This is a genomic window from Mesorhizobium album (assembly GCF_033977205.1).
GTDB lineage: Bacteria > Pseudomonadota > Alphaproteobacteria > Rhizobiales > Rhizobiaceae > Mesorhizobium > Mesorhizobium album.
This window is the reverse complement of sequence record NZ_JAVIIW010000013.1, coordinates 110,852-155,591: the sequence shown is the minus strand read 5'-3', so window position 1 is coordinate 155,591 and position 44,740 is coordinate 110,852. Positions and strand designations below refer to the sequence as shown.

Below are 44,740 nucleotides of genomic sequence, written 5' to 3'. Positions count from 1 at the left end.
CTTTCTTCGCTTGGGGCTCGGCTCGGGCACTCCCCGAAGCAACCCCCGTTTGCTTAACAGCTGCAAAGACTAAGGGCGGGCCGCCGCTCAGACCACGGTCATAACGTCTAGAGCAATTCCAGGAAAAGTGTGAAACGGTTTTCCGTCCGGAATTGCGTCTACACAAAGAGATAGAGCGGTTCACCGTTTCCGTGAAATGGTGAACCGTTCTTGCGTTGCAGCGGCTGTGGCGCGCCATAGCGCACGCAACACCGCCGCAACAGGCAGGACGACGGAAAGGCGCCCTAACCGATTGATTCCAATGCAATCCTCATTGGACGCTGTGGCTGGCACGCCGCTTGCTGTTCATGCCAGGACTCAAGCAAGTGGAGGAGAACAAATGCTCGAGAGAACACCCACCACCAAGGCGCAGGCGCTGCTCGACAAGTTCGGCAAGGCGCTGGAAGCGGGCGACATCGATACCGCCGTCAATTGCTTCCAGGAAGACTGCTACTGGCGCGACCTCGTCACGTTCACCTGGAACCTGAAAACGATGGAGGGCCGCGACCAGATCCGCGACATGCTGCAGGCGACGCTCGCCAACACCAAGCCGACCGGCTGGACGGTGGCCAAAGGCGAGGGAGCGACTGAGGACGGCGGCATCACCACCGCCTGGATCACGTTCGAGACCGGCGTGGCGCGCGGCTTTGGCCTTGTGCGTTTCAAGGGCGACCTGATCTGGACGCTGCTCACCACCATTGCCGAGCTGAACGGCCATGAGGAGAAGGCTGGCTTCACTCGCCCGCTCGGCGCCAAGCACGGCCACGGCAAGGGCCGCAAGACATGGCGAGAGGAGCGCGACGACGAGATCGCCGAACTCGGCCACAGCCGGCAGCCCTATGTCGTCGTCATCGGCGGCGGCCAGGGCGGAATTGCTCTTGGCGCACGGCTGAAACAGCTCGGCGTGCCGACCGTCATCGTCGAGGAGAACGAGCGTCCAGGCGATTCCTGGCGCAAGCGCTACAAGTCGCTCTGCCTGCACGACCCGGTCTGGTATGACCACCTGCCCTATATCGACTTTCCGAAGAACTGGCCGGTCTTTGCGCCGAAGGACAAGATCGGCGACTGGCTGGAGATGTACACCAGGGTGATGGAGCTGAACTACTGGTCCTCCACCACCGCGAAGTCCGCGAAATACGACGATAAGGCCAAGGAATGGACAGTCGTCGTCGAACGCGACGGCAAAGAGATCCTGCTGAAGCCGAAGCAGCTGGTGCTGGCGACAGGCATGTCCGGTAAGGCGAACTGGCCGAAATACAAGGGCCAGGACATCTTCAAGGGCGAGCAGCAGCATTCCTCGACCCACCCCGGTCCGGACAAATATGTCGGCAAGAAAGTCGTGGTAATCGGCTCCAACAACTCCGCGCACGACATCTGCGCGGCGCTGTGGGAAGCAGGCGCGGACGTGACAATGGTGCAGCGCTCGTCCACCCACATCGTCAAGTCCGATACGCTGATGGATATCGGTCTCGGCGCCCTCTATTCGGAGCAGGCGGTGGAGAGCGGCATGACGACGCGTAAAGCCGACATGATCTTCGCCTCCCTGCCCTATCGCATCCTGCATGAATTCCAGATTCCGCTCTACGAGCAGATGAAGGAGCGCGACGCCAAGTTCTACGAGGATCTGAAAAAGGCCGGCTTCATGCTCGACTGGGGTGATGACGGCTCCGGCCTGTTCATGAAGTATTTGCGCCGCGGCTCGGGCTATTACATCGACGTCGGCGCATGCGACCTCGTCATCGATGGCTCGATCAAGCTGAAGAGCGGGCCAGGCGCGGCGGTGCAGGAACTCACCGAAACCGGCGTCAAATTCGTCGACGGCGCCGAATTGCCGGCCGATCTGGTGATCTATGCCACAGGCTACGGCTCGATGAACGGATGGGCTGCAGACCTCATCTCACAGGAAGTGGCCGACAAGGTCGGCAAGGTCTGGGGACTCGGCTCCAACACCACCAAGGATCCCGGCCCGTGGGAGGGCGAGCAGCGCAACATGTGGAAGCCGACGCAGCAGGAGGCGCTGTGGTTCCACGGCGGCAACCTCCACCAGTCGCGCCACTATTCGCAATATCTGTCGCTACAGCTGAAGGCCAGGCAGGTCGGTTTGCCGACGCCTGTTTACGGGCTGCAGCAGGTCTACCACAAGGCTTGAAGCCAGACGCTTTGCAACAGGATGGAAGCCCGGCTACGGGCTTCCATCTATCATGCCCCTTAGGCCCTCGCCCTGCCCGTCAGGCACAGGTCTCATATTGGCGCAACTTACGGGCTATCGATCTCGCCCAATCCGCTTCCAGTAGACGAGCGTGCCGGTAAGCCCGCCATGCGGCTTCAGCGCATAGTCCGGGATCTCGCCGGTCAGCGTGAAGCCGAGCTTCTCGTAGAGGCCGGCAGCCCCCTCCTCGCTGGCTGTGTCCAGCACGAGCAAGGTGCGTCCCTTCTCGACGGCCAGTTCCTCGGCGGCCCGCATCAGGCGGGTCGCAATGCCTTTGCCGCGATGGTCGGGGCGGGTCATCATTTTCGCGATTTCGGCACGGTGCGGCTGGTTGGGCGGGCAATCGAGAAGCAGCGTGACAGAGCCGACAAGCGTCTCGCCGTTCCATGCGCCGAGCACCGCTCTCTCCCCCCGCGCCGCGGCGACGAACGATTTACGCCAGAACTCCCGAGCCGCATCGGGCGACAACGGATGCATGAAGCTCACCGATCCGCCAGCGGCAACCGTCTCGATAAGCAGATCGGCAAGCATCCCGCTGGTTTTCGCGTCGTCGCTCAACGTCCTGATTTCAAGCAAATCCATATCGGTCTTCTCCGCGCAATCGAGAGCTCGTGTCGCGCTCATTCGAAATGACTGGTCCGTCGGCGGCGCCGCGCCCGGCGGATTTCCGCGATGCGCTCGGCGTCGTATTCGCTGAGGTGCCGCCCGCGCTCCAGGATCTCGAGCGTGTATTCCTCGTAGGTAAGGCCAAGCCGCTCGGCCCTTTCCAGCCGCATCAGCATGACGGTCTGGCTCGGCGCCTTCCAGGCCTTGTCATGGGCGGCGCGCCAGGTGAGGAAGATGTAAGCGTCGCCCTTGCCCCAGGGCGGGCCCTCGTAATCGTCGAGCGGCGGCCCGCCATTGTGCGAGCGTCTCAGCCGGCTCGCCATGCGATCAACCCCTGACCAGCGCCACCAGATAGTCGGCGGCTTCCGGCCCAGGCGCATGAAATGTGCAATCCGACGGGGCGCCGAGTGCCAGGCAGTCGCCGGGTTCGAGCCTGTGCACGACATCGCCTTCGGTGAAGTCGAGGCGGCCGCCGATCAGCCAGATCTGCTGCTTGATGAAGGCATAGGATGCGGCCGGGAAGCTCACCTTCGCGCCCGCCGGCAGGCTGACCCTTATCAGCTCGAGCGGCATTTGCGAGGCCGGTGACAGATGCCGCCTGACATAGCCGGTCGCCGGATCCTGCCAGACCGGCTGCTCGTCCTTGCGGGAGAGACCTCCGCCCTGCATTTCGGCTCGGGCAATCAGCGTCGAGAGCGTCATGCCGAAAGCCGACGCTATGCGCACCAGGAGCGCCGCAGTCGGGCTTGTCATGCCGCGCTCCATGGCGCTCAGCATCGCCTTGGAAACATTCGACCGCTCGGCGAGCTCTGCCAGCGACCATCCTCGCAAATCCCGTTCGGATCGTATCCGTCTGCCGATGGTGGATGTAATGTCTTTCGATATATCAGCCATTTGTCCAATATATCGAAATTTGGCCACGACGAAAGGGGCTGTTCGCTCGAATTTTCGCGACCGGCTTAACGGGGCCTACACCCTCCCACCTCACGCGACCTTAACCCCGATTGGCTAGGTTCGACGTTCGAGGAATGGGACAGGTCACCGATGTTTGTTGAACGCGAAGCCTCCGTTGGGGAACCGACATCGCAGGAGCGCCGCAACGCCCAACAAGGCGATAAGCGCATTCTGGGCAATGTCGTCCAGTGCGACGGCGCGCGCGCCACCATCAGCGCCTATGCCGAGGATGCCGAAGGCACGGTCACCGGTCTGTGGACCGTCGGCAAGATGATTTCCATCAACCTTGGCTCGACGCGCACCGTTGGCCTTGTTTACGCGATCGGCAAGTCGGACCGCGCCTGGAGCAACGAAGGCCAGAACCCCATCGAGGTCAGCATCGAGCTGATCGGCGAGGTGCGCGACGGGACCGAGCCTGGCGCCAAGCCGGTCTTCGACCGCGGCATCACCACCTATCCGCATATCGGCGCCATTGCCCACCGTATCCGCAGCCGCGACCTGCAGGCCGTCTACGATCTCGCCGGCCGCCACTCGATCACCATCGGCACGCTGTCGCAGGACGAGGCGATCGACGCCAACATCGCCATCGACGATACGCTGGCGCGCCATTTCGCCATCGTCGGCACGACGGGCGTCGGCAAATCCACGGCTGTCTCGCTGCTTCTGCGCAAGTCGATCCAGGCGCGGCCGGACCTGCGCGTGCTGATCCTCGACCCGCACAACGAGTTTGCCGCCTCGCTTCCGGAATATTGCGTGAAGGTCGATTCCAAGACGCTCGACCTGCCGTTCTGGATGTTCAGGCTGGAAGAATTCGCCGAGGTTCTGTTTCGCGGGCGTGAGACCGTTGCGGAGGAAGTGGACGTCCTGCGCGACCTTATCCCGGCGGCCAAGAACCTCTACCGCAATCCGAGTTCCGGCTCCTACGTCAGGCGCGGCAGCGATGCCCTGACGGCGGACACGCCGGTGCCCTACCGCATCGCCGACCTCCTCAAGCAGATCGACGAGCGCATGGGCTTGCTTGAAAGCAAGAACGACCGCCCGACGCTGAAGTCGCTGAGAACACGCATCGAATCGGCCGCTTCCGATCCGCGCTACCGCTTCATGTTCAATTCGCGGCTGATCGAGGACACCATCCACGAGACGATCGGCAACATCTTCCGCGTGCCGAACCACGGCCGCCCGGTGACCTGCTTCGAGATGGCGGGCATGCCGTCCGAGGTTGTCAATTCCGTCTGCTCGGTGCTGGCGCGCCTTGCTTTCGACCTTGCGCTGTGGAGCGAGGGCCGGCTGCGGCTGCTCCTGCTCTGCGAGGAGGCGCACCGCTACATGCCCGCCGATCCGCGCCTCGGCTTCGCGCCGACCCGGCATGCCTTGTCGCGTATCGCCAAGGAAGGCCGCAAATATGGCTGTTACCTCGGCGTCGTCACCCAGCGTCCCGGCGAGCTCGATCCGACCATCCTGTCGCAATGCTCGACCTTCTTCGCCATGCGGCTCGCCAACGAGCAGGACCAGGCGATCATCCGCTCGGCGATCGCCGATTCCTCGGCCTCGACATTGGCCTTCCTGTCTTCGATGGGCCAGCGCGAGGCCATCGCCTTCGGTGAAGGTGTGGCGACCACCATGCGGCTCAAATTCGAGAAGCTGTCCCGGGAATTCATCCCGGGAACGGCGAAGCGCGAGCAGACCTTGCCCGCGGAAGCAGGCGACGATGTCGACCTCGCTGGCATCGTCGAGCGGCTGCGCAACGTCCCGAAACCGCAGCAGTCGATAGCCTTCGCCGAGACGGTCGACACCAGCCGCCAGGCCGGCGATCCCGACTACCGCAAGCCAGCGGCCCCACGCGTCCAGCCGGACGACGATTTCGACATGCGCTACGGCCTGAGGCCGTCGACCTTCGGCATGCGTCAGCAGAACGATTGAGGCTGCGCTTTCACGGCAAGACTGTCTCTGTGCTTGTCGCCCAAAGTGGGTAAATCCCGTCAGGGAATCCGTCAGGCCGAGTCGGCTGGTGCCGTTTGCGAGAACCGGATCGGAGCGTACTTTCCCGTACGCGAGCACCGGAAGCGCAGAAAACGGCGGCATACGGCCGGCATCACGAATTCAGTGATGGGATTTTAGGCGCAGACGCGGTTGCGGCCCTGCTTCTTCGCCTCATAGAGCTGGCGGTCGGCGCGGCGATAGAAATCCTCCGCGCTCTCCTTGCGGTCCCAGACGGCAAGGCCGACGCTGGTGGTGACCTTGAGCCGCACATTGCCCGACAGGATCGACATATTGGCGACGGCCTTGCGGATGCGCTCGGCGAAGCGGGCGAGCAGCTCCGCGTCCATGTTGGGCGTGACAACCGCAAACTCCTCGCCGCCCAGCCGCGCCACCACGTCGTGATAGCGCGTCATGCCTCTCAGGCACGATGCGACGGCTCTCAGCACCTCGTCGCCGACATCATGGCCATGCGTGTCGTTGACCTGCTTGAAATGATCGAGGTCGAGGATCATCAGCCCCACCGGCTTGTCGATGCGGCGGAACTCATCGAGATATTCGCGCAACGCATCATCGAAATAGCGGCGGTTCTGCATGCCGGTCAGGCCATCGGTGAGGGCCGCCTGCTCGAGCGTCTGCGAACGGGCGCTCAGCGAAACCGTCATGGCGCGCAGCTTGCCCTCTTCCCTCACCTGGCCGCGGATTAGCGGGTAGATGAAGAAGGTTCCGAAGAACAGTGCGGCGGCCAGCAGCGCGCCGGTCGCGAACAGCAGTTTGTTGAGATAGATGATCCTTTCGAGCCGCGACGCGGTGTCGAGATCGGTCGCGATATCCTGCAATTGGCCATAGGCGTGGAAGGTCACCAAGCCGGCGGCCAGGATCACGAAAATAAAGACAAAAAAAGCGGATTCCGCCTTATGGAAACGCATCGATTCCCCGCGGGACTGCAACCCCTTGCCGTTATGGCATGCGCGGCCTTACGGACGGTTAACCCGGGACAACCTGAACGAGAAGGCGCATCGACCGCTCTAAGTTCCTGATTGAAACCGGATATGATCAGATTGTAATTGCGGGCCCGTCGCCTGGGCGGAGCCTCCGCCAGTCGGCACCGAGCTGATGCCTGAACCAGGTCGTCTGACGCTTGGCATATTGGCGCGTCGCGATCTTGGCGCGCTCGATCGCCTCGGCAAAGCTCACTTGTCCGGCCAGCGCGGCCTGCAGCTCACGCACCCCGATCGCCTTCATCGCCGGCAGGTCCGGATCGAGGCCGAGCGCCATCAACTGTCTGACCTCGTCGAGCGCGCCCTTGTCGAGCATCTGGTCAAACCGTGCGTCGATGCGCGCAACCAGCTCGCCGCGATCCGGCTCGATCACCAGGAAGAGTGCGCTGTCGCGATCGATAAGCGGCTGGCCGCGCGCCGCTTGCCATTCGAGGATCGACCGGCCGGACGCGTCGAGCACCTCGAGCGCCCGCACGACGCGCTGGCTGTCGGTCGGCCTGAGCTGCCTGGCAGCGGCCGAATCCTCACGCATCAGAATGCGGTGCAGCCGTTCAGCACCCTGTTCCTTGAGCGCATAGCGCCAGCGCTCACGCACCGACGGCGGAATGTCGGGCATATCCGAGATGCCTTCGGCAAGCGCGCGGAAATAGAGCCCCGTACCGCCGACGAAGACGGCCGGCCGCCCCGACAAAGCACCTTCCGCGATAAGCCCGGTGACGTCGCGCAGCCAGGCGCCGGTGGAGTAGGCTGTCGAAGGATGGACATGGCCGTAGAGGTAATGCGGAACACGGGCCGTTTCGGCGGCGCTTGGGCGCGCCGTCAGCACGTTGAGCACCGAATAGCCTTGCATGGAATCGGTGTTGACGATGACGCCACCCTTGCGCTCGGCGATATCGAGCGCCAGCGCCGACTTGCCGCTGGCGGTCGGCCCCGCTATCAGGATCGCGTCCTTGACGCGGCCTTTGCCCGTCTGCCTGCCGGAATTTTCGATGCCGCTGATCGCCACGCTTGTATCCCGTCCTGAAAACCGCGCAGTGTCGGTCCCGCTTGCGAATATGGCCTTGAAGGCGGCCGGCGCAAGCGCCGTTCATTGGCTGGCTGAAGGCGTCGCCTGCGATCTGGTTTTGCCGGAGACGCCCGACATCGGCGAATTGACGGCCAATCTTCGCGCGGCATTGGCCTCCGAGCCGATCGACATCATCGTCCAGCCCGCTGAAGGCAGAAGGAAGAAGATCCTGCTTGCCGATATGGATTCGACGATGATCAACCAGGAATGCATCGACGAGCTTGCCGACGAGATCGGCGTCAAAGAGCACGTCGCTGCGATCACCGCTCGGTCGATGAATGGTGAGATCGCATTCGAGCCCGCCTTGCGCGAGCGCGTCGCGTTGCTTCGGGGGCTCGACACGGCGGTGGTCGACCGCATCATCGCCAACCGGCTGACGCTGGCCGCCGGCGGCCGCGCGCTGGTGCAGACCATGCGCGCCAACGGCGCCTGGACGGCGCTGATCTCCGGCGGCTTCGACGTCTTCACCAGCCGCATCGCCGCAATGCTGGGTTTCCAGGAAAATCGCGCCAACCGGCTGATCGAGGACGGCGGCAAATTTACCGGCACGGTGGCCGAGCCGATCCTCGGCCGTGCCGCCAAGGCCGAGGCGCTGCTCGACATCACGGCCAGACTTGGCCTGACGACCGAGGATGCGGTTGCCGTGGGCGACGGCGCCAACGACCTCGACATGATCCGGCTCGCCGGCACCGGCGTCGCCCTCCACGCCAAGCCGGCGGTGGCGGAGCAGGCAAGGATCCGCATCGATCACAGCGATCTCACCGCGCTGCTCTATCTCCAGGGCTACCGGAGCGAGGACTTCGTGCCGTGAAGCCGATGCGTACCGAGCGCCTCATCCTGCGCAACTGGGAAGAGCGTGACCGCGCGCTCTTCCATCGCATCAACTCCGACGAGCGCGTGATGGAGTTCTTTCCCTTCCGCCGCGATCGCGCAGCGGCGGACGCCAAGATGGACGAGCTTCGCGCCAGGATCGATGAAGATGGCCACGGCTTCGCCGCAGCCGAGATCGCCGCCACGGGCGAGTGCATCGGCTTTGTCGGCATTACCGGAACAGAGGATTTGGACGTCTTGCCTGGCGGCACGATCGAGATCGGCTGGCGGCTGGCGCCGGAATTCTGGGGCAAGGGCTATGTCACCGAGGCGGCGAAAGCCTGGCTCGCCTATGGTTTCGAAACGCTTGGGCTGGACGAAATCGTCTCCTTTGCCGTCGCTGAAAACCACCGCTCCATCGCCGTCATGAAACGGCTCGGCATGCGCGCCGATCCGGGCGCCGGCTTCGACCATCCGGCTGTTCCGGACAGCCATCCACATCTCAAGCGCCATGTCCTCCACAGGCTGTCGCGCGAGGACTGGCAGGCGCGACATAGGGCGGCTCGCTAGCCGCCCTTTTCATTGCAACCCAATTGGTTGCCTAGTTTTTGGACTCAGTCCATCCGGATCGTCACAAACCGCAGTTCGCCGGTCTTCGACGCCAGCATCAGCAGCGCGTTCTTGCGGCCTTGCTGCTTCAGCGCGCCGATCCGGTCCATGACATCCTTCGGCGTCCCGACCGATTCCTGCGCGATCTCGGTGATCACCTCGCCGGGCTGGATGCCGCGCTCGGCGGCGGCGGAATCCTTGGCGACGTCGGTGATGACCACGCCCGACACATCGGCCGCGATGCCGAACTTCTGTCGCGTCTGGTCGTTGAGCTCGCCGACCGTCATGCCGAGCACCGAAGCTGCGGATACCGGAGGCGCCTTGTCACCATTGCCCTGATCGGTATTGCCGTTTTCACCTTTAGCCAGCTTCTCTCCGTCCTCGAGCCGGCCGAGCGTCACCTTGACAGTCTGCTCGACGCCCTTGCGCACGATCACGACATCGACCGCCTTGCCGACGGGACTTTCGGCGACGACGCGCGGCAGGTCGCGCATCTCGTGGATGTCCTTGCCGTCGAATTTGATGATGACGTCGCCGGCCTGAACCGTACCGTTGTCGACCGGCCCGCCCTTGATGACACCGGCCACCAGCGCGCCCTTGGCGGTCGCCATGCCGAGGCTTTCGGCAATGTCGTCCGTCACCGGCTGAATGCGCACGCCGAGCCAGCCGCGCCGCGTCTCGCCGAATTGGCGAAGCTGGTCGACCACGCCCGCCGCAAGCTGCGAGGGGATCGAGAAGCCGATGCCGATCGAGCCGCCCGACGGCGAGATGATGGCGGTGTTGATTCCGATGACCTCGCCATTGGCGTTGAACAGCGGCCCGCCCGAATTGCCGCGGTTGATGGCGGCGTCGGTCTGGATGAAATCGTCATAGGGGCCGGAATTGATGTCGCGGTTGCGCGCCGAGACGATGCCGACCGTCACCGTGCCGCCGAGGCCGAACGGGTTGCCGATCGCCATCACCCAGTCGCCGACGCGCATCCTGGTGGAATCGCCGAACTTCACGGCCGTCAGTTTGTGGCCCTTCGGATCGACCTTCAGCACCGCGACGTCGGTCTTGGTGTCGGTGCCGATAAGCGTCGCCTTCAGCGTCGCGCCATCTGAGAAATTGACCTCGATGTCGTCGGCATCGGCGATGACATGGTTGTTGGTCACCACGATGCCCTGCTCGGCGTCGATGACGAAGCCTGAGCCCAACGACTGCACCTTCTGCCCGCCGCCGCCCTTGTCGCCGTTACGGTTCTTGAAGAAATCGTCGAAGAAGTCCTGGAAGGGCGAGCCTTCAGGGAGTTGCGGCATCGGCACAGCGCCCGGGCCTTCCGTGCCTTTCACCGTCTGCGAGGTCGAGATGTTGACCACCGCGCCAAGCAGGCGCTCGGCGAGATCGGCGACGGAAGGAGGCCCGTCGGAAGCGATCGTGGGCGTTACGAAAGACGGGACGGCAAGGATGCCGACGACGAATGCGGTAGCGCCGGCGAAAAGCGTGCGCCGCGCCGCGCGCAACAGTGTGTCGGATATCATCGTGGCCTCCTGGTGTTTCACAAAAGGAAAAGCGCTTCCGCAAAGGCGCCTGTCCAATTCATGTTGGCAAGAAATAAGGCGCGTTTGCGGCTATAGCTATCTGCGGAAGATAAATCGTCAATTGCTGCGGCACCAAGGAAATTTCATCAGCCTCGAACCAGCCAGATGATGCCGACACCAATGGCGATCGCGGCCAGCCCGCCGAACCGCAGCATATTCTCCGGCATCGACAGCACCTCTGCCGCGAGTTTCCGGGCCAGAGCCGGAAACCCGCCATAGACCAGGCCCTCGATGACGAGGACCAGACCGATTGCCGCGAAAAGGTCCCGCACCGTCCGCTACTGGGTGGTACTGGATTGCGGTGCCGGCGCAGCCGGCGCCGGTTGCCCTGTTCCAGGTTGGGATGCCGGCGGTTGCCCAGGCACAGGCTTGCTCTCCGGATCGCGGAAGTAGCGGAAGAATTCCGACTGCGGCGACAGCACCATGGTTGTGCCGGTGTTGTCCAGCGCAGTGCCATAGGCATTCATCGAGCGGTAGAAATCGAAGAAGGCCGGATCGCGCTTGTAGGCATCCGCAAAGGTCGCGCTGCGTTGCGCCTCGCCTTCGCCGCGCAGGATTTCCGATTCCTTCTGCGCCTCGGCGACGATCTCGACGACCTCGCGGTCGGCCCTGGCCCTGATGCGCTGCGCCGCCTCGTTGCCGCGCGCCCTCAGCCGCTCGGCTTCCGCCAGGCGTTCGGCCTTCATGCGGTCGTAGGTCTGCTGCGAGACTTCCGCCGTCAAATCCGTCCGGCGGATGCGCACATCATCGATGTCGAGACCGAGCGACGTTGCATCCGGGCGCAATTGGTCGCGCACCTCGCGCATCATGACGGCGCGCTGCTCGGAGAGCGCTGCCTCGAAGTCGCGCAGGCCGTAGACGCGGCGCAGCGCCGCATCGAGACGCGTCCTCAGGCGGGCCTCGGCGAGTTCCACCTGCCCCGACACCGCGGCGCGGAAGGTGCGCGGATCCGAGATGCGGTAGGCGATGAAGGCGTCGACCTCATAGAACTTGCCGCCGGAGACCTGGACGCGGATATTGTCGAGGTCGAAGCGCATCACCCTCTTCTCGATCATCTGAACGCTGTCGGCGTCAAAGAAGGCGAAGGGCGCCTTGAAGTAGATGCCCGGCTCGTTCTTGACGTCGATGATCTCGCCGAATCTCAGCACGATCGCCTGCTGGCCCGCATTGACCACGAAGACCGACGAATAGAGCAGGAACAGAAGGACGGCCGCAATGACGGCAACGATGGGAAGACGGTTGGCCATCACTGGTTACCTCCGAACGCCGGCGCCGGCGGCGCCTTCGGCTGCAGTGCCGGCAATGGCAGATAGGGAAGCACGCCCTGTCCGTTGCCCTGCTCGACGACGACCTTGTTCGAGTCCTTCAGGATCCGCTCCATGGTTTCCAGATAAAGCCGCTTGCGCGTCACGTCGGGCGCCTTGGCGTATTCGTTGTAGACGGAGATGAAACGCTGCGCCTCGCCTTCGGCCTCCTGCATGACGCGGTTCTTGTAGGCGGCCGCGTCCTCGCGGATCTGCGCCGCCTGGCCACGCGCCTGGCCGAGCTTCTGGTTGGAATACTGGTTGGCCTGCTCGACGAACTTGTCCTCGTCCTGCTCGGCGCGCTGAACCTCGTCGAAGGCATCGGCCACCTCGCGCGGCGGTGCAGCGTCTTCGATCGAAATCGCATTGACCTGCAGGCCGGTCTTGTAGCCGTCGAGCGTCGTTTGGACGATTTCACGCACCGAAGCAGCGATGCCCTGGCGATCGTCGCGGAAGATGTCCTGCGCCGGGCGCCGGCCGACGACTTCGCGCATCGCGCTTTCGGCCACCTGCGCCAGCATGCCGTCGGGATCGGAGACATCGAACAGGTAGGCCCTGGGGTCGGAGACCTGGTAGGCGACCGAAAACTGCACGTTGACGATGTTCTGGTCGCCGGAGAGCATCAACCCGGCGCTGTTGCTGCTCGATCCGCCACTGCCGATGCTGACCAGTTGTTCGGAGATCTTGGCCGTCTCGACCGTTTCGATCGGCCACCAATGGAAATGCAGGCCGGGTTGCGAAAGCTCTTCCTTCGGCTTGCCGAAGCGCAGTTCGACGGCAACCTCGTCAGGCTGCACGGTGTAGATCGCCTTGAAGGCCCAAAGCACGACGAGCGCGAGCGCAATAAGCCCGAGGACGGCCGGACTGGCGCCGCCGCCTCCAGGAAGAGCGCGCCGCAGCCTATCCTGGCCGCGACGGATTATGTCTTCGAGGTCGGGAGGCGAACCCTGCGGTCCGCTTGGCCCTCTTGGCCCCTGCCCCCAGGGTCCCTGGTTGCCGCCGCCGCCCCAAGGGCCGCCGCCACCGCTCTTGTCGTTCCAGGGCATGAATGTCCTTTCGCTTCGGTTCCCTCGGGCCTTACGGCGCAATCCTCATGTCGTTCTTCTATAGGGACGCTGTGAGGCGCTTTCAACGCGATCTGCAATCGGCAACGGCCGATTTGAGCCGTTAGCGACCCTTTGTCGTCTCTAATACCTATCGTGACGACGTTCGTAGACGGTGTAGCGCGTCGCGTGGCTGTCCTTCTCGCCTGCCGGAAAATCTTCGGAACGGACGATCCGCCAGAGAGCCGGATCGATCGGCGGGAAATGCGCATCGCCGTCGACCGCGGCCAGCACATGCGTGACATGCAGACGGTCGGCAAGCGGCAAGGCCTGGGCATAGATCTCGCCGCCGCCGACCACGCAGACCTCCTCGGCGCCGGCCATGCAGCGGCCGCGCACCTTGGCCAGAGCGATCGCTTCGTCGAGCGAGTGCGCGACCTCGATGCCCTCGGCACGCCAGGCCTTGTCCCGCGTCACCACGATGTTGAGCCTGCCGGGCAGCGGCCGGCCGATGCCTTCATAGGTCTTGCGACCCATGATGATCGGCTTGCCCATCGTATCGGCCTTGAAGCGCTTGAGATCGCTGGAAAGCCGCCATGGCAGCCCGCCTTCGCGCCCGATCACCCCGTTCTCGGCGATGGCTACATAGATCGCGATATCCATCAGCCGCCATTCCCGCCATTGTCCGACGGCTCGAGCAGCAGGATGTCGATGTCGTGCTCGGGATAAAAATCCTTCGCGGTCATTTCGAAGGTGGTCGGACCGACCTTGCGGACATTGTCGCCGCAGAAGGAAACCAGGTTTTTGGCCTTGCCCTTGTCGATCGTCAGCTTGAAATTGCCGATACTGCCGGACGCCCAGTTGCCCCCGGTGGTCAGGATATAGGCGATGCGGCTTTCGAAATATTTCGGATAACCGTCGGGATTTTCCTTGGCCGCCTTGCGCACCGCGTTCTCGAAGGCGCCGTCCATGCAATAGCGGGTCTTGTAGGTGTCGTACTGCCCCTGGAATTTGCCGTCATAATAGAAGCTGACCGAAGAGGTGCCGCCGACGCTCGGCTTGTAGCGGTGCGATACGTGGACTTGCTTGTTGGCCGGGAAGGTCGAGCGCCACCAATAGGTCGAACGCAACTGCCAGAATGGCGCGTAGACGGTTTGCATGCCCGAGCCGTCATCGGCGGTGTCCTCGATGATGATGCCGCGATTTTCCCAATCCTCGGCAACGTTCTTGGGCAGCTTTGCCAGCGCCGCCTTGGCGGTATCGCCGAACGGATAAAGCGGCACATTCTGCGCCTTCAGGTCTGCGGTGATGTCGATGCCCAGGGCAAACGCCTTTTGCTCGAGTTGCGGCTTCGCGTTAGCGCCGTCGATCGTCACCTCGAAGCCGAGGAAATTGTCGCTCTGCGCTTCCGGGATCGCCGGCATCTCGTTCGGATCGCCCTCGATATCCGGCATCGGGAAGGCGACGATGGCGTCGACGTCCTTGTCGGTGTTGTTGCGGAAGACGTAGTCGACCGTCACCTTTTCCGGCGAGATGAAGAGATCCTCGCTTTCCATGGCAACCGCATCGCTGCGCGACAGGATCAGCCCGCCGGTGCCAAGCTCGGCGACGGAATCGTTGGCGAAGGCCGGCGCGGCCAAGAATGCCAGAGCTGCGGTCAGGACAGTGCGGAACATGGATCCCCCTCTCGACGGCAATACCGGAACCATCCGGATGTGCGCTTCCATCTAGAGCAATTCCAGGAAAAGTGTGTAGCGGTTTTCCGTCCCAAATTGCGCAAAACAAATAGCTAGAGCAGTTCGGCGTTTCTTCCAAACGACGCGCCGCTCTGGCCATTTCAATGCGGCGTTTCAAAGCCCTGCGCCGGCACGCACCTATGCCAAGCCTATCTGGACACCGGCCGTCCGATCGGGCAGGAGAACGCGCATGCGCAAGCTTCTCATCATCGGCATCGGCGCCGGCAATCCCGAACACATGACGGTCCAGGCAATCAACGGCCTGAACCGAGCCGACGTGCTGTTCATTCCCGACAAAGGCGCCAGGAAGAGCGACCTTGCGGAACTCCGCCGGCAGATCTGCGACCGCTTCGTCACCAACCCGAAGTCGCGTCGCGTCGAATTCGACGTGCCGGTCCGTGCCGAACCGACATCGTCCTATCGCGTGACCGTCGACGACTGGCATGAGGCGATCGCCGAGATCTATGAGGGGCTGATCCGCGACGAGCTTGCCGAAGACGGCTGCGGCGCCTTCCTGATCTGGGGCGACCCCTCGGTGTATGACAGCGCGCTGCGCATACTCGAACGCGTGCGTCTGAGGGGCAATGTCGCTTTCGAGCTCGAGGTCATCCCCGGCATCACCGCGATCCAGGCGCTCGCCGCATCGCATGCAACAGCGCTCAACCGCATCGGCGATTCGATCCTGGTCACCACCGGCCGCCGCCTCACTGAGGAAGGCCTGCCAGCGAATGCCGGCTCAACGGTGGTGATGCTCGACGGCAAATGCGCCTTCAACACGCTGGCCGACAAGGATGTCTTCATCCAGTGGGGCGCCTATCTCGGCACGCCGGACGAAATCATCGTCTCCGGCCGCCTCGGCGATGTCGGCGCCGAGATCGAGAAGGTCCGTGAGGAGGCCCGGCTGAAAAAGGGCTGGATCATGGACACCTATCTGCTGAGGAAGCCAGGGGGTTAGGCAGAAGGGCGATCGGCAGTCGTTGATTTCGTGCGTGTCGAGCAACTCTAGGACATCACATCCTACTGCCTAGTCCCTACTACCTAATCCCTACTCCGCATCGATCTCCGCCTGCAATGCCTGCATGTGCACTGCGGCCGCCGAAGCGGCTGCGCGCTCGATAGCCCTGAAGCGGCTGACGACGGCGAGGCCCACCGGAGTCAATTGCGCGCCGCCGCCCTTCTTGCCGCCGGTCTGCGCCGACACCAGCGGCTTGCCGAAGACCCGGTTCATATCCTCGACGAGGTCCCAGGCATGCTTATAGGACATTTCCATGCCGCGCGCGGCGGCCGAAATCGAGCCGAAGGCTGCGATCTGCTCCAGAAGCTCGATCTTGCCCGGCCCAATCCGCCCGTCGGGGTCGAGGTTTATCCGCAAGCTCAGCGATGGCATCTCTTGTCCTCCGCGATCATGTCGAGATTACCCCCTCTGCCGCCATATCGCTATTCCAAACCAACATAGCGATGCTGCACTTTCGTCAACCATCAGCCTCGGCCGGCAGCCCAGGGCCTGTCGTGGCGCTGTCGAAGCTCACCGTCTTGATCACCGCGAAGACCTTGCGGCCGAGCGCGAGGCGCAAGCTTTGTTTCGACTGTTCGGTGATGCGCGCAAGCACGGTTGCGCCGTTGCAATCGATGGCGATCTCCACCGTCGGCCCGACGCCCGGCCTGACCGCGGCGATCGTTCCCGCCAAAATGTTGAGCGCGCTGAGGCCCGCCGGCTGCTCGGTCGCGATCATGACGTCGCGAGCGCGGATGCGGAGCCGCACCGGAGTTCCGACCGGCCGTGCCAGTTGCGGCACGCGAATCTCGCCGGCCGGCGAGCCGAGCACGGTCATGCCGAAAGCCTCGTCGTGGCGCAGCACCCTGGTGTCGAGCACCGCGCCGCCCTCGCCCCGCTCCTCCGCCGGCAAAAGGTCGAGCCGCTGCATGATCGCCTCGGTCTGACCGAAGGCCGCGACAGTGCCTCGCGAAAGAACCACCACGTCGCTTGCCAGGCGTGCAACCTCGGCAATGGAATGGCTGACATAGACGATCGGGATCTTCGTCTCGTCGCGCAGCCGCTCGATATAAGGCAGGATCTCGGCTTTGCGCGCCTCGTCGAGCGAGGCGAGCGGTTCGTCCATGAGGAGCAGCTTCGGGCTGGCAAGCAGAGCACGGCCGATCGCCACGCGCTGCTTTTCGCCGCCCGACAGTTTTACCGGCCGCCGGTCGAGCAGATGGCTGATGCCGAGAAGATCGACCACCGCATCCACGTTGGCATAGCGCTCTGCAGACGGCGTGAACCAGCGGCCGTAGCGCAGATTGCCGGCGACGCTCATATGCGGGAAAAGCCGCGCGTCCTGGAACACCATGCCGATCCGCCGCTTGTGCATCGGCACGAAGATGTCCGCTGCGGTGTCGACCAGCACGCGCCCGTCAACCGCGATGCGACCTTTTTGCGGCCGGATCAGCCCGGCGATCAGGTTGATCAGCGTCGACTTGCCGGAGCCGGACGGTCCGAACAGCGCGATTAGGCGGCCGGCGCTCTCGAAATTCGCTTCGATCTCGAAATCGCCGAGGCGATGGCTGATGTCGACCGAAAGCGTCATTCGATGTCCATCCGCCGGCCGACCCGCCGCGCAAGAACTTCGGAGGCCACCAGCGCGACCATCGAGATGACGACCGAGATCAGCGTCAGCCGCAGCGCCCCGGCATCGCCACCCGGCACCTGCGTGAAGGTGTAGATCGCCGAGGGTAGCGTCTGAGTCTCGTTGGGGATGTTGGAGACGAAGGTGATCGTGGCGCCGAACTCGCCCATCGCCTTGGCGAATGACAGGATCGCGCCGGCAATCAGCCCGGGCAGGATCAGCGGCAGCGTGATGGTGGCGAAAATCCAGAGTGGGTTGGCGCCGAGCGTGCCGGCCGCCGCCTCCATCTTGCGGTCGACCGCCTCGATCGACAGCCGGATCGCCCGCACCATCAGCGGAAAGCCCATCACGCCGCAGGCAAGTGCCGCGCCCGTCCAGCGAAAGGAAAAGACAATGCCGAAATGCTCGGCGAGAAACGCGCCGGCCGGCCCGCGCCGGCCGAAGGTGAGCAAGAGCAGGTAGCCAGTCACCACCGGCGGCAGGATCAGCGGCAGATGCACCAGCCCGTTGAGCAGCGTCTTGCCCCAGAAGCGCCCTCGCGCGAGCAGGAGCGCAATCAATATGCCCGGCGGCAGGCTGGCGAGCATCGCCACCGTCGCCACCTTGATGGACAGCCGGACCGCATTCCATTCGTCGGGCGTCAGGTCCAGCAGCCAATTCATATTGCGCTTGCGAAGTCCTTCTCAGTTGCTCGGGGCGAGCACCGTGAAGCCTTGCTCCTTGAACAGGTCCGCCGCCTTGGCCGACTCGACGCACTTCAGGAAGGCAGCCGTATCCTTGTCCTTCGAATCCGCCGTCTGGGCAATCGGGTAGACGATCGGCGGATGCGAATCCTCGGGGAAGGTGCCGACGACCTTCACGCCCTTTTCGGCATACGCGTCGGTGGCGTAGACGATGCCGAGCGTGGCCTCGCCCGTCGACACCAGCTTCAGCGCCGCGCGCACATTTTCGGCCTGCGCGACCTTGCCTTCGACCGAGGGCCAGACGCCCAGCGATTCCAGCGCCGCCTTGCCGTATTTGCCGGCCGGCACCGCCTTGACATCACCAATTGCGAGCCTGCCGTCGCCGATGAGCTTGGCGAGATCGAAACCCTTTTCGATCTTGGCTTCGACCTTGGAATCCTTCGGCGCCACCAGCACGATCTGGTTGCCGAGCAGCTTCACTTCGGTATCCGGCTTGATCAGCTTCTTGTCGGAAAGATACTTCATCCAGTCGAGGTCCGCCGAGACGAAGACATCGGCCGGCGCGCCGCCTTCGATCTGCTTGGCCAGCGCCGAGCTTGCCGCGTAGGAAATGGTGGCGGCCTCGCCGACCTCCGGCTCGCAGGCCTTGTTGACCGCATCGAGCGCGTCCTTGAGGCTTGCCGCGGCGAACACGACCACCTTGTCGTCGGCATGAGCCGCCGGCACGGCCGCCATCAACGCCGCCGTCAATCCGCCGATGGCGATCGCCTTCAATCCAAAACCGTTGCCCGTCATGAAACCTCTCCCTGTTTGAAATCGTGCGGCCAAAGCCCTGAGTCGATATATCCATATGAACATAACAAGGAAAGGCTTTTTACCTTCAGTGCCATTGTGCGGCACGCTCTTCCCAGCCTACGATAAAGCCTGTTCGATACAGCGAAGGCCAGGGAGAGGCACATGAAGATCAGCGCCCGCAACATCCTCGAGGGCAAGGTCACCGAGATCATCAAGGGAGCGACCATCTCGCATGTCAGGATAGACATCGGCGGCGGCATCATCGTCACCGCTTCGATCACCAATGAAGCGGTCGCCGACCTCCAACTCGAAAAAGGCAAGCAGGCCTATGCGGTGATCAAGGCGTCCGACGTCATCGTCGGGATCGACTGACCACTTGAGTGCGCTGGCGGCCCGGACTTGACCCTATACCGCGATCGGCGCCTTGATGTTGGCATCCGCAAAATAGTTCTCGAGGCGGAAATCCTCGAAGCGGAAGGCGAAAAGATCCTTCACATCCGGATTGATCCACATCGTCGGCAGCGGCTTCGGCGTGCGCTGCATCTGCTCGCGCGCCTGCTCGAAATGGTTCGAATAGAGATGCGCGTCGCCGAGCGTGTGGACGAAGTCGCCGGGCTTCAGCCCGGTGACCTGTGTCACCATCATGGTCAGCAAAGCGTAGGAAGCGATGTTGAACGGCACGCCGAGGAAAATGTCGGCCGAGCGCTGGTAGAGATGACAGGAGAGCCGGCCTTCCGAGACGTAGAACTGGAACAGGCAGTGGCAGGGCGGCAATGCCATCGCCTCCACCTCGGCCGGGTTCCAGGCCGAGACGATCAGCCGGCGGGAATTGGGATTCTTGCGTATCTCCTTGAGAAGACCGGCGATCTGGTCGATTTCACCGCCATGTCCGTCCGGCCACGAGCGCCACTGCTTGCCATAGACGGGGCCGAGATCGCCATTCTCATCGGCCCATTCGTCCCAGATGGTGACGCCGTTGTCGTTGAGATACTTGATGTTGGTGTCGCCGGCCAGGAACCACAGAAGCTCGTGGATGATCGACTTCAGATGCAGCTTCTTTGTGGTGGTGACCGGGAAGCCGCGCGAAAGGTCGAAGCGCATCTGGTAGCCGAACACCGAGCGCGTGCCTGTGCCGGTACGGTCGCCGCGATCGACGCCGTTTTCCAGCACGTGCTTCAACAGGTCGAGATATTGGCGCATCTGCTCCGCCTCGATTCGAATGACAAGCGATCATAGCCGACCAGCCGTCGATCGAACACCGTCAAGCTCACGGGATGTGGATCGTGCGCCAGACCTCCTCGGCGCCGGCACGATGCCGCGCCGGCTGCCGATGGCGGTGTCTTAGAGAGAAGCCAGCTTGCCCAGGTCCTTCGCCACCAGATAGTAGAAGGTCACGCGGCTCTTGGTGTTGTCGGCGGCCATCGCCTTGCAGACCTTCTCGATCGAGGCGTCGGCCTTCTTGGCGTCGGCGACGCCAAGCTTCTTGGCCACCCAGTTCTCCCGAACGCGCTCGAGCTCCTTCGGGTCCGTGCAGGAGACCAGCGCGGAATCGCGATTCCTGAGCGCGATACCCAGATGCTTGACGATCTTCTCGACCGCATCGGCGCCGGCGCCGGCATCGTATTTCTTCACATCCGCAAGATAGTCGGCCATCGAACTTCCCCTCGTCGGCGCCACGGATCCGATCGATGAGGCTTGTGGCGCGCCGCGCAACTTGTGCGCCATGACAGAGACTCCTCATCGCCGGCGGAGCTTCGATTGAGTAAGCGCGCAAGTCAACCCTCGGCTGCGCGGTTTGGCGCAGGGGACAAGTGCCGGTTTGGCCTTTCATTTTCCAAGATCGCTCCCTATATTCGCTTCGTCGGCTTGACCGACTATGGCGATAAACAGGCGATGAAATAAGCCGTTCGGACCCGGGGGCGGTACCCGGCGCCTCCACCAAAAACCGCTCTTCCAAAGGGAGCGGCTTTTGCTGGGGGCGAAATAGGATCGACGAAGGTGTAAAGATCGTACTTTCGCCCGGCATTGTACCACCGTCATCGGGCTAAACTTATAGTTGCCAACGACAACTATGCGGAAGCTCGTCTCGCCGCTTAATGCGGTGCGAACGCTTCAAATCAAGCCCTAGAGGTTCGCACTTCTAGGCGGGGTTCGGAGGTACCTGGCAACAGAAACCTCCACCTTCCCCTTCTTTGCTTCTTTTCCCAAATCAACCGAACTTCGTGCTCCCGGTTCCGGCAAGACCACGCTGATCGAGGCGTTGAAGGCCGCGGGCCTTGCAACCGCGCCCGAGGCCGGACGCCGCATCATTCGCGACTAGGTGGACGGCCTTGCCCTGCGAGGAGCGTGTGCGCTTCATTCTCGATGCAGCCGACGTGACGCGTACATGAAAAAGGCCGGGCGAACCCGGCCTTTTCCGATCTTTTGTGAGTTACTCGGCAGGCGCTTCGACCGCTTCCCGCGCCCTGCCGAGTGTGACCTTCGCCAGCGTGAAGGAAATCACCGCGCAGAGCGTGATGCCGGCGACCATCGGCAGCGGCGTGCCGTCGAAGAAGAGACCAGCGACACCCATCGCCAGCGCGCCGATGGCGAAGTGCAGCGTGCCCATCAGCGCCGAGGCGGTGCCGGCGATCTCGCCATGTTCTTCCATGGCCAGCACCGAGGTGGTCGGGATGACCAGGCCGAGGAAGCCGTAGCCGACGAAGAGCAGCGCCGCCATTACGTCGAGCCTGTCGACGCCCGAAGCCATGATCGCGAACAGTGCCACCATCACCGTGGCGTAGCCGGTGACGGCCACCCACACGACCCGCTTCAAACCGAAGCGGTCGGCCAGCATACCCGTCAGCTGCGACATGCCGATGAAGGCGACCGCATTGATCGAGAAGAACACGCTGTAGACCGACGGCGACAGGCCGTAATGGTCGATCAGGATGAAGGACGAACTCGACAGATAGACGAAGAAGCTCGCAATGCCGAAGCCGGCGATCGCCGTCAGGCCGAGGAAGTTGCGGTCACTCATAAGGTAGCGGTAACCGGCAAGCGCCGTGCCGAAGGATGAGTCGGCGCGCTCCTCGACCGACCGCGTCTCCTTGAGCGAGGTGGCGAGCAGGATGGTGGCTAAAGCCGCGGCGCCCGTGACCGTCCAGAACACGGCGCGCCAGCCGAAGCTCTCGATGATCTGGCTGCCGGTCAGCGGCGCGAGGATAGGCGACACCGAGAACACCAGCATCAAAAGCGACATCAGCTTGGCGGCCTCGTTGCCTGTGTGCAAGTCGCGCACGATGGCGCGCGGCACCGCCATGCCGGCGCTGGCGCCAAGCCCCTGCAGGAAGCGGAAGGCAATCAACCACTCGATATTCGGCGCCATCGCCGAGCCGACGCCGCCCACCATGAACAGCGCAAGGCCGGCATAAAGCGGCAGCTTGCGCCCGACTATGTCGGAGATCGGTCCGACGACGATCTGGCCGAAGCCCATCGACAGAAAGAAGATCAAAAGGCTCATCTGCACGGCGGCGGTGCCGGCATGCAGATCCTCCCCGATCGAGGGCAGCGCGGGAAGGTACATGTCGATGGCGAAGGGGCCGATTGCGGACAACAAGCCGAGCACGACCGCGATGCGGAGGAATTTGGGACTCATGATAGGATTTCTTTCGGATCTGGTTGCCGCCGTGGTCCGGCGTCTACCCAAGGACGTTCCATCCCGTGAAAACCCGACATCTGAGAGCGAATTCATTCGTCTCTTCAGAGCGAATTCATTCCTCTTTCGGCGACGGATTTCCCTTTGTTGTGTCCACAAATTTAGACAGGCTTGTCCAATTCGTCAATCACCGCTATATAGTTTTTTATGAAGCTCGGCGTCTCTCCTGACACTTTCCCGCCACGCAGCCATGAGGCCAAGCGCATATCGGTGGTCGACGCTGCTACTTCTGTTTTCTGCCGGGAAGGCTATGCCGGCGCCAATATTGACCTGATCGCAGCCGAGGCCGGCGTTTCGCGCCAGACCGTCTACAACCACCATGGCGACAAGGAAAAGCTCTTCATGGCCGTCGTGCGCGACCTGACGGAGCGCTGCAACGCCGGCATCTTCGCCACCATTGCCACCTTCCCCGACCAACCCATCGATCTCGAGGCCGATCTGATTGCATTTGCCGTACGCATGAACCGCAACTGCATCTGCAATCGCGACGGCCGGTTCCTGCGCAAGCTGATCCAGGCCGAAGGCGAGCGCTATCCCGAGCTCTTTGCCGAATGGCGCGAGCAGGGGCCGGGCCGCACCTGGTCGGCGCTGGCCGCCCGCTTCGCGCGCCTCGCCTATGCCGGGCATCTTTCGATCGACGATCCCGACGTGGCGGCACGCCAGTTCCTCGCCCTGGTCAACGCCGAGTTGCAGATAACCTTCATGCTCGGCGGCATGCCGACCGAAGAGGAGGTGCTGCGCTCCGCGACCAACGGCGTGCGCACCTTCCTCGCCGCCTTCGGCTCGTACAAAACAACGTCCGTCAGGCAGGCCGCGCTCGCCCCCGCCTGAGCGGTCAAATCGCCGCCACCCCTCTTAGCCTTAGCGTTCGGCACCTATATGCGGTTTACGCCGCGCTCAAGCTTGATTACAGCTATGCGTACGATTCAACGGAACCCCGACCATCACATGGCCGACGACCACATCCGCTACGACATTCTGGCCCAGGAGGCGTTGCGCGGCGTCATGCGCAAGGTCCTGGCCGAGGTCGCGCGCACCGGCCTTCCCGGCAACCATCATTTCTTCATAACCTTCCTGACCGGCGCGCCCGGCGTGCGCATTTCCTCGCGCCTGCGCGAGCGCTATCCGGAGCAGATGACCATCGTCATCCAGTTCCAGTATTGGGACCTCAAGGTGACTGATACCGGGTTCGAGGTGGGCCTCTCCTTCTCGGACGTGCCTGAAAAGCTCGAAATCCCCTTCTCCGCCGTGCGCGGCTTCTACGATCCTTCGGTGAATTTCGAGCTCGAATTCGACGTCAAGGCGGAAGGCGTAGCGGAAGACGATGCTGCGGCGCAGACTCCGGAGCCGATTGCGGCCGTGCCCGAAAAGAAACCGGAATCGAAGAAGAAGGCCGCCGAGGCCGATAAGAAGCCGGCCGCCGCCGACACAGGCGGCAAGAGTGCCGACGTGGTTTCGCTCGACGCCTTTCGCAAGAAGTGAACCGGGAAGATGGGCGAGGTCGTCAATCTCCGCCGGGCCCGCAAGCAGAAAGCGCGCATCGAGAAGGAACGCCTGGCCGGTGAGAACCGGGCATTGCACGGCCGCTCAAAGGCCGAGCGCGAGCGTGACCGGCTAACGTCCGACAGGACGGAAAAATTCATGAACGGCCATCGCCGCGAAAAGCCCGGCGATCCGGGCGAAGGCTGAGCGCCTGCGATGGCCGCGGTCGAAAAGCGCTCGGTGACGATCCGCGGCCACCGCACCAGCTTTTCTCTGGAGCAGCCTTTCTATGATGACCTCCTCGCCATCGCGGCGAAGCGCTCGATCTCGCTGGCGGCTCTCGTCGCCGAGATCGACGAAACCCGGACTCGTGACGCCAACCTCTCTTCAGCGCTGAGGCTCTACGTGCTGGCCTGGGCCAAGCGCGGCGACAAGTCGTCTTGAAAGGGCTTACGCCGCAGTATCGCCGACGCTGTGCTGCGCTCTGCGCTTGGCGCCGAAGCTGAGCAAGGCGGAACGGTCGCGTTCCTCCGCCTGCTTCTTCGACCGCACCCGCATCAGGTCCTTCCAGCCGACATAGCCGACCAGCCGCGCATCCTCGCGCGAGACGACCGGCAGGTGCGAGACGTTGGCGAGCAGGAGCTTGTCGGAAAGCCCTTCCAAATATTCGTCCGGATAGGCGAGCGTAACTTTGCTGCCGGCGAGCAATTCGCCGAGCGTGGTCTTGCGATGCATGCCGGCGCGACGCCAGCGCAGGATTGCCGGCGGGTCGATGAGGCCAAGCACATGCCCTTCCTCGTCGATCACCGGGAAGCTCGGATGCCGCGTGTCCGGCGCTGTGAGGAAAGCGGCAGCACCATGCAACGTCATCGTTGCCGGCACGCTCTCGACCTCGGTCGTCATCACCTCGCGCACCCTGGTCAGCGCGAAGGGATCGACGCGGTACTCACGCACGAGGTGATGTCCGCGCCGCGCCACCTTTTCAGTCAGGATCGAGCGCTTCATCAACAGCACAGTGACGGCATGGGCAGCGGCGCAGGCTGCGATCAGCGGCACCAGCATATGTGTGTTGCCGGTGAGCTCGACCGCGAAGAAAGTCGCGGTCAGCGGCGCGCGCATGGTGCCGCCCATGGTCGCGGCCATCGCGAGCAGCGGCCAGAAGCCTGGCGTCGCCGCGGGCAGGATGCCGGCCAGAACCGCTCCCATCGCGCCGCCCATGATCAGCAGTGGCGCCAGCACGCCGCCCGACGTTCCGGAGCCCAGCGCCACCGACCAGATGACGGCCTTTACCACCAGAAGCGTCAGCGCGGCGGCCGCGACGACGCGGCCGTCCAGCATGTTGGCGATGTTGTCGTAGCCGACGCCGAGCGCCTGCGGCTCGATCAGCCCGCCGATGCCGACCACCAGGCCGCCGATCATCGGCCACCACATCCAGTGGATGGGCAGCTTCTGGAAGGCGTCCTCGCAGGCATAGACCAATTGCGTCAGCAAGCCCGAAAGCAGGCCGGCGGCGATGCCGACCAGCACCCAGCCGCCCAATCCGGCGACCGACGGCTCCATACTGCCAGAGAACGGAAAGATCGGCCCCGGCAGATGCAGCAAGGTGCGTTCGACCTCTGCCACGACGGCCGCGACGGCGACCGGGATGAAGCTTCGCGGCGTCCATTCGAATAGGAGCAGCTCGACGGCGAGCATGATTGCCGCGATCGGTGTTCCGAACACGGTCGTCATGCCGGCCGCCGCGCCCGCCACCAATAGCGTCTTGCGCTCATTGTCGCTGACCGGCAGCATCTGCGCGATCAGCGAGCCGATGGCGCCACCGGTCATGATGATGGGGCCTTCGGCGCCGAACGGCCCGCCCGTGCCGATTGAAATTGCCGACGACAGCGGCTTCAGCACCGCGACCTTGGCGTCCAGCCGCGAGCGCCCGAGCAGGATTGCCTCGATGGCTTCGGGAATGCCGTGGCCGCGGATCTTCTCGCTGCCGAAGCGGGCCATCAGGCCGATGATCAGCGCGCCGATCACCGGCACGATCACGGCGGCATAACCGAGCGGCGTATCCTCGAGCCTCAGTTCCGCCAGCGTGAACTGGCCGAAATAGGCGATGTTGGTTGCGAGCCTGATGAGCTTCAACAGCACGATGCCGGCAAACAGCCCGGCGGTCGCCACCACCACCGCGATTGCCGCGATGATGAGCACGCGCGGATCGGTGGTGAAGTCGCGGAGATGGCCGTTTCCGGCGTGAGCGGATTTCATCGGAGGAGCCTGAGCTTTCTGGCGGCGCAATGCCGTCCGGTTGTCGGCTACATATCGTAACACGATATAATTCTTCAAGGCCGTTTTTCGACCGCTGCTCCACGTCATTTCGATCGCGGTTTGCGCCGGGCCGCCCTGAGCTTTCGTGGGAGTTGAGCTTTCGCCGGAATGGTCCATAAGTCGGGGAATGACGCCACCGAAGAAACCACGCCCCGCCATCAGTCAGGCCGATTATCAACGGCTATCCGAGTTCCGCTACCTGATCCGCCGCTTTCTGGAATTCAGCCAGCTTCAGGCAAACGAGGCCGGGCTGACGCCGCGCCAGCACCAGGCGCTGCTGGCGATCAAGGGTTATCCCGGCGGCGGGCCGGTGGCGGTCGGCGATCTGGCGGAGCGGCTGCGCATCCGCCACCACAGCGCCGTCGAGCTGGTGAACCGCCTCGGCGAGGCCGGGCTAGTCACGAGGGATCAGGACAAGGCCGACCACCGCCGCGTTCTGCTGCAGCTCACCCCTCTCGCCGACGATCGCCTCGCCGATTTGTCGGCCGCGCATCTCGACGAGCTGTCGCGGATCGAGCCGATGCTGCGGCGATTGCTTTTTCGTCAGCAGCCGTCCTGAGCGACAAGGCAAGCGAGCCAAGCGCCGAGCTGCGGGCTCGTCGGCGGATAAGCCTCAACCGCCGTCTAGCGATTTCAGGAGATTCTGGATCGTGAAAGGATTGGCCTTGGGTTTCGGCGGCTCAGGAGCGGAATTGTCGTTGACGCCGGGAAGCGACCGGTCGACCTTTGGCGCCCGCTCAGTCGCCCTGCGCTCCGCCTCCAGCTTGGCCTGCTCGGCCTTCTTGCGATCCGCTTCGGCCAGCGCCTTGGCTTTAGCATCCGCTTCAGCTTTGGCGCGCGCTTCGGCCTCGGCCTGAGCCTTGGCGTCAGCCTCAGCCTTCGCCCTCGCCTCCTCTTCGGCCTTGGCTTTCGCATCCGCCTCTGCTTTGGCGCGCGCGTCGGCCTGAGCCTTGGCGTCAGCCTCAGCCTTCGCTCTCGCCTCTTCTTCGGCCTTGGCTTTCGCTTCCTGTTCTGCTTTGGCTTGCGCTTCCGCCTCGGCCTTCGCTTCGGCCTCTGCCTTTGCCTGCGCCTCGGCCTCGGCTTTCGCCCTCGCTTCAGCCTCGGCCTTCTGCCGTGCCTCTTCCTCCTGCCGGCGCAGTTCCTCCGCCGCCCGCTCGCGCTCGATCTGCAGCGCCGCGTAATAGCGCACCTCGCGCCGCAGCCTCTGCTTCTCGAGCAGTTCCGCCTGCATCGCCTCGACCCGCTGCTGTTCCTTCTCCAGGGCACGCTGGGTCAGGAACTGCGCCAGCGGACCGCTGTCGAACTGCGGCGCCGTCGCACCGAGCGGACCGGCGAGGCTGAAATTTACCGCCGGTTCAGAGCCGATCAGCGCCTCGTCGCCGGGACGATAGCTGATCGCGCCCTTGGCGGTCACCTTAACCGCACTGAGGTCGGCGGTGACGTCGGCCGACAGCGTCGCCGCCGGGCTGTTGAGGCTGATCGGCGGCGCCCGCAGCGTGCCGTTGGCGACAGTGAAGGCGATCTCCGTATAGCCGGCTGGGAAACTGCCATCACTAGCAATCTGCGGCGCGAAGCCCGCGGTCTTGGCAGCATCGATGTCGCGTCCGATCGTATCGGCCTTGGCGATGATGGGCGCAAAGGCATCGGGATTGATGCCGGCAATGGTCAATCCTTTCAGCGCCGCCGTGCCGGATCCGGACAAAGCGGCGATCATCGCATCGACTGACTTGCCGCTGGTCGACAGCGCCGCCGAAATGTCGCCGCTGCCGCTGACGCCGGCGCCCGGCAGCACGGCGGACAGATCGCCGCCGGCCAGCTTCAACTGTCCCGAAAACAGGCCGGTGCCTTCCGTGTTTTTGAGCTCGAACAGGCCGGTCAGCGCGCCGCCATAGAGCTTGGCCTGGAGGTCGGAGACATGAATGCCCTCCCCGTCCAGCTTCAGCGACAGGGCTGCGTCATGCGCGGTAGCGAACGGCCCGGCGGCAAGAGCAGCCGTGTTGAGGTCCAGATCGGCGCTGAACGGCAGGGTCGACTTCTGGCTGAACGGCGCGGTTGGCCAGCCTCTTTTGGCGGAACTGAAGGACTGGTCCCCGAACAGCGAGACTACCAGCGGATCGAGATCGAGCTCGTCGAGCGCCAGCGCGCCGGCGAGATGCGGCAGCCCGTCCTTCATGTCGACATTGACGTCGCCGGACACCGCCGCCTTGTTGATGGCGCCGCTCAGCCCACTCAGCACCAGAAGCCCATTGCCGAAGTCGGCATCGGCGGCGAGCGAGGTCGAGGTGCCGGTGCCCATGCCGGGTAGCCCGACGCCTGTCGTCATCAGCCACGGCTCGATATCGGCAGCGTCGAGATTGACCTTGCCCTTCGCGGTGGCGCCCTGCTGTGTCTCGGCGACCGTCCCGTCAAAGCTCACCCTGAAATCGTCCGCCGTCAGGTTGAAGCTGGTCACTAGGCCGCCGGCCACCGAGCCTTTCGCCGTGACATCGGTCGTCGCCTGTCCAAGCATGCCGAGCGGCAGCGCCGGCAGGCCGTAGAGCGCAAGCAGCGTGGCGGCATTCTGGTTGCGAGCGTTGAAGGTAAGCGATACCGGCGCATCGAGAAGCCGATCCGGCGTTCCCCTGCCCGAGAGCGAAGCCGAGAAGGCGGAGCCGCCGGCCTTGCCTTGCGCGGAGAGAGCGAGCCCCGTGCTGCCGTCACCGTTGTCGGCGGCACTCGTCACCAGGTCGATGCGGGCATCCTGGAACAGTTCGGGATAAGCGGCCGCACGGGCGGCCAGGCCCTTCAGAACCTGATTGTCCGGATAATGCTGCGCCGCGACATCGATCAGCGGCTTGAGATCGACGGCGACGACCGAAGCGTCGAGCTTGCCGGTCGGGCTTTTCGGGAAATCCTTGATTCGGCCGGTGGCGCTGATCGATGCTCCGGCGAGCCCGCCGACTGAAAGCCGGTCGATCTCGAGCAGGCCCTGCCGGAGCCTCAACGCCGTATCCACTGTGTCGGCCGTCAGCCCCCCGGCGCTGACCGGGCCTGCCTTGATCTGGAAATCGAGGTCGCGGTCGGAGAAGCGGTTGGCGCCCTTGTCGCTGACGAAGATCGAGGCGAAGGCCGCCAGCCCGTCGACATCCAGCTCGCCGCCTTTCAGCTGCATCAGCACCGAGGGCCTTGCGCCGTCGGGCTGGCTGGAATCGATGCGGCCCGAGAATTTCGCCTTGCCGAGGATGAGCTCGAGATCGCTGAAGGACTGCCGGTTCTCGCTGAGATCGACCTTGGCCTTGAAACCAGCCGCCGGCAGCCGGCGGATCGCCTCGTCGACATCCTTCGACAGCCAGGCGGCGAAGCCGGAAGGCTGTCCGACGGCAAGCAGCAACGAGCCCGTGAAGCCGAAATGGTCCTCGACACTCAGCAAGCCATTGGCCTCCAGCTTCGCGCGGCCGGGCAGTGTCGCGGCAAGCGACTTCACCGACCAGCCGCCCTCGGCCGGCTCGGCCGAGAGCCGCACGTCGCGCACCGTCGTGTCGCCCGCCACCACCGCCGGCAGCCTGACCTCGACCGTGCCCGGGATCGTCGGCTTCGGCATATGCTGCAGCGTCTGCTCGAAGGCCGCAATGCGCTGATCGAGCGTCAGCCCGGCTCCAGCGGCCCCGCCGACGGCTTCGTCGAACTGCACCTGCGCGCCGCTCGCCTCGATCGAGAAATGCGGCTTGAGACCGAGATCGACCGAGGCCTTGCCGTCGGCGGTATAGGGATTGTCGAGCGGCCCGGTCTCGAAGCGGAACTCGTCGACACCGAGCTTCTGGTGGTCGAGCGCGAACTTGCCGTTCAGCCGGAAGCCCGGATCGGGCTTGCCGGCGCTGACCTTGACCGGCTCGCCGTCGGTGCCGCGCAGCTCGGCCGAATTTCTGTCGGCACCCGAAATCTTGAATTGGCCGGAATAGACGGCCGCGCCCTTGACGATGCCGGCATTGCCGTCGGTCTCGACCACCAGCGGATAGGCGTCCGGATCGGCCTTCAGCCTGAGCCGCATCTGGCCGTCCGGCTCCACCTTGCCGGTGGAGGCCGAGACCTCCGTACGCATGCCATCGAAACGCAGCGTGCCATCCATCCGCCATGGGCCGGCGAGCGACTTGGCGGAAATCGTCGAGTCGATCTCGGTAATCAGGTGGCTCCGCCCGCCGGCGGCATGGCGCAGTTCGACCTGCCCTTCGGTCACCGTCAGCTTCTCGATCGCGATCTGGTTGGGGTCGAAAGGCGTCGATGGCCGGATCGCCCAGTCGACAGTGCCGTCGCCGGCAACGTCGATGGTCGCTTTCGGATGCACAAGCCGCATGTCGAAGATCAGCAGCTCTCCGCGCAGGAACGGCGCCAGCTCCGCATCCATCGAGAAGGTCTCGACCGTCATCGCTGGCTGGCCGCCAGGGCCACCGGCGACCTCGACATTCGAGAAGGTCACCGACGGGAACGGCAGCAGCCGCGCGGTGGCATCGCCCTTCACCGTCACCTTGCGGCCGAGGATGGTGCTCGCCTCGCGCTCGAAATCGGCACGATAGCTGGTCCAGTCGATGAAATACGGCACCACCAGCGCCGCGCACAGCACCAGCACGAACAGGCCACCGAAGATCACGAACAGGCGTGCGAGCATTGCCCCAGGGCGTAAGGTTGAAAGTCAGCCGCACTCTACCCGCATCCGCGTGTCGATAAAGAGGCAATTCGCCGGTGTCGGCGCGCAATGAAAGGCAGCGTCCGCTGTTGCGCGGCCGCGCGCGATCGCGATATCGTCTTGGGGCACACTCTGCCTCAAGCGGTCATGCCCGGCCGCGATCATCTGAATCATATCCTCAAACGCGGAGCATTCCCGATGTCAGGCAGGAACTGGGACAGGGTGCCGATCGACGCCCAGAGCGTGGATGCTCCACTGTCGCTCTCCGCGATTTTCCTCGTCGTCACGGTCGGCAGCGATCATGCAGCCCTCTCCAAGGTGGCCTCGGCGCTCAGCGCACTTGACGATCTCGCCAAGAATGTCGGCTTTCGCGACCTGTCCGGCCGGTTGTCGTGTATTGCCGGCATCGGCGCCGATCTCTGGGCGCGTCTTTCCCCGGACGGGCGGCCGCGCGAGCTGAAAACCTTTGCGCCGGTCAACGGACCGGTCCATTCGGCGCCGTCGACGCCGGGCGATCTCCTGTTCCACATCCGTGCCGAACGTGCCGACATGTGCTTCGAGTTCGAGCGCATCCTGCTGGACCGCCTGGGCGGCAGCGTCACCGTCGTCGACGAGGTAACCGGCTTTCGCTACTTCGATGCGCGCGACCTGCTCGGCTTCGTCGACGGTACGGCCAATCCGACCGGTCTCGACCTGCCAGCTTCCGCCCTTGTCGGCGACGAGGACGCTGATTTCGCCGGCGGCAGCTATGTCGTCGTCCAGAAATACCTGCACGATCTCAACGCCTGGGCGGAAACGCCGACGCACCTCCAGGAGGAGATCATCGGCCGCACCAAGATCGACAATGTCGAGATCGATGACGATGACAAGCCGCGCAAATCGCACAAGTCGCTGGCCACGATCGAGGACGACGCCGGCAACGAATACGACATATTGCGCGACAACATGCCGTTCGGCCGGCCGGGGCAGAAGGAGTTCGGAACCTACTTTATCGGTTACACCCGCTATCTGTGGGTGATCGAAAAAATGCTGCAGCGCATGTATGTCGGCGAGCCGCCGGGCGCCTACGACCGCCTGCTCGACTTCTCCACGCCGCATACCGGCACGACCTTCTTCGCCCCGACGCGGCCTATGCTGCAAAAGCTAGCCGAGGGGGCGTAGGAGTAGCGCTGGCGGGCTAGTCACCCGGCTCTCGGCAAGATCTTGCCCGGGTTCATGATGTTCAGCGGATCGAGCGCCTGCTTGATCGTACGCATAACATCGACGCCGTGGCCGAGCTCGTGGCGCAGGAAGCCGACCTTGCCTTGGCCGATGCCGTGCTCGCCGGTGCAGGTTCCTTCCATGGCGATGGCGCGCATGTTGAGCCTCGCGACGAACTTCTCGGCAAGCGCGATCTCTTGCGGGTTGTCGACATCCATCAGCACCAGCACATGGAAATTGCCGTCGCCGGCATGGCCGACGATCGGCGCGATCAGCCCCATTTCGGCAATATCGGCCTCGGTTTCCGTGACGCATTCAGCAAGCCGCGAGATCGGCACGCAGACATCGGTCGAAAGCCCCTTGGCGCCGGGACGCAGCGTCAGCGACGACCAATAGGCGTCGTGCCGCGCCTTCCAGAGCTTCGTTCGCTCCTCGGCGACGCTGGTCCACAGGAACGGTCCGCCGCCCTGCTCCTCGGCGATCATGCCGAAGGTCTCGGCCTGTTCGGCGACGCCTGCGTCGCTGCCGTGGAATTCGACGAACAGGCACGGGCTCTCCGGGTAGTCGAGTTTCGAATAATTCTTCATCGCCCGCATCTGTAGCGCGTTGACCAGTTCGATGCGCGCCACCGGGATGCCCATCTGGATGGTCGCAATCACCGTGTTGCAGGCTGCCTCAAGAGTCGGAAAAGGACAGACGCCGCCGGAGATCGCTTGCGGAATGCCCTGCAGCCTGAGCGTCAGCGACGTGATGATGCCGAGCGTGCCTTCCGAGCCGACCAGAAGCCGCGTCAGGTCGTAGCCGGCCGAGCTCTTCTTCGCCCGCTTGCCGGTCGTCAACACTTCACCGTCTGCCATGACCGCCGTCAGCGACAGCACGTTCTCGCGCATCGTGCCGTAGCGGACGGCATTGGTGCCGGAGGCGCGCGTCGCCGCCATGCCGCCGAGCGAGGCGTTGGCGCCTGGATCGATCGGGAAGAACAGGCCCGTATCGCGCAAATGCCGGTTGAGGTCCTCACGCGTCACCCCGGGCTCGACCGTGCAATCGAGATCCTGCGGATTGACCGAAAGGATGCGGTTCATGCGCGAGGTGTCGATCGAGATGCCGCCGCCCGGCGCATTGGTGTGGCCCTCGAGCGACGAGCCGACGCCGAAGGCGATGACCGGCACGCGGTGCGCGGCGCAGGCGCGCACGATCTCCTGCACTTCCGGAGTGGTTTCGGCGAAGACGACGCCGTCCGGCGCCTGGGTGGGAATGTATGTGGTGGTATGCGCATGCTGGCTGCGGATCGCCTCGCCGGTCTGGAACCGCTCGCCGAACTGCTGCTTCAGGATGCCGAGCACCGCGGCGATGCCTTCCTCGTTGCGCTCGACGGGGTTGAGGTCGCTCAAAGCCATGAATTCCTCCGCGAATGGACCAGCGGCCACTCTTGCCATGCAGCTATGGATGATGCCTAAAGCAATTCCAGGAAAAGTGTGAAGCGGTTTTCCGTCCGGAATTGCGCCAGAACGAAGAGAACCTCACCAGCCACGCCCTGTCCAGCGACGATCGAGGAAAACCGAATGACGATGCCCGCGCCTATCATTTCCAAGCCGATGGCGATCGAGAAGGATTGGATCGACTATAACGGCCATCTCAACATGGCCTTCTACAACGTGCTGTTCGACCGCTGCTCGGACGAAGCCTTCGAATTGATGGGCATGGGGCCGAACTATGCCAAGGAACGCCGTCTTACCATCTACACGGCCGAAGTTCATGTCTGCTATGTGCAGGAGCTGCATCTCGACCACAAAGTGAAGGTCTCGTTCCAGCTCATCGACCATGACGAGAAGCGGCTGAGGGCCTATCAGGAGATCCGCCATGTCGACGGCTGGCTGGCCGCGACGTCCGAGCAGCTTGCGCTGCATGTCGATATGGCCGGGCCGAAGGTCGCCCCCTTCCCCGCCGATGTGATGGCGCAGGTCGAAGCCATGCGCGCTGCCCACGCCTCGCTGCCGATGCCGGAACGTGCCGGCCGCTCGATCGGCATCAAACGCAAGAGCGCTTGAAAACCGGCGCGCCCGCGTTAACCTTACCGAGGTTTTAAACTGAACAAGCCGATTGAACCTGTTGAACGACTCAGCGGCACGTTCGAAAACCGCCGTACCGGGTTACGCGCGGGCGGCAGGCGGAATGCGGCGCGAGGACAGTGCATGAAAACCGACATCAAGGTCGAGGTGGAGCGGTTGGCGGCCGATCCGCGCATCACCGACTATGATTTCTGGCGATCGCTGAAGAACGTCGACAACGAGATCTTCCACATCGCCAACAACAACGAGCCAATTCCCTTCGACATGATCCGCTGGCGCGCGATCCTGAGGCAGGCGCGCATGAAGCGCGGCCACGTTTGAGCCCCACCGTTCCTTTAACGCATGTCTCCCGAAAGTGGGAACCGGTTTCGGGATAAAGACATGCGTAAAATCAAAAACCTAAAGCGTATGGTGCGAATCTGAAAGATCGCGACGCGCTTTACCCCTTTAGACCGTCGAGCAACGAGCGCGGCTCGACCGGCGACGACTGGATGATGGCAGTGTTGGTCATCGCATAGGGGATGATCCGGTCGATCACCCGTTCCAGCTCGGCCACCGAGCCGACATGCGCCAGCGCGATGAAGCAATCTTCGCCGGTCACCCGGTCGCACAGCGCAATTTCCGGCAGGTCGCGGATGATCTCAGTCACGACGGCAAGTTGCCCGGGCACCGGCCTGATTCTGAGCCATGCGGATAGCTTCATGCCGAGCGCCGCCGGATTGATCCTCACCGTATAGGCCTCGATCACGCCGTTCTCCTGCAGCTTGCGGATACGTTCGGCCACGCTCGGCGCCGAGAGCCCGACGGCACGTGCCAGTTCCGCCGTGCTGGTGCGCGCATCCTTTTCCAGGAGCCGCAGGATCTTCAGGTCCGACGCATCCAGGTCGGCATTTTCATTTCGAAGGCGTTTCACGGAAATTCTCTTTCTTAATGGCTAGAGAAGGGCCAAGTCGCCTTTCCTCTTCCATATGAAGTGCAGGTTTCGCCTGCGATAATGAGCGCATGAAATCTCAAGCGCAAGTTCCGACCGCAAAACGGATCGCCGGCGACACCGGCCGCCCTGTCCTCATAAGGCTGGCCAATACGCTGCCGCCGCATGTCTGGTTCTGCGTCAGCGCCGTCTTCCACTATCTCGGGCCGGCCTTCGCCGTGCTGCTGTTCGCTCAGGTCGGCGTGCTTGGCATGGCCTGGCTGCGCATCGCCACGGCCGCACTCATCTTCGCGCCACTCACAAGGCCATGGACGGTCTTCGCCCGCGTCGATCGCTCAGCACGGCTCCTGCTGTTGGCCTTCGGCGCCTGCCTGGCTGTGATGAACTGCGCGTTCTATCTGGCTCTCGACCGACTGCCGATCTCGCTGGTCGCCGCGATCGAGTTTGTCGGCACCATCGGCGTCGCGCTGGTCGGCTTGCGGAGCCGGCGCAATTTCGCGGCGCTCGGCATCGCCGTCGCCGGCACCCTGCTGCTGATCGACATAAAATGGTCGAGCGATCCCGTCGGCCTGTTCTGGGCCTTCCTCAACGGCGCTCTGTTCGTCGGCTATATCGTCATCGGCCACCGCGTCGCCCAGACCGGCATTGGCATAGCCGGCCTCGGCACGGCTATGGCGATCGCTTTCCTGGTCGTATTGCCCATCGGCTTCAGCGAGGCACTGCCCGCCTTCTTGGCGCCGCAACTGCTGATCGCCGCCATCGGCGTCGGCGTCTGCTCCTCGGTCATCCCCTATATCTGCGACCAGCTCGCCATGGCGCGGCTACCGCGCGCAAGCTTCGCCCTGATGCTTTCGCTCTTACCCCTCACCGCGACGCTGATCGGCGTCATCGTGCTCAGGCAGGTTCCCAGCCTCACCGATTGCCTCGGCATCGCGCTGGTCGTGGCGGGCGTCGCCATGCATAAGCCGGCGCGGGCGTAATCCGCCGACGGTGCTGCGTTCAGATTCAGGTCAGGCCAGCTTCTCCTTAAGGAAAGCAATGGTCCTTCCCCAAGCGAGGTCGGCCGCCTTCTTGTCATAGCGCGCGGCCGAGGTGTCGTTGTTGAAGGCGTGATTGACGCCGTCGTAGATATAGACCTTATAGTCGACATGCGCGGCATCGAGCGCCTTCTTGTAAGCCTCGATGCCGGCGTCGATGCGTTCGTCCAGCCCGGCATAGTGCAGCAGCAGCGCCGCCTTGATCTTCGGCACATCCTCGGCCTTCGGCTGCATGCCGTAATAGGCGACGCCGGCGCTGAGGTCCGGTGAGCGAACGGCGAGCGCGTTCACCGTGCCGCCGCCCCAGCAGAAGCCGACGGCGCCGACCTTGCCGTTGCCGTCCTTGTCACCCTTGAGATAGGCGACCGTCGCCACGCCGTCGGCCGCGACTTGGGCAGCCTCGAGCTTGGTGAACATGTCGCGCGCCTTGTCCTCGTCGGCGGGCGTGCCGCCGAGTGGCGACAGGAAATCAGGCGCCAGCGCGACGAAGCCTTCCAGCGCCACGCGCCGGGCGACATCGCGGATATGCGGGTTGAGCCCCCGGTTCTCATGGACGACGATAACCGCCCCCGGCTTGCCGGACTGGTTCGCCGGCTTGACCAGATAGCCCTTCATCTCGCCGCTGCTGCCCGGATAGGTGATGTCCTCACCCTTCACCCTCGGATCGTCCTCAGCGACGATCGCTGCCCTGGCGGAATTGGCCGCCAGCATCGGCGCGATCGCGGCTGCCGCCGCGCCCGATCCGGCGAGCCGGGTTAGCTGCTCCATGAAGCGCCGCCGGTCGAGGGTCAGGTGCGTGTACTCGTCATAGGCATCGATCATCGCCTGGGTGATGACAGGCTTGGCAACAGGTTCGGTCATGGCTCTCCTCGACGGCTGTTTGCCGCGCAAGATAGGGTTGAGGCTCGCATGGTCCAGTCACGGACGGGCGACGATCTTGCCCGGAACCGTTCGTTGAATGGGAACGTGCCCGTCACCGCGGTGATGCCCAAGGCGCCCATCACATTTTGGTCATTTCCGAAAGCCTTGATGGTGCTGTCACATTGGGAAGGGAAGCTGCCGATGCGGCTAAGCCTGGCCCGGTCATGAAGAGGGTCCGGAAACGAGAGGGGAAATGCCATGAACGTCCAGGACATCGTCAACAGCGTTTCGCAAAAGGCAGGGTTGGACCAAGCGACCACGGAGAAGGTCGTCGGCACCGTCTTCTCCGTGCTCGAGCACGAAGCGGAAGGCACCAGCGTTTCGTCCTTCTTCGCCCAGATCCCCGGCGCCGATGCGCTGGCCCGGCAGTACGATGTGATGGGCGCCGGAGCTGCCGCAAATTCGGGCGGTGGCTTGCTGTCGTCGCTGCAGGGCGCGCTTGGCGGCGTGCTCGGCGAAAAGGCCGGCGCGCTGATCAACGGCATCGCCGCGCTGAAAGAGTCCGGCCTCGACATGGCGCAGATCCGTCAGGCCGGCGAGACCTTGATCAGGCAGGCTGAAGCAGCCGCCGGCCCGGATCTCACCAATCAGGTGCTCGGCCAGGTGCCCAGCCTGAGGAGCCATCTCGGACTCTGAAGCGGTTCGGCCAGGGAAGGCGACTGCGGGCTGTTGCCTATGCGACAGATGCGCCGAGAGTCAGGTCAGGCATCACCTGAACATCGCCCATCTACTTGGGCAGCGTGTAGGCCATCACATAATCGCCCGGCTTGGTGCCGACCGAGCCGTGGCCGCCGGCAACGATGACCACGAACTGCCGTCCGTCGGCGACCGTGTAGGTCATCGGTGTCGACTGCCCGCCCGCCGGAAGCCTTGCCCGCCAGAGCTGCCTGCCGGTGGTGAGATCGTAGGCGCGCAGATAGTCGTCAACCGCGGCTCCAAGGAAGGCCACGCCGCCGGCGGTGATCATCGGCCCGCCGATGCCCGGAACGCCGACCTTGAACGGCAGAGGCAGCGGCGTCATGTCGTAGACGGTGCCGTTGCGATGCCTGTAGGCGATCTGGCCGGTCCTGAGGTCGACGCCGGCGACATAGCCCCAGGGCGGCGCCTGGCAGGGAATGCCGAGCGGCGACAGGAACGGTTTCATCATCACCGCGTAGGGCGCGCCTTCGTTCTGGTTCAGCCCCTGCTCGCTGCCTTTGGTGTTGTCACTCGGCGGCGGCACGTCGGCGCGTGGAATGAGCTTGGACGTGAAGGCAAGATAGGTCGGCATGCCGAACATCACTTGCCGCACCGGATCGACGGCGACGCCGCCCCAGTTGAAGACGCCGAAATTGCCGGGATAGATCAGCGAGCCCTGCAGCGAGGGCGGCGTGTAGCGCCCCTCGTAGCGCAATTTCCTGAGCGCGATCCGGCATGCCAACTGGTCGAACATGGTGATGCCCCACATGTCCGCGCCGGTCAGCCGCTTGGGATTGAATGAAAGCCCGGATTCCGGCTGTGTCGGCGAGGCATGGTCGCCTTCGATCGCGCCGCCCGGCGCCGGCATTTCCTTCACCGGGATGATCGGCTCGCCGGTGCTCCGATCAAGCACATAGAGGTCGCCCTGCTTGGTCGGCCCAACCAGCGCCGGCACGATCGCGCCGCTGGCCGAGGTGATGTCGACCAGCGTCGGCTGGGCCGGCACGTCCATGTCCCACAGATCGTGATGCACGAGCTGGCGAACCCAGCGCACTTTTCCGGTGTTGAGGTCGAGCGCCGTGATCGAGGAGGAGAATTTCTCGACATTGGCGCTGCGGCCCATGCCGAGCTGGTCCGGTGTCTGGTTGCCGAGCGGCAGGTAGAGCAAGCCGAGCTTCTCGTCGGCACTCGCCGTCGACCACATGTTCGGCGAGTTGTTCGTGTATTTTTGCCCCGCCGGCAGCGGCGCCGTCTGGTCCGGATTGCCGGAGTCCCAGTTCCACAGCAAAGCGCCGGTGCCGGCATCATAGGCGCGGATCACGCCGGACGGCTCCTCGGTCGAATAATTGTCGTTGACCGCGCCGCCGACGATGATCTTGCCGGCGACGATCAGCGGCGCCGAGGTGGAATAGTAGTAGCCCGACTTCGGATAGGGCATGTTGGCCATGAGGTTGAGCGTGCCGCCTTCGGCAAAGGACGAACACACCTGGCCGTTGGCCGCGTCAAGCGCGATCAGCCTGGCATCGGAGGTCGGCAGATAGATGCGTCCGGCGCAGGGTTGCCCGGCCGCGATCTTCGGATCGGCGTAGTAGGACACGCCTCGGCAGGTCTGATGCTGGCGGTTGGGGTCGGCCTTCACCTTCGGATCGTAGCGCCATTTCTCCTTGCCGGTCGCGGCATCGATGGCGATGGCGAAATTGTGCGGCGTGCAGATGAAGAGCGCGTCACCCACTTTCAGCGGCGTTACCTGGTAGGTTGTCTCCTCGATATCGTCGGGGCCTTTCACATCGCCGGTGCGGTAGGTCCAGGCCGCCTGCAGCTTGGCGACATTGTCCGGCGTGACCTGGTCGAGCGGCGAATAGCGCTGGCCAAATGGCGTGCGGCCGTAGGAATGCCATTCGCCGGCCGGCATATCGCCGCCGAGATTGGCCGTTGGCGTCACCTTGTCGGTACCGAGTGTGCCGTCGATATCCATGGCATCGACGGTCATCGAATAACCGGCCACCGCAAGCGAGGCGAGCACCGCCAGGATGAGAGGGGCGCGTCCGTCGGGACCGGTAAACCCCCGTCTGGCCCACGGCGTCAGCAGCCAGAGCGCGACGAGGACAATGATGCCGCCGCGCGGGCCGAGCTGCCACCAGTCGAAGCCGGTTTCCCACACTGCCCAGCACAGCGAGGCGAGCACGATCGCCGCATAGAGCCAGAGCCCCGTCGATCTGCGGCGGAAGATGAGCCAGGCGGCGATCAAGAAGGCGAGACCGGTAATTGCGTAGTACCAGCTGCCGCCCAGCATCACGAGCCGGATGCCGCCGCCGCCAAGAACCAGACCGATAAGGACAAGGACAAGGGAGGTGATGGTGACAGCCAAGACGGTACTCCTTCGACTGTTGCGCGCGTGCGGCGCCTCTCAGGCAACGGCGTGCCGTCCCTGCCCCACCGGCAGCTTTCCCTCCCCGGCCGTCCCTGTCAAGCGAACCGGAGCAGCGCAAAAATGGAACAAAACGTAGACGCTTCTGGCCTTTCGCTGCCGAATCACTACATTCGGGAGCGATGTCCGGCTTTTCGGAAGACATGCCCTTCTTTGACGAACCGAATGCGCGGCCCGCGGCCCCGTCCGGCATTGCCGCGCGCGCCATGGCGGCCCGCAGCACCCAAAACAGCGCGCCCGACTATCTGAAGGGACTCAATCCCGAGCAGCGGCTAGCGGTCGAAACAACCGAGGGCCCGGTTCTGGTGCTGGCCGGCGCCGGCACCGGCAAGACGCGGGTTTTGACCACGCGCATCGCCCACATCCTCGCCACCGGCAGGGCCTTCCCCTCGCAGATCCTCGCCGTCACCTTCACCAACAAGGCCGCGCGCGAGATGAAGCAGCGCATCGGCCTGCTGATCGGCGAAGGCAACGTCGAAGGCATGCCGTGGCTCGGCACCTTCCACTCGATCGGCGTCAAGCTCTTGCGCCGCCATGCCGAGCTTGCCGGGCTGAAATCCGACTTCACCATCCTCGACACCGACGACGTGGTACGGCTGATCAAGCAGCTGATCCAGGCCGAAAATCTGGACGACAAGCGCTGGCCGGCCAAGCAGTTCGCGCAGATGATCGACAACTGGAAGAACAAGGGCCTCGGCCCCGACGAGATTCCGGAAGGCGATGCGCGCAGCTTCGGCAACGGCAAGGGCCGCCAGCTTTACAAGGCCTATCAGGAGCGGCTGCAGACGCTGAACACCTGCGATTTCGGCGATCTGCTCTACCACCCGATCCGCATCTTCCGCGCCTATCCGGACGTGCTGAAGGACTATCACCGCAAGTTCAAATACATCCTGGTCGACGAGTACCAGGACACCAACACCGCGCAGTACATGTGGCTGCGCTTGTTGGCGCAGCGCCCCAATGGTGGCCGAGCTTCAGCGTCGGCGGATTCGCGTTCGGCCGAAGGCCGCAAGCCCGACCGGGCGTCCGAGCCGTTGCGAGGCCCCCACGGAGGGCCCGCGCCGGCAGGCGCGGAACAGCCCGTGAGCGTGAATATTTGCTGCGTCGGCGACGACGACCAGTCGATCTATGGCTGGCGCGGCGCCGAGGTCGACAACATCCTGCGCTTCGACAAGGATTTTCCGGGCGCCACCATCATCCGGCTGGAGCGCAACTACCGCTCCACCGCGCACATCCTCGGCGCTGCCTCGCATCTCATCGCCCATAATGAAGGCCGCTTCGGCAAGACCCTGTTTACCGACCGCGACGACCCCGAGGACGACAAGGTGCATGTCCATGCCGCCTGGGACTCGGAGGAAGAGGCGCGCGCCGTCGGTGAGGCCATCGAGGCCTATCAGCGCCAGAAGCACAATCTCAACGACATGGCGATCCTGGTGCGCGCGTCCTTCCAGATGCGCGCCTTCGAAGACCGCTTCATCACGCTTGGGCTCAACTATCGCGTCATCGGCGGTCCGCGCTTCTACGAGCGGCTGGAAATCCGCGATGCGCTGGCCTTCTTCCGCGTCGTTTCCAACAGCGGCGACGACCTCGCCTTCGAGCGCATCGTCAACGTGCCGAAGCGCGGGCTCGGCGAAGCCACCATCCGCCAGATCCACGACACGGCCCGCGCCATGCAAATCCCGATGCTGGAGGCCGCGGCCAGGCTTGCCGAAAGCGATGAGCTGAAGCCGAAGCCGCGCGCCGCGCTCCGTGAGGTCGCGGCCAATTTCGAGCGCTGGCAGAAGGCGCTGGAAACCACGCCCCACACCGAGCTCGCCGAGACCATCCTTGAGGAGAGCGGCTACACCGACATGTGGAAGAACGACCGCTCGGCGGAAGCGCCCGGGCGGCTAGAGAACCTCAAGGAGCTGATCCGCTCCATGGAGGAGTACGAGTCGCTGCGCGCCTTCCTCGAGCATGTCGCGCTGGTCATGGAGGCCGAGCAAGGCGAGTCGCTCGACGCGGTGTCGATCATGACGCTGCACTCGGCCAAGGGCCTCGAATTCGAGACCGTCTTCCTGCCCGGCTGGGAGGAGGGCCTCTTTCCCCATCAGCGCGCGCTGGACGAAGGCGGCCGCTCAGGCCTGGAGGAAGAACGCCGCCTCGCCTATGTCGGCCTGACGCGGGCGAAAAAGAACCTGCATATCTGGTTCGTCTCCAACCGACTGATCCATGGCCTGTGGCAGTCGACGATCCCGTCGCGCTTCCTCGACGAACTGCCGGAAACCCATGTCGACGTCGCCGACGGCGGCAATTCCTATGGCGGCTACGGCAATCCGTACGGCGGCGGCGCTTTCGCCTCGGGCCGAGGCGGTGGCCGGCAGAACCCCTATGGCGCGTCGCGCTTCGACAATATCGGCGCCAAGGATCAGGGCAGCTTCTCCAACACCTATGCCACGCCCGGCTGGCAGCGCGCGCAGGCGAACCGCACCGAGGCCACCGACCGCAACTGGGGCACGCGCTCCGGCCATCAGGTCGAGCGTATCGGCTATGGCGAGACCGACAGCGGCTACGGCGCCGGCCGCACCTCGGTGAAGGGCCGCACCATCGAGGGCGAGCTGGTCGCCAAGTCGGTCGCCGACACGCCGTCCGCCTTCAAGCTCGGCGACCGCGTGTTCCACCAGAAATTCGGCAACGGCAACATCGCGGCCATCGACGGCAACAAGCTCACCATCGACTTCGACAAGGCCGGCCAGAAACGCGTGCTGGACGGGTTTGTCACCAGCGTTTGAGCGGCCGACGACGAAACGGCCGTCTCCGACCACGGCTCCTCACCGATACCGCGCCTGGTTCCATTTGTGGCCGAGCAGCGACAGGATGATGATCAGCCCGTTGAAGAACTGGACGTAAAAGCCGCTGAGGCCCGCCGCCACCACGCCGGTCTGGATGAAGGAGACGGTCACCGCGCCGATCGCGCCGCCGACCACCGTGCCGATGCCGCCCCAGGTGGGCGTGCCGCCGACGAACACCGACGCCAGCACCGGCAGCAGATAACCGTCGCCCGCCGTCGGCCACCAGGTGAAGTTGATCATCACCGAGAAGGTGCCGGCGATCGCCGCCCCGATGCCGACGAAGACGAACACTTTCACCCGCACGCGCTTGACATCAATGCCCATCTGCTTGGCGCTGTCGGGATTGTCGCCGACCACCTTTACCTGCGCGCCGAAGCGGTGGCGATTGTAGAGCAGCGCCGAAAAGACGACGAAGGCGATCGCCCAGAAGATCTGCACCGGAATGCCGAAGATCTGGCTTGAGAAGATCGCGTAGGCCCGGCTGTCGGCAAGGCTTGTCAGCGCCGTCGACTTGCCCTCGTTGATGATCTGGATCAGGCCGCGCAACAAGAAGTTCATGCCGAGCGTGGCGATCAGCGACGACAGCCCGCCATAGACGACCAGCGACCCAACAAGGAAGCCGAGCAGCGTACCGGTGACCAATGCGGCCACAATGCCGAGGAACGGATCGTAGCCGGCCTGCACGACGATCGCGAAGACCCATGATGCGAAGCCCATCGTCGCGGGGAACGACAGGTCGATCTCGCCGCAGGTGACGACGAAAACCAACGGCACGACCACGAACAGCGCAACGGGGAGCGTCGTCAGCACCGAGCTGTAAAGATACCAGGTGGTGAAGACGGTCGGGTTGGCGATCATGAACACCGCCATCATGACGACGAACACCGCAAGCGTGCCGAGGGCCGCGCGGTTGTCGAGGACAAAGCCGCGCAGCCAATTGTCGGAGGGATGGCTCCATTCCTTCCCTGACTCCTTGGCTATTTGGCCGCTTGCCCTTCCCAAAGGAGTTTGCAGATCGGGTTCCATGGCCTTGCTCATCACGCTCTCTGCTCCGCTCCGCCTGCCTCGTGCAGTCCCGGCAAGCCTCCGGGATGCGCGATGTCTTCCATGAAGTTGATGAGGTCCTCGGCCGACTTGACCTCGCTGCGGTCGGCCGTCAGCGCCACCTTGCCTCGGTCGAGCACGACGAAACGATCGGCGATGTCGAACACGTGATGGATGTTGTGGCCGATGAACAGGATCGACCGGCCGCTCGCCCGCACTTGGCGCACGAAATGGAAGACCTTGGCGGTCTCGGTCAAGGACAGCGCCGTCGTCGGCTCGTCGAGGATAATCAGTTCCGCCTGCTTGTAGATGGCGCGCGCGATCGCCACCCCCTGGCGCTCGCCGCCGGAAAGCTGGCCGACGATCGACTGCGGCGTGAACACTTTCGAGGTGAAGCCGATTTCGCGCAT

Annotated in this window: 44 protein-coding genes and 1 other RNA gene (1 of these 45 only partly in view); 19 read left to right on the top strand and 26 right to left on the bottom strand. The window is 64.0% G+C overall.

The window, feature by feature from the left end:
- Positions 1–379: 379 nt before the first annotated feature.
- Positions 380–2,188, top strand: coding sequence for an NAD(P)-binding domain-containing protein (locus RFN28_RS13775; protein ID WP_320287874.1), 1,809 nt, complete (start codon positions 380–382; stop codon positions 2,186–2,188).
- A gap of 114 nt (positions 2,189–2,302) precedes the next feature.
- On the opposite strand, the gene RFN28_RS13770 is transcribed toward RFN28_RS13775, so the two are convergent.
- From RFN28_RS13770 to RFN28_RS13760, 3 genes are read right to left on the bottom strand one after another with little or no spacing between them, the layout of a single operon-like run.
- Positions 2,303–2,830 (bottom strand): GNAT family N-acetyltransferase, encoded by a 528-nt coding sequence (locus RFN28_RS13770; RefSeq protein WP_320287873.1) that lies wholly within the window; start codon positions 2,828–2,830, stop codon positions 2,303–2,305.
- Between the two features lie 38 nt (positions 2,831–2,868).
- Complete coding sequence (locus RFN28_RS13765; RefSeq protein ID WP_320287872.1) at positions 2,869–3,177, bottom strand: hypothetical protein; 309 nt, start codon at positions 3,175–3,177, stop codon at positions 2,869–2,871.
- A 4-nt stretch (positions 3,178–3,181) separates the two neighbouring features.
- Positions 3,182–3,748 (bottom strand): helix-turn-helix domain-containing protein, encoded by a 567-nt coding sequence (locus RFN28_RS13760; protein WP_320287871.1) that lies wholly within the window; start codon positions 3,746–3,748, stop codon positions 3,182–3,184.
- A 150-nt stretch (positions 3,749–3,898) separates the two neighbouring features.
- On the opposite strand from RFN28_RS13760, the gene RFN28_RS13755 reads away from it, so the two are divergent.
- Positions 3,899–5,728, top strand: a complete 1,830-nt coding sequence (locus RFN28_RS13755; RefSeq protein WP_320287870.1) for an ATP-binding protein — start codon at positions 3,899–3,901, stop codon at positions 5,726–5,728.
- 194 nt (positions 5,729–5,922) lie between these two features.
- On the opposite strand, the gene RFN28_RS13750 is transcribed toward RFN28_RS13755, so the two are convergent.
- Positions 5,923–6,714 (bottom strand): GGDEF domain-containing protein, encoded by a 792-nt coding sequence (locus RFN28_RS13750; RefSeq protein ID WP_320287869.1) that lies wholly within the window; start codon positions 6,712–6,714, stop codon positions 5,923–5,925.
- Positions 6,715–6,841: 127 nt separating this feature from the next.
- Positions 6,842–7,786: a tRNA (adenosine(37)-N6)-dimethylallyltransferase MiaA gene (gene miaA, locus RFN28_RS13745; RefSeq protein ID WP_320287880.1), complete on the bottom strand. Its 945-nt coding sequence runs from the start codon at positions 7,784–7,786 to the stop codon at positions 6,842–6,844.
- Here miaA and serB point away from each other — a divergent pair.
- Together serB and RFN28_RS13735 are read left to right on the top strand one after the other, a co-directional pair.
- Positions 7,776–8,663, top strand: a complete 888-nt coding sequence (serB, locus tag RFN28_RS13740; protein ID WP_320287868.1) for a phosphoserine phosphatase SerB — start codon at positions 7,776–7,778, stop codon at positions 8,661–8,663. The two genes, miaA and serB, sit on opposite strands and share 11 nt — an antisense overlap.
- Positions 8,660–9,232, top strand: a complete 573-nt coding sequence (locus tag RFN28_RS13735) for a GNAT family N-acetyltransferase (protein WP_320287867.1) — start codon at positions 8,660–8,662, stop codon at positions 9,230–9,232. The genes serB and RFN28_RS13735 overlap by 4 nt, the downstream gene beginning before the upstream one ends.
- Before the next feature lie 44 nt (positions 9,233–9,276).
- Here RFN28_RS13735 and RFN28_RS13730 read toward each other — a convergent pair whose 3' ends face one another.
- The 6 genes from RFN28_RS13730 to RFN28_RS13705 all read right to left on the bottom strand — a co-directional run bounded on the left by RFN28_RS13730 (position 9,277) and on the right by RFN28_RS13705 (position 14,874).
- Positions 9,277–10,791 (bottom strand): DegQ family serine endoprotease, encoded by a 1,515-nt coding sequence (locus RFN28_RS13730; protein ID WP_320287866.1) that lies wholly within the window; start codon positions 10,789–10,791, stop codon positions 9,277–9,279.
- 146 nt (positions 10,792–10,937) lie between these two features.
- Complete coding sequence (locus RFN28_RS13725; RefSeq protein ID WP_320287865.1) at positions 10,938–11,123, bottom strand: DUF2065 domain-containing protein; 186 nt, start codon at positions 11,121–11,123, stop codon at positions 10,938–10,940.
- 6 nt (positions 11,124–11,129) lie between these two features.
- Complete coding sequence (gene hflC / locus RFN28_RS13720) at positions 11,130–12,098, bottom strand: protease modulator HflC (RefSeq protein ID WP_320287864.1); 969 nt, start codon at positions 12,096–12,098, stop codon at positions 11,130–11,132.
- Positions 12,098–13,201: an FtsH protease activity modulator HflK gene (gene hflK, locus RFN28_RS13715; RefSeq protein ID WP_320287863.1), complete on the bottom strand. Its 1,104-nt coding sequence runs from the start codon at positions 13,199–13,201 to the stop codon at positions 12,098–12,100. The genes hflC and hflK overlap by 1 nt, the downstream gene beginning before the upstream one ends.
- Before the next feature lie 141 nt (positions 13,202–13,342).
- Positions 13,343–13,861, bottom strand: coding sequence for a dihydrofolate reductase (locus RFN28_RS13710; RefSeq protein ID WP_320287862.1), 519 nt, complete (start codon positions 13,859–13,861; stop codon positions 13,343–13,345).
- Positions 13,861–14,874: a DUF4424 domain-containing protein gene (locus RFN28_RS13705; protein WP_320287861.1), complete on the bottom strand. Its 1,014-nt coding sequence runs from the start codon at positions 14,872–14,874 to the stop codon at positions 13,861–13,863. Before RFN28_RS13705 ends, RFN28_RS13710 begins: the two co-directional genes overlap by 1 nt.
- A gap of 250 nt (positions 14,875–15,124) precedes the next feature.
- Between RFN28_RS13705 and cobF the strand changes: the two genes are divergently transcribed.
- Positions 15,125–15,889, top strand: coding sequence for a precorrin-6A synthase (deacetylating) (gene cobF / locus RFN28_RS13700; protein WP_320287860.1), 765 nt, complete (start codon positions 15,125–15,127; stop codon positions 15,887–15,889).
- 90 nt (positions 15,890–15,979) lie between these two features.
- Here the strand turns inward: cobF and RFN28_RS13695 are convergent, their stop codons facing one another.
- The 4 genes from RFN28_RS13695 to modA form a co-directional block, all read right to left on the bottom strand.
- Positions 15,980–16,321, bottom strand: a complete 342-nt coding sequence (locus RFN28_RS13695; protein WP_320287859.1) for a winged helix-turn-helix domain-containing protein — start codon at positions 16,319–16,321, stop codon at positions 15,980–15,982.
- A gap of 85 nt (positions 16,322–16,406) precedes the next feature.
- Positions 16,407–17,519, bottom strand: a complete 1,113-nt coding sequence (modC, locus tag RFN28_RS13690; protein ID WP_320287858.1) for a molybdenum ABC transporter ATP-binding protein — start codon at positions 17,517–17,519, stop codon at positions 16,407–16,409.
- Entirely contained in the window at positions 17,516–18,220 is a 705-nt protein-coding gene (modB, locus tag RFN28_RS13685; protein ID WP_320287857.1) for a molybdate ABC transporter permease subunit, read from the bottom strand. The genes modC and modB overlap by 4 nt, the downstream gene beginning before the upstream one ends.
- 21 nt (positions 18,221–18,241) lie before the next feature.
- Positions 18,242–19,036, bottom strand: coding sequence for a molybdate ABC transporter substrate-binding protein (gene modA / locus RFN28_RS13680; RefSeq protein WP_320287856.1), 795 nt, complete (start codon positions 19,034–19,036; stop codon positions 18,242–18,244).
- A gap of 162 nt (positions 19,037–19,198) precedes the next feature.
- On the opposite strand from modA, the gene RFN28_RS13675 reads away from it, so the two are divergent.
- On the top strand, positions 19,199–19,408 hold the full coding sequence (locus tag RFN28_RS13675; protein WP_320287855.1) for a TOBE domain-containing protein: 210 nt from the start codon (positions 19,199–19,201) through the stop codon (positions 19,406–19,408).
- A gap of 33 nt (positions 19,409–19,441) precedes the next feature.
- Here the strand turns inward: RFN28_RS13675 and RFN28_RS13670 are convergent, their stop codons facing one another.
- Together RFN28_RS13670 and RFN28_RS13665 are read right to left on the bottom strand one after the other, a co-directional pair.
- Complete coding sequence (locus RFN28_RS13670) at positions 19,442–20,236, bottom strand: thymidylate synthase (protein WP_320287854.1); 795 nt, start codon at positions 20,234–20,236, stop codon at positions 19,442–19,444.
- Between the two features lie 141 nt (positions 20,237–20,377).
- Positions 20,378–20,689, bottom strand: a complete 312-nt coding sequence (locus tag RFN28_RS13665; RefSeq protein WP_320287853.1) for a DUF2853 family protein — start codon at positions 20,687–20,689, stop codon at positions 20,378–20,380.
- A 168-nt stretch (positions 20,690–20,857) separates the two neighbouring features.
- Here RFN28_RS13665 and ssrA point away from each other — a divergent pair.
- Together ssrA and RFN28_RS34850 are read left to right on the top strand one after the other, a co-directional pair.
- Positions 20,858–21,218: a transfer-messenger RNA gene (gene ssrA / locus RFN28_RS13660) on the top strand.
- Positions 21,198–21,356, top strand: coding sequence for an AAA family ATPase (locus tag RFN28_RS34850; RefSeq protein WP_430677990.1), 159 nt, complete (start codon positions 21,198–21,200; stop codon positions 21,354–21,356). Before ssrA ends, RFN28_RS34850 begins: the two co-directional genes overlap by 21 nt.
- A gap of 111 nt (positions 21,357–21,467) precedes the next feature.
- Here RFN28_RS34850 and RFN28_RS13650 read toward each other — a convergent pair whose 3' ends face one another.
- Positions 21,468–22,673 carry a multidrug effflux MFS transporter gene (locus tag RFN28_RS13650; RefSeq protein ID WP_320287852.1) on the bottom strand — a complete coding sequence of 402 codons (1,206 nt, stop codon included), beginning with the start codon at positions 22,671–22,673 and terminating at the stop codon, positions 21,468–21,470.
- A gap of 207 nt (positions 22,674–22,880) precedes the next feature.
- Between RFN28_RS13650 and RFN28_RS13645 the strand changes: the two genes are divergently transcribed.
- From RFN28_RS13645 to RFN28_RS13630, 4 genes are all read left to right on the top strand, one after another.
- Entirely contained in the window at positions 22,881–23,564 is a 684-nt protein-coding gene (locus RFN28_RS13645) for a TetR/AcrR family transcriptional regulator (protein ID WP_320287851.1), read from the top strand.
- 117 nt (positions 23,565–23,681) lie between these two features.
- Positions 23,682–24,215: an SspB family protein gene (locus tag RFN28_RS13640; RefSeq protein ID WP_320287850.1), complete on the top strand. Its 534-nt coding sequence runs from the start codon at positions 23,682–23,684 to the stop codon at positions 24,213–24,215.
- A gap of 9 nt (positions 24,216–24,224) precedes the next feature.
- Positions 24,225–24,422 (top strand): DUF4169 family protein, encoded by a 198-nt coding sequence (locus tag RFN28_RS13635; RefSeq protein WP_320287849.1) that lies wholly within the window; start codon positions 24,225–24,227, stop codon positions 24,420–24,422.
- A 9-nt stretch (positions 24,423–24,431) separates the two neighbouring features.
- Positions 24,432–24,659, top strand: coding sequence for a ribbon-helix-helix domain-containing protein (locus RFN28_RS13630; RefSeq protein ID WP_320287848.1), 228 nt, complete (start codon positions 24,432–24,434; stop codon positions 24,657–24,659).
- A 6-nt stretch (positions 24,660–24,665) separates the two neighbouring features.
- Here the strand turns inward: RFN28_RS13630 and RFN28_RS13625 are convergent, their stop codons facing one another.
- On the bottom strand, positions 24,666–26,471 hold the full coding sequence (locus RFN28_RS13625) for a chloride channel protein (protein WP_320287847.1): 1,806 nt from the start codon (positions 26,469–26,471) through the stop codon (positions 24,666–24,668).
- Positions 26,472–26,658: 187 nt separating this feature from the next.
- Here RFN28_RS13625 and RFN28_RS13620 point away from each other — a divergent pair, with 187 nt between their 5' ends.
- Positions 26,659–27,090 carry a MarR family winged helix-turn-helix transcriptional regulator gene (locus tag RFN28_RS13620; protein WP_320287846.1) on the top strand — a complete coding sequence of 144 codons (432 nt, stop codon included), beginning with the start codon at positions 26,659–26,661 and terminating at the stop codon, positions 27,088–27,090.
- A gap of 54 nt (positions 27,091–27,144) precedes the next feature.
- Here RFN28_RS13620 and RFN28_RS13615 read toward each other — a convergent pair whose 3' ends face one another.
- A complete protein-coding gene (locus RFN28_RS13615) occupies positions 27,145–31,173 on the bottom strand; it encodes an AsmA family protein (RefSeq protein ID WP_320287845.1) in 4,029 nt (1,342 codons plus the stop codon).
- A 216-nt stretch (positions 31,174–31,389) separates the two neighbouring features.
- Here RFN28_RS13615 and RFN28_RS13610 point away from each other — a divergent pair, with 216 nt between their 5' ends.
- On the top strand, positions 31,390–32,352 hold the full coding sequence (locus RFN28_RS13610; RefSeq protein WP_320287844.1) for a Dyp-type peroxidase: 963 nt from the start codon (positions 31,390–31,392) through the stop codon (positions 32,350–32,352).
- A 20-nt stretch (positions 32,353–32,372) separates the two neighbouring features.
- Here the strand turns inward: RFN28_RS13610 and RFN28_RS13605 are convergent, their stop codons facing one another.
- Positions 32,373–33,788 (bottom strand): FAD-binding oxidoreductase, encoded by a 1,416-nt coding sequence (locus RFN28_RS13605; protein WP_320287843.1) that lies wholly within the window; start codon positions 33,786–33,788, stop codon positions 32,373–32,375.
- A 165-nt stretch (positions 33,789–33,953) separates the two neighbouring features.
- On the opposite strand from RFN28_RS13605, the gene RFN28_RS13600 reads away from it, so the two are divergent.
- Together RFN28_RS13600 and RFN28_RS13595 are read left to right on the top strand one after the other, a co-directional pair.
- A complete protein-coding gene (locus RFN28_RS13600; RefSeq protein ID WP_320287842.1) occupies positions 33,954–34,439 on the top strand; it encodes a thioesterase family protein in 486 nt (161 codons plus the stop codon).
- Positions 34,440–34,583: 144 nt separating this feature from the next.
- The gene (locus RFN28_RS13595; RefSeq protein WP_320287841.1) at positions 34,584–34,781 is read left to right on the top strand and encodes a hypothetical protein; all 198 of its coding nucleotides are present in this window, start codon (positions 34,584–34,586) and stop codon (positions 34,779–34,781) included.
- A 118-nt stretch (positions 34,782–34,899) separates the two neighbouring features.
- Here the strand turns inward: RFN28_RS13595 and RFN28_RS13590 are convergent, their stop codons facing one another.
- On the bottom strand, positions 34,900–35,373 hold the full coding sequence (locus tag RFN28_RS13590) for an Lrp/AsnC family transcriptional regulator (protein WP_320287840.1): 474 nt from the start codon (positions 35,371–35,373) through the stop codon (positions 34,900–34,902).
- Between the two features lie 89 nt (positions 35,374–35,462).
- On the opposite strand from RFN28_RS13590, the gene RFN28_RS13585 reads away from it, so the two are divergent.
- Positions 35,463–36,371 carry an EamA family transporter gene (locus RFN28_RS13585; protein WP_320287839.1) on the top strand — a complete coding sequence of 303 codons (909 nt, stop codon included), beginning with the start codon at positions 35,463–35,465 and terminating at the stop codon, positions 36,369–36,371.
- Between the two features lie 30 nt (positions 36,372–36,401).
- On the opposite strand, the gene RFN28_RS13580 is transcribed toward RFN28_RS13585, so the two are convergent.
- On the bottom strand, positions 36,402–37,289 hold the full coding sequence (locus RFN28_RS13580) for a dienelactone hydrolase family protein (RefSeq protein WP_320287838.1): 888 nt from the start codon (positions 37,287–37,289) through the stop codon (positions 36,402–36,404).
- 258 nt (positions 37,290–37,547) lie between these two features.
- Between RFN28_RS13580 and RFN28_RS13575 the strand changes: the two genes are divergently transcribed.
- Positions 37,548–37,985, top strand: a complete 438-nt coding sequence (locus tag RFN28_RS13575; RefSeq protein WP_320287837.1) for a hypothetical protein — start codon at positions 37,548–37,550, stop codon at positions 37,983–37,985.
- 91 nt (positions 37,986–38,076) lie between these two features.
- Here RFN28_RS13575 and RFN28_RS13570 read toward each other — a convergent pair whose 3' ends face one another.
- Entirely contained in the window at positions 38,077–40,395 is a 2,319-nt protein-coding gene (locus RFN28_RS13570) for a glucose/quinate/shikimate family membrane-bound PQQ-dependent dehydrogenase (RefSeq protein WP_320287836.1), read from the bottom strand.
- 182 nt (positions 40,396–40,577) lie between these two features.
- On the opposite strand from RFN28_RS13570, the gene RFN28_RS13565 reads away from it, so the two are divergent.
- Positions 40,578–43,226 carry an ATP-dependent helicase gene (locus RFN28_RS13565; RefSeq protein WP_320287835.1) on the top strand — a complete coding sequence of 883 codons (2,649 nt, stop codon included), beginning with the start codon at positions 40,578–40,580 and terminating at the stop codon, positions 43,224–43,226.
- A gap of 39 nt (positions 43,227–43,265) precedes the next feature.
- Here the strand turns inward: RFN28_RS13565 and RFN28_RS13560 are convergent, their stop codons facing one another.
- Both RFN28_RS13560 and RFN28_RS13555 read right to left on the bottom strand, forming a co-directional pair.
- Positions 43,266–44,324, bottom strand: a complete 1,059-nt coding sequence (locus RFN28_RS13560; RefSeq protein ID WP_320287834.1) for an ABC transporter permease — start codon at positions 44,322–44,324, stop codon at positions 43,266–43,268.
- Positions 44,324–44,740: the 3' portion of an ATP-binding cassette domain-containing protein gene (locus tag RFN28_RS13555; protein WP_320287833.1), read on the bottom strand. It continues 378 nt past the right edge of the window; the window shows 417 of its 795 coding nt (coding positions 379–795); its start codon lies off the right edge, out of view — the gene reads right to left on this strand; its stop codon occupies positions 44,324–44,326. Before RFN28_RS13555 ends, RFN28_RS13560 begins: the two co-directional genes overlap by 1 nt.

Excerpts from the sequence above, each read along its gene's own strand:
- RFN28_RS13775 (WP_320287874.1), top strand. The coding sequence starts at position 380 with ATGCTCGAGAGAACACCCACCACCAAGGCGCAGGCGCTGCTCGACAAG.
- RFN28_RS13770 (WP_320287873.1), bottom strand. The coding sequence starts at position 2,830 with ATGGATTTGCTTGAAATCAGGACGTTGAGCGACGACGCGAAAACCAGC.
- RFN28_RS13765 (WP_320287872.1), bottom strand. The coding sequence starts at position 3,177 with ATGGCGAGCCGGCTGAGACGCTCGCACAATGGCGGGCCGCCGCTCGAC.
- RFN28_RS13760 (WP_320287871.1), bottom strand. The coding sequence starts at position 3,748 with ATGGCTGATATATCGAAAGACATTACATCCACCATCGGCAGACGGATA.
- RFN28_RS13755 (WP_320287870.1), top strand. The coding sequence starts at position 3,899 with ATGTTTGTTGAACGCGAAGCCTCCGTTGGGGAACCGACATCGCAGGAG.
- RFN28_RS13750 (WP_320287869.1), bottom strand. The coding sequence starts at position 6,714 with ATGCGTTTCCATAAGGCGGAATCCGCTTTTTTTGTCTTTATTTTCGTG.
- serB (WP_320287868.1), top strand. The coding sequence starts at position 7,776 with ATGCCGCTGATCGCCACGCTTGTATCCCGTCCTGAAAACCGCGCAGTG.
- RFN28_RS13730 (WP_320287866.1), bottom strand. The coding sequence starts at position 10,791 with ATGATATCCGACACACTGTTGCGCGCGGCGCGGCGCACGCTTTTCGCC.
- hflC (WP_320287864.1), bottom strand. The coding sequence starts at position 12,098 with ATGGCCAACCGTCTTCCCATCGTTGCCGTCATTGCGGCCGTCCTTCTG.
- hflK (WP_320287863.1), bottom strand. The coding sequence starts at position 13,201 with ATGCCCTGGAACGACAAGAGCGGTGGCGGCGGCCCTTGGGGCGGCGGC.
- RFN28_RS13710 (WP_320287862.1), bottom strand. The coding sequence starts at position 13,861 with ATGGATATCGCGATCTATGTAGCCATCGCCGAGAACGGGGTGATCGGG.
- RFN28_RS13705 (WP_320287861.1), bottom strand. The coding sequence starts at position 14,874 with ATGTTCCGCACTGTCCTGACCGCAGCTCTGGCATTCTTGGCCGCGCCG.
- cobF (WP_320287860.1), top strand. The coding sequence starts at position 15,125 with ATGCGCAAGCTTCTCATCATCGGCATCGGCGCCGGCAATCCCGAACAC.
- RFN28_RS13695 (WP_320287859.1), bottom strand. The coding sequence starts at position 16,321 with ATGCCATCGCTGAGCTTGCGGATAAACCTCGACCCCGACGGGCGGATT.
- modC (WP_320287858.1), bottom strand. The coding sequence starts at position 17,519 with ATGACGCTTTCGGTCGACATCAGCCATCGCCTCGGCGATTTCGAGATC.
- modB (WP_320287857.1), bottom strand. The coding sequence starts at position 18,220 with ATGAATTGGCTGCTGGACCTGACGCCCGACGAATGGAATGCGGTCCGG.
- modA (WP_320287856.1), bottom strand. The coding sequence starts at position 19,036 with ATGACGGGCAACGGTTTTGGATTGAAGGCGATCGCCATCGGCGGATTG.
- RFN28_RS13675 (WP_320287855.1), top strand. The coding sequence starts at position 19,199 with ATGAAGATCAGCGCCCGCAACATCCTCGAGGGCAAGGTCACCGAGATC.
- RFN28_RS13670 (WP_320287854.1), bottom strand. The coding sequence starts at position 20,236 with ATGCGCCAATATCTCGACCTGTTGAAGCACGTGCTGGAAAACGGCGTC.
- RFN28_RS13665 (WP_320287853.1), bottom strand. The coding sequence starts at position 20,689 with ATGGCCGACTATCTTGCGGATGTGAAGAAATACGATGCCGGCGCCGGC.
- RFN28_RS13650 (WP_320287852.1), bottom strand. The coding sequence starts at position 22,673 with ATGAGTCCCAAATTCCTCCGCATCGCGGTCGTGCTCGGCTTGTTGTCC.
- RFN28_RS13645 (WP_320287851.1), top strand. The coding sequence starts at position 22,881 with ATGAAGCTCGGCGTCTCTCCTGACACTTTCCCGCCACGCAGCCATGAG.
- RFN28_RS13640 (WP_320287850.1), top strand. The coding sequence starts at position 23,682 with ATGGCCGACGACCACATCCGCTACGACATTCTGGCCCAGGAGGCGTTG.
- RFN28_RS13635 (WP_320287849.1), top strand. The coding sequence starts at position 24,225 with ATGGGCGAGGTCGTCAATCTCCGCCGGGCCCGCAAGCAGAAAGCGCGC.
- RFN28_RS13630 (WP_320287848.1), top strand. The coding sequence starts at position 24,432 with ATGGCCGCGGTCGAAAAGCGCTCGGTGACGATCCGCGGCCACCGCACC.
- RFN28_RS13625 (WP_320287847.1), bottom strand. The coding sequence starts at position 26,471 with ATGAAATCCGCTCACGCCGGAAACGGCCATCTCCGCGACTTCACCACC.
- RFN28_RS13620 (WP_320287846.1), top strand. The coding sequence starts at position 26,659 with ATGACGCCACCGAAGAAACCACGCCCCGCCATCAGTCAGGCCGATTAT.
- RFN28_RS13615 (WP_320287845.1), bottom strand. The coding sequence starts at position 31,173 with ATGCTCGCACGCCTGTTCGTGATCTTCGGTGGCCTGTTCGTGCTGGTG.
- RFN28_RS13610 (WP_320287844.1), top strand. The coding sequence starts at position 31,390 with ATGTCAGGCAGGAACTGGGACAGGGTGCCGATCGACGCCCAGAGCGTG.
- RFN28_RS13605 (WP_320287843.1), bottom strand. The coding sequence starts at position 33,788 with ATGGCTTTGAGCGACCTCAACCCCGTCGAGCGCAACGAGGAAGGCATC.
- RFN28_RS13600 (WP_320287842.1), top strand. The coding sequence starts at position 33,954 with ATGACGATGCCCGCGCCTATCATTTCCAAGCCGATGGCGATCGAGAAG.
- RFN28_RS13595 (WP_320287841.1), top strand. The coding sequence starts at position 34,584 with ATGAAAACCGACATCAAGGTCGAGGTGGAGCGGTTGGCGGCCGATCCG.
- RFN28_RS13585 (WP_320287839.1), top strand. The coding sequence starts at position 35,463 with ATGAAATCTCAAGCGCAAGTTCCGACCGCAAAACGGATCGCCGGCGAC.
- RFN28_RS13580 (WP_320287838.1), bottom strand. The coding sequence starts at position 37,289 with ATGACCGAACCTGTTGCCAAGCCTGTCATCACCCAGGCGATGATCGAT.
- RFN28_RS13575 (WP_320287837.1), top strand. The coding sequence starts at position 37,548 with ATGAACGTCCAGGACATCGTCAACAGCGTTTCGCAAAAGGCAGGGTTG.
- RFN28_RS13565 (WP_320287835.1), top strand. The coding sequence starts at position 40,578 with ATGTCCGGCTTTTCGGAAGACATGCCCTTCTTTGACGAACCGAATGCG.
- RFN28_RS13560 (WP_320287834.1), bottom strand. The coding sequence starts at position 44,324 with ATGAGCAAGGCCATGGAACCCGATCTGCAAACTCCTTTGGGAAGGGCA.